We start from the raw sequence: 57,671 nt of genomic DNA, 5'->3' as shown, positions 1-57,671 counted from the left end.
GCAAAAACCTGGCAATTGCATGTTGCAAGTTGTCAGGTTTTTGTAGTTGCTCCCCATCCCCATGTTATTCAAAAAATAGATGCATGGCATGGAAGATGCCAATGACAGATCATGACCACATGGGAATATAACCATCCAAATAAAAGGAATGGAAGACATGATTCAAACCTATTCATTGGGGCAAAAGATCCGACAATTTTTGATGATCTTGCTACCGGTTCTTGTTACACAACTCGCTTTGTTTGCAATGAGTTTCTTCGATACCGTCATGTCCGGTCATGCCAGCGCACATGACTTGGCCGGTGTCGCCATCGGTACCAGTATCTGGTCTCCCATATTGACCGGCTTAAACGGAATCCTCCTCTCCTTGACCCCCATCGTGTCACAATTGACTGGAGCCGGCCGGCGCGGTGAAGTCCCTTTTAAAGTTGTTCAAGCGACTTACCTGGCATTGGCGATCGCCGTTTTGGTCATCTTCTGCGGGGCATTGTTGCTGGATCCCATCCTGAACAGTATGGAGCTGGAACCGAATGTCCGCCAGATTGCCCGTGAATTTTTGGTTGCCCTGTCTTACGGAATGGTTCCGCTGTTTGTGTATAATGTGCTTCGTTGTTTTATTGATGCGCTCGGGCAAACAAGGGTGTCGATGCTGATCACTCTGATCGCACTGCCCATCAATATATTCCTGAATTACTTGCTGATTTTCGGCAAGCTCGGATTTCCCCGTCTTGGAGGTGTAGGTGCAGGATACGCATCGGCCATTACGTACTGGTGCATCATGCTGATCGCTGTTTTCGTTGTGATTCGTCTCAAACCTTTTTCAGATTATCAAGTGTTCCGGCATTTTTACCCGATTTCTTTTACCGCATGGAAGGAACAGCTTAAAATCGGCATCCCCATCGGTTTTTCCATTTTCTTTGAAACCAGCATTTTTGCAGCAGTTACATTGCTGATGAGTGAATTTAACACGGCAACCATTGCGGCCCATCAAGCGGCCCTGAACTTTGCATCGTTTCTGTACATGGTCCCCATGAGCATTTCGATGGCGATCACCATTGCCGTCGGTTTTGAAGTCGGGGCCAAAAGATACGATGATGCACGCAAATACAGCTATCTGGGAATCAGTATCGCCGTCATGATGGGACTGCTTTGCGCCATCGGGATACTCACTTTCACCGAACAAGTGGCCCGGATGTATACGACAGATTCAGTTGTGCTTCAACTGACAAAGCAATTTTTGTTTTACGCGATCTTTTTCCAATTGTCTGATGCCATAGCCGCACCCATACAAGGGGCACTCAGAGGTTACAAAGATGTCAACGCAACCTTCATCATGGCATTCGTTTCATACTGGATTCTGGGATTGCCCATAGGATATCTACTGGCAAGCTATTCATCATTTGGAGCATTCGGTTATTGGATCGGCTTGATTTCAGGACTTGCATTCGGGGCCGTTTTCTTATCGTTACGATTGGCCAAAATCCAGCGCCGTGCAAACATCATGGAAAGAGGAGAAGAGGACAGACTTGGCGCATGCCCATGAAATCATGAAAGCCTTGGAAAGCCGGTTTCCAAGGCTTTTCGTATGAGCATCAACGGGCTTTGATCATGCTCCAGTCTTGCAGATAGGAGCTGAGTGCCGAATCTGGAGTCACTTGCTTTTTTCCGGTCCCGTCGACAGAAATGGTAAAAATCCGTTCCCGGTACGGATACTGACTCATCACTTCATTAAACGCGAGTTTTTGCCCGTCGGGTGAGAGTCTTACACCGGAAACGTTTGCCGCGGATGTATAGAGAATCACGGGTTGGGTGCCATCAGCGTTCATTTTGTAGATATGGTATTTCATGTTGTCATACGGGTCTGGAGCTTGACGCACAAAATAGAGAGTACGTCCATCCGCAGACCACGCGGGGCTGCTGTCAGTGACGCGGTGAGGATTGTTCGTCAGTTGTTTTTTGCCTGTTCCGTCCGCATTCATCACGAAAATGTCCTCTTTGATCGGGTCCAAAGCCTTATTATACGAGGTAAACGAGATTCGTCCGTCCGGAGACCACCTGGGAGCATGTTCATAAATATCAGCCGTTTGCGTCAGGTTGCGCGGATTGGAACCATCCGCGTTCATGACGAAGATATCGCTGGTGGCACCGGTTCCAATGCTTTCATACGAAATTGTGCTTCCGTCCGGCGACCACTGCGGCAACCGATCATTCACATCATTACGGGTCAGTTGTCTCAAGTTGCTGCCATCGGCATTGATCACAAATATTTCCTGGTCATGCGGATAGCTCGGATCCAGATTATCTGAGACAAAAACGATTTTGTTTCCGTCCGGGGAAACGTCGGCATAGTAACTTCTCATTTCATCATCCGTCAGGTTGACAACTCCCGTCCCGTCCGGATTCATCACGAAAATGTCTTCATCGGCTGCGGCATCGCCATCATGGTCGCGTACAAAGACGATTTTTTCACCATTGATGTAGCCCGCTTTGACAATACCGGACAACTTTTGTTCAGCGGCGGTGGACACGGCTGCGGTCCCGCCGAGGATATAGATCTTCTCAATCGGATTGGGGTAGGCTTTCAGATAACTTTCCACATTCACATTCAATGCGGAAGGTTGGGTTAATAAAATCGGAGCTTTCGCAAACGCGGCCAGAGGACCGCCGGCTAAGGCATCCGCGAATACGTCACCCCGGGCAACCGTTACGTTGGCCGGGCTCATCTGAAAGTGTTTTGCCACATTGACCGCTGTTTGATAGCGGTCGCTTCCGTAGATGCGTGTCACCGTTCCCCGGGTGCTGAGTTGGCTTTGGACGCGATCGGAAACGACTGCAGGTCCCCCGACGATGATAAACTTGTTGATTTCGCTGTGTTGGTTGAGAAAGTTTTGAATGGCCGCCGGAATTTGTTCTGTTCCGACCAACAGAATGGGCATCCCCTTTTGCGCGGCGATGCTGGATGCGGCCAGAGCATCGGCAAAGCCTGTTCCACTGGCTATAATCGCGGTATCTGATGTGCTTGCCGCCACCACTTTTTCGGCGATGGCAGCCGAGACGGCATACCGGTCGGCACCGCTTAACCGCATAACCGTGGATACGCCCAACTGCTTCAGCTGTGTTTCCACATTCGTTGATACAGCGCCTGTTCCGCCTAATATAATCGCGGTACTGGGATGGCGCCGGGAAATCTCTGTCTGGACGGATGACGGCAAAGAAGTGGGTGTGGTAAGTAAAACGGGTGCCTTTTTCGAATAGGCCAGCGGTCCCCCGGATAAGGCATCCGGATATTGATCCCCCCGGGCGATGATCACCGTATCGGACTGGAGGCCCAGCGACTCCATTTCCCTGCTCACAGAAACCGCGACTTCGTAGCGATCCTTCCCTGCCAACCTCTCTACAGCTCCCATCTCAGCTGCATGGGCGGTTGAAACAGGCAAGAAAGAACCGAACAGAGTCAAGCTGCCGACAACGGCAACCGCTCTTTTCCACTTTTTTGACAAGCTATATACCCCTTTCCCGAAATATTCCGCACGTTTTTTTATTCGGGAATCACATGGAATTTTTGTCTTTGTTCCGGAGAAAAGAATGAAAGTTAATAAAATGACTCACCTTCCACCCCAATGAAAGTTGAGCCCGTCTTTTTCTATGGATTACATTTCTGCTCCATTTTTGGGATCGGGGCCTCTTGGAAGCAACCATTGTTTTCTACAAAAAAAGCCCCCGCTTCTTAGCAAGGGAGCCAAGGATTTGTTCGCATAAGATATCATGATAAAGCTCGCCAATTGCACCGTCCTTCAATTGGTGAGGCTCTCGTTTCTCCTCCACAGGAAGATACACCCTTCGAATGGCTTCAAGACCCATGCCGATTTATTTATCGTTTGAAGATGGATGGCCCTTCATTCCCGGCATCATCGATCGTAGTTTTTTGCCGTATAAACCGGCCAGTTCCAAAAGGAACTTCCCTGACTGATGAGAAATCTGTCAAACCATAATTCAAAATTCATATAAAGCTTCCGCGCATCTTTCAATGGGGCTATTTTATCTTTCACAAGCAGATAATCAGGGTCGCCGCTTTGATATAGATGGGAATCAATTACCAGATGATCCCCGTACAGATCGGCGATGGTATACCGCCCTTCAAACGGCTCCCCGACGGCATAGAACAGAATCTCATCCAAGCTGTACAGGATATTTTCCCCGCCGTATTCCGGATGATCGAATAATCGGCACCCATTGGTTATCAACAGGAAATTTTTATAATCCTCAGGGAGGATCCACCCCGTTTTTTCCTCAAAAGCTCTGATCTGTTCCAAGGTTGCGGGTTCATGAAACCTGCATGTGTAGGTTCCAATATGCCCCCGTCCCCCATATACTTCAATCATTTGATTGTTATTTTCCAGTCGTTTTTTTAAAGCGGTAAGGGACAACTCAATGAGGCTTTTCTCCTGCATCCAATCAGCTCCCCAATTGTGCTCATATGATCGGTTGTTGATTATGAGAAGGGTCGCAGTAGGTGATAATGGAGGTAATTCCTTATTGTCTCAAGATGTAAAGACCGAAAACCAAGTGTGCAACAGAATTGTCTCCCTTTTGAAGATGTTCGAGGATTCCTTCTGGATACAATGGCCTTTTTCTCGATTCAGAAAATGTTTTCCATAACATTTGTACGTGGCTATACCCTTTGTGCCTGTAGCACTCTCTTTTACAATCCTCGTCATTTAAAGTTGCTTTATGGAAGAGAGTAACAGAGTGATGAACCTGTCCATCAAACTCTACCAATCGTTCAGCCACTGCAACTAATTCTCCGACTTCAATCTTTAAATTGTACTCTTCCATACATTCTCTTTGAATTGCAGATGCCGCAGACTCAGAAAATTCAACACTGCCGCCAGGAAAACGATAAAAAGATTCTTTCATATCACACTGAACCAATACCTTCATAACCCCTTCGACATCACATTTTATCATGATGGCTTCGGCTCTTACTAAATGGATTCATACGCAAGTTTCTATCCTCCATGAACCGGTTTTGAAAGTATGAATGATCCCCATCCAATTATTTTGATACAACCTAAAGCAGATGGTGTGTCATCACCGGGTTAAACGATAATTTATAAAATTGGGAATCGAGTCTATTTTAACATTCCGGATTAAAAAAGAGAGAAGTCGGATATGCAACCGCTTCTCTCTTGGATGTTTAAAAATATTAAGGGGCGCTGCAATATTGGGATCCTTTTCCGATTGTTCGATAAGGGCAATCGGCATTTTCGGCGAGATAGAGAACCGCTTCCCGATTCCGTGCCGTTTCCCTGGCGATCACTTCATCGGGTGGATAGAAGCCGGGATTGGAACTGGTTGGATACTTTTCAAAAGTAAACGCGAAGATTTTGTGTGCGCCGTAAGCCCAGTCGGTGAAATCCCCGTCGGTGATATACAGGTCACTCGATTGCTGCGGTGTGTAGCCATTGGTTTGGGCCATGGCTTGTCCCATCGTGACGAATACCTGATGGTCATCAGCGCTCATGTCGCCGGGAGTATCTTCATACGTGTAACCGTAAGGCCAGAGGATTAACTCGCTGTATGTGTGGAAAGTGATCGACGCTTTAATTTGTTGTTTGCCGCCGATGACCCGGCTGTTGATAAAATCACGTAAGCGGGCCGTTTCCGGGGCAGAAAACGGAGCGGAGCCGCGATAGGTTTCACTGGAAGGGCTTCCGCTGGAACCGCCGCAGCAGCCCCATTTGTATCCGTAATTGCGGTTTAAGTCAGTGCCGATATATCTTGATCCGGAATTGGGCTGACGATTTTTGCGCCAGTACTGATAACTCCCATTGGCGGTATCGTACTCGCCGCCATCGGGATTGAGGTTGAAGACGATGTATACTTCGCGGCTGTTGACGATGTTGGTAATGCGGGAATCCCTACCGTAATTGTCTGCAAAAAGATGAAGGAGGTACAGAGCCATTTCGACGGTCAAATGTTCGCGGGCATGATGGAGGGAAACATAGAGCACTTCCGGTTCATTTTCGTCGGTTTCTACTTGGTCGCTGATTTTAACTGCCCAGAGCTGGCGGCCTTCGTAGGAAGTTCCAATGCTGAATTTTTTTACGATATTAGGACGGGCAGCGGCCACCTGATCTATTTCGGCAACCATTTCCTGATAGTTATGATAAAGGGAATCATAGGAAGGAAAATCTTCAGCCCCAAAAAAGACGCCCGGCTCCAGTTTGAAGCCCGATTGTTTCAGCTGTTGCACCTCCTGTGCGGTGGCGGTGATCACCACATAATCCTTGCCGACTTCCTCAATGGCCGCTCCTGTTCTGGCGATGGCCGTCCGGGACTCTTTGGTCCGGACATCCTGAACCATATAGATTCCAATATCTCCATTCGGGGCGGCAATGTTTTTCCCCCGTTGATCGGGTTGTCCAAAGGTGGTTGCCGGAAGGCAAGCCAGAACCAAAAGGGAAGCTAACAGGACATACATCCATTTTCTCTTTTTCATACACAGACCGGCTCCTTTCTCTTTTTTTGAGAGCAAGGTGCATCAATCCTCTTCCAATCGCTCTGTGGTCGGCCGCCCTCCTTTCCCGGAGAATGGAACGCCCAAGTTGTAAAAATTAACAACGACAGGCTGGAGCATTAAAAGCAGAGTGAATGGATAATCTCGTTGGCGGATAAATGGTACCTTTCTAATTAATCCGAAAAACGAATATGCAAAAACAGACTTATGCAATAGAAAAAGTCACAACATAGGCGTATCCATTATTTCGACAAATATAAAATAAAAACCTTTGTTTAAAAATTAAAATAAGACACTCAGAACAACTTCTCCTCACAGTTGCAGGATGAACCGGATCAGAAAGCTAAAAACTTCAATAGAAGGGCTCATTTAAATGAAAATAGGGATTGCTCCTGACGCAGCGTCAGGTCGTACACTAAGGTTGCCGGCAAAAAACAACTCGCGCGAAATGAGGGGATGATCATAGACAAGGAAGTTTGGAAAGTGGGAGAATTGGCTAAACAAACCGGGCTGACCGTGCGAACCCTTCACCATTACGACCGGATTGGCTTGCTCTCTCCTTCACGGTATTCGGATTCGGGTCATCGGCTCTATACCAAAGCCGACCTCTCCAGTCTGCAACAAATCATATCAAGCAGGCGATGTCACACATTTAATTGGTTGTTGCGAGGTCTGTTCGGCGGATTTATTGAACAGTTTGGCGGCATGACTCAAGTAAAAGTGATGGTGAACATCGGGATCGTAACCAGCCTGATCTTTCCGATAGACTCTTTGTTCAGGAAAATGACGATTTATTTATTTGACTCGGCAGACAAACCCTTTCTTTAGCGACACAAGGGATATTTGGCAGCGTGCCGGTCCCGAGTGACATCATGATGGTCTATACATGTCTGTACGGAATCATCGCTCTCTGGCTTGCCATACGATCATTTGCACGAAGAGATCTCTAATAGACAGAATCCGGAAGATAATAACCGGATTGGGAAGAAAAATCGCCTCCTCAAAGCTTGTGCTTTTGAGGAGGCGATTTTTCTGTTTGGCATTTGTGAGGGTCAGCAGCTTCACAGCTAGCATCCCACTCCAACACTGTATTCTCATCACGAAGCACACCGGTTTTCAAACCAATGAATACATGAGGATAAGTTGAATTGGGTGACTCTTTTAACGCTTTTTTCTCTGTTATGAATGGGTAATTGTTTTTTCAGACCATTAAGAACAAATGTACCATCGTAGCCAACAAATTATTTACCCGAATCATCATAACAGTATCTTCAAATAAACAAAACACATCGAAGATAAGATCTGTTTTATTGAATAAATTTTATATCCTCTTCAAATAGTAACTCCGACAACCCTTGTTTTTTTGTCTTCAGAAAAGTTCTGGTAAATATCGGAACTTATATAAAACTCGTTTTTATCATTAAGGGAGGAACCACCTATGTTCTTTTACACTGAGAAGTTGATCAACGAAATTGTTCCTGACCAGCCGGATCCGGACGCCGCTAAGGCTCTACAGGAGACCCTTGGCGGACACTTTGGCGAGATGCGTACGATGATGCAGTTTTTCTTTCAGAGTGCCAACTTCCGTGGCAAGGCCAAGCCATTCCGCGACCTCATTCGCGGGGTGTTTGTCGAAGAGATCAGCCATGTGGAGCTTGTCATGACCACGATCAATAAGTTGTTGGAAGGATCGGGAACTTCCCCCGCCGATGGGAATGCTGGCAATGCTGCGATTCCACTGAATGAGGCATTGCGGGGAGGCCAGATTCACCATTACCTGGTAGGAGCTCAGGGATCGATGCCCGTAGACGCCGCAGGAAACCCCTGGAATGGCTCCTGGGTGTACAGCAGCGGGAACCTGATCGCTGACTTACTCGACAATCTCGTCCTTGAGTCCACCGGCAGGTTGCAAAAGTGCCGTATTTACGAGATGAGTTCGAACAAAACCCTGCGCGAGACCCTCGCCTTCCTCATCGTTCGGGATACCGCACACCAAATCGCCTTCGCTAAAGCCTTGGAAACGCTCGGGGTTAATTGGGGCAAGGTGCTTCCGATCCCTGATATCGATATTTCGAAGTACCCGGAGTGCCAAAAGTACATCGATCGCGGTTGGGATAAAGTTCAATTTAATTTCCGCATGGACACTACCCAAATTGCCCAGATTTTTCAGGGGATGGCGCCAAGCCGGACCGGCGGCACTCTCTCCGTGGTCACCCCTCCTGAAGGTTATCCGTTGCCTGAAGCGGCAGAGATTCCCGCTGAATTTAGCCCCGGGTTGCCTCAAGAAATTCAAAGCCAGTTTACACAAACCATGCCAACACACTAACCCATCCAACCGTGTTTATGCCATTTCTGAAAAAGTCGCCCATCAGGCGGCTTCTTTTTATATTGGCGGCAGGCTCTCGTTCCCGGGCAAGGCATTAATAAATCCAATGGGTGTCCATGTCGATGACTGTTTCAACTCTTCTCAGATACGATCAAATCCCGGGAAATATACCATTAAGGGTTCCTTTCTTCTGTCTAAATTTCCTGCTAGGTCAAATTAGAACTGATTAGGCGTCTGCCAACTTTCCCCCTAATGGGCGAATCATCGAAGCAGAGATCCCCCCCTCCGCAATCGCGAAGCCCTTTGATTCTGGCGGAGAGGGTGGGTTTGGAACCCACGGTACGGGTTGCCGTACAACGGTTTTCGAGTTATATGGACGGGGGAAATTTTGATCCCATCATATTTAACAAGCTACTTTTCCGTGTCAAGTTGGATATCCTCTGCCAAGATGGTTTTCATTGCCTCCTGCGTACGTTTTTCTTTCGGTAGTTTCGCGATCCTGTAGTCGAGATTCTTTATTGTTTCATTCACGATATTCCGGGCAAGCCCGGCATTACCAAATGTATGATCCCGATGTTTACACACGTATTCGTAATAAGCAAGCAGGCTTTGGGGTCCAATTGATATCCCTTTTCCTGAAACATTAAGTCGCTAATTTGCATCAACTCTGCATGCGTATAATCCTCAAATTCAATCCGACGGACAAAACGTCTGCGCAAACCATCATTACTGTCTAAAAATTGTTCTATTTTCTCTTTATACCCCGTTGCAATAACAATGAATTTTCCTCGGTCATCTTCCATCCGCTTCAGTAATACTTCAATTACTTTATGCCCCGGGTCTTGTAAACCATATTGCGTGAGCTGGTACACTTCATCAATCAGCAGCGTCCCCCCCATTGCTTGATCGATATAAACGGCAATGAGTTTTTCGCTTTCACCCTGATAAGCACTTACTAATTGATCGCGGTTTACCTCTACGAGATCTCCCCGCTCCAAAATCCCCAGTGCTTCGTATATTCTTGCCAGAATCCGGGCGACTTCTGTTTTTCCCGTTCCCGGACTTCCAATGAGTAATGTATGAGGAGACAGCTCATCCAGGGATCTTCCTTCTTCCTTGTAAAACCGAACCAGCGTGACCAGCTTTGCAATTTCTTCTTTTACCCGTTTCATCCCGATCATGCGATGTAATTGCTGTAAAGCTTCAGATAATAATGCTTCGTTAATCGGGAGGTCAAACGCTTTTGTTTTCTCCTTTGGGATGGTTGCTTTGACATCCTCTGAAGTTAATGTCAAAAGAAACTCCTTTGTCCATTGCTCTCTTGGCACTCGCAGACATCGTTGTGCCTGAGCCTGCAGCATGGCTTCGACATAGGTACGCACCGTGCGGGCATTCGCAAAAAACCGATCTCTTTTCCTCCATAACCGCGTAAATTCCTCAGCTAACGCTTCCTCAGCATCTTGTGAAAGTTGACGTTTTTGATCTCTTACCATTTTCCTGGCAATCTCCACCATCTCCTTAGGGGTATAGTCCTGGAGGTGGAAGTATTGTGTAAATCGACTTTTCAACCCTGGATTTGCTTCCAGAAAACGGGCCATTTCCTGAGTGTAGCCCGCAACCACGACCATAAATTCACCCTTTTTATTTTCCATCTCTTCCAGCAGCACCGCTATGGCCTCCGGACCAAAGTCATTTTTGAGGCCTTTATTGGTCAGTTCGTAGGCTTCATCAATAAATAACACTCCGCCTATGGCTTCATCGATTTTGGCTTTTGTTTTGGGGGCTGTTTGCCCTATATATTCGGCAACTAACTTTTCACGGTTCACCTGAACAACGTGGCCGGAAGACAACAATCCCATGGCCCGGTAGAGCTTTCCCAACAACTTGGCCAGGGTCGTCTTTCCCGTCCCCGGATTTCCGTACAGTACCGTATGGGAAACAGCCAGTTTGAGATTTTCCGATTCAATCCCAAACTTAGCCAGCTCTTGATTGAATTGAATATATTCAATGGTTTTCCGGATCTGCTCTTTGACGTTTTCCATTCCAATTAATGAATCTAATTCCGCTAATACTTCCGTTAACTCCGAGGACGCTTGTGAAGAACGATCCGGCTTCGCCTTTTCCGACTTTTCTTCTCTCGGACCCGCTTCATTCAAAACCTTTGTATGACTATCCTCAGAAATGAGGATATCCCGGTTGGAATTCCCGTAAATTTTGCAATTTTCGATGGTCCCATGTCCTTTATTGAGAGCCCATACTCCATTTTGTTCACTATTGCGAATCTCACAGCCTCTGATGACCGGATTCCCTTCACTTTCTATCATTATATTCGCCACATTGTTACTGTATATTTCGCAACTCTCAACCGTCCCACGGCCTTTATCTTTGACCCACACTCCATAATGGCTATTATTGTATATCTTACAGTCTCTGAATACCGGATTTCCTTCGCCTGTTATAGCTATATTCGGATACTTGTTACTGTATATTTCACAATCCTCGATGGTCCCGCGCCCTTGATCGTACACCCATACGCCATTTTGTTCGCTATTATGAATTTTACACCCTTTGATGACCGGATTCCCTTCACTTTTTATCGCTATATTTGGATAACCGTTCCTGTAGATCTGGCAATTCTCGATGGTTCCGAAGCCATTTTCGTGCACCCATACTCCGTTTTGTTCACTCTTATAAATTTTACAGCCTTTGATGACCGGATTCCCTTCACTTTCTATATGAATATTTGGCTGCCTGTTACCGAAGATTTCACACTTCTCAATGGTCCCACGGCCTTTTTTGTGCACCCATACTCCGTTTTGTTCACTCTTATAAATTTTACAGCCTGTTATTACAGGATTTCCTTCGCTTGCTATCGCTATATTTGGATACTTGCTACCGTAGATTTCGCAATTGTCGATGGTTCCGCGGCCTTTTTCTTTCACCCATATCCCATTTTGTTCACAATTATAAATTTTACAGCCTTTGATGACCGGATTCCCTTCTCTTGTAATACCTATATTCGGATACTTGTTACTGTATATCTCACAATCCTCGATGGTCCCGCGCCCTTGATCGTACACCCATACGCCATTTTGTTCGCTATTATAAATCTTACAGCCTTTGATGACCGGATTCCCTTCACTTGTGATCGTTATGTTTGGAAACTTGTTACCGTATATTTCGCAATTCTCAATGGTCCCACGGCCTTTTTCTCTCACCCATACTCCATTATGTTCGCTATTATAAATTTTACAGTCTTTGATGACCGGATTTCCTTCACTATATATTAGAATTCCAACTCCTTTCGCATGATGAATGTTGCATCGCTGGATGACCGGATTGGTATGCAAATGATAAATGCGTACGCCATGCCCGATATCCGAACGAATGTGGCAATCCTCTAAAGTTAATGAACCCATAGGTACATCAACGGCAACAAAATACTCATCCCCCTTCGCTTCCCCCCTCTGGTGGATGGTGATCCCACGAACAGTCGCGCGCTCTGTCTGCATCAGAATAGAAGTGGAATTTTCACTGCGAACCACAATTTCATTCACCGGTCCTTTGCCAAGCAGTTCAACCTGTTTATCTATAACAATATTTTCCTTATAGATACCTGGTTCAATAAAAATTTTGGTTCCAGGCACTGCTTTTTGTATGGCCTCGGTAATCGTCTTATATTTAGAAAATGGTTTTTTCGAAACAATAATCTTTTTACTCATCTCACTTTTGCAGCCTCCCGGTTAGTAAATCAAATTTTACGGAAAAAGTTGTCCATTTGTTGGGATAAACCGATCCGAATAGTCAGAACTCATCTCATCTCTTGCATCCCTGTATTACGATCCATTCAGGGTCAACCATTGTACATGAGTCGAATCAGATCATAATCAACGGCTTTCCGTGAACAGAAAACTCGCTAAAGCAATTTTTTTATCAACTAAACAGGTTGGAATATTTAAATTTTTACCCGTATTCCCTTTTTTAATTATATCAATTTTTATTCAATTGATTGAAGAACTGAATGGTGATCGAATTCCTCTTTACTAACTCCTTTCCTTAAGGAAAAACGGCCGGGAAGAACATCTCCCTATTTTTATTTATTCAAGAGTTACAACGAAAAACCTGGTGAGTGGTTGGATCGATGTATATACTACGAAATCCAGTGTGTTTTTGTTTACACAATACCATACTAGTGGAACCTCTTTGCCAAAACAACGCAAACAGGGCCGTTTATAGAAAATTTTTCTAAACCCCTTTTTATCCTTTTTATATAGAAGTTTTTTGTTGTTTTTTGATTTGAAAATAATGATAACATTGAATGAAGAAAGAGGATGGACACCCGTCACCCAGCTTACCCGATCTGACCGCAACCACGCGCAGAGCGTTCTATTTCATGCAGTTTGCCATTCTCGTTAAGGAGTAGGGCTCATGTTGGCAAACAATCAAAAAGAGCACCCTTTTTGTTTGGGAGCGAGGAATGATGCAATGAGGATTGGGTACAAAATTCGCAAACTAAGATCGGAAGCAGGACTAACTCAGTCCCAACTGGCCGAAGGAATTGTATCTCGCAGTTACTTAAGCCAAATCGAACAGGGACAGGTGGAACCTTCTTATAACCTCTTAGTGAAGCTTGCAAGGAGATTGAATACAAGTGTTGAAAAACTATCTGATCCTCCTCTGGACAGAGACTTTCTTCCTATTCAAGTACAAAAAGCGATCAAACAGGCTGAAAATCATGTTGAACGGGGCGAATATGAAAAAGCAGCGAAGTTTTTGGAACGCTCATGGTTTCAGAGTCCGGATGATCTTGATCCTGCACAGAAGGGAATATTACGGTGGATACAGGGCAAGATTCACGAGAAAAAACATGATTTTTCCAAGGCAGTGTCCTATTATTCGGAGAGTGTTTCCTGTTTAGAGATGATTTACCCAAATGAAATACTGGTGCGGTCTCTCGTTTCATTGGGCAAAGTGTATTCAAAGATGGATCAAGATGAAATGTCCCTGCAAGTTTTGCAAAAGGCTTACCGGCTGTTAATATCTGAACAGATCACCGGACCGGTTCAAATTTCTCTGCTCATCAATCTGGGGATGGTTCACGGGAAATTAGGGGAGCATGTTTCTGCGGTTTATTTTTTAACTGAAGCCATGAAGTTAAATGAAACCACGGATTCCTACTTCAAAGCGGGACGCATTTATATGGCTTTAGGTGTCTGTTATATGGAGTTGAATCGTTTTCAAGAATCCATCGATGCTTTTGAAAAGGCGGTTTATGCATTTAAATTGACCAATGATCAAGAAAATGAGGCCGGAACCTATACGAATTTAGGAATCCTGTTTTTACGTAACCAGAACTATGATCCGTCCGTGATGTATTTCAAACGAGCGATTCATCTTTATCAACAAATGGGATATCTGCGATTGAAACGGAACACGATGATGAAGTTGGCTCAGACTCATTTTTATCATGGGGATTTTGAAGCTGCCGCTAAAGAATGTGAAGCTATTTTTGCAGAAAATCAAGGGGAAACCGAAATTCTTAGAAGGGCCTATGAGTTAATGGGGGACATTGAGTTTCAGCGAAAAAACTTTACCTTATCCCTGAATTATTATGATCGGTCTCTCTCCTGTGCGAAAGAAGGTACATCAAACAGAGAAAATCATCACCTGATCATAAAAAAAGCTAAAATATATTATCAGACCGGAAAATATGAACAAGCTTCCATATTGATTGATCAGCTGAATTAGAAAGAGGGATATCTCCGCAATTATAGCAGTTTCTCTAAAACCTGGTTTGATTCGACTGCGGTGGATATCCCTCATCTCCCCATAAAAGGTTTGTTCAAAGAATGAGCCGGAGAATTTGATACCTGTGCTCATTTTTTCGGGGGATGTCCCCATTGTTGCAGAAGGAATTCTACCGCATCACTTCGATCTTTAGACGAATAAATTTCAATCTTCACAATTCCCTTGCCAGGCAGCAAAACCTCCGGAATGGAAACATGAAATCGGGTTAACACAAAATTTTTTTCCGGAACTTTACGGTATGGAACGCTTTTCCCCTTTAAAATCAGGCGTGAACTGAAACGATCAACAACATAAATATTGTAATAGAATTGGGAAGCAGAAAGGTTTCCAACTTCCAATTGTACGTCATACTCTCCATCGGTTCCGTCAGCCCGGAAGTGACGAAAAACCCGGTCTCTTTGTTTAGAGTCCGGAATCTCCCTCCACCAACGGTAGGTTCCATTTAGTTCCGTCCTCTTTGGGGAGGAATTTGTCAAAGCCTCTGCCGTCTGGGCTTCAACCGGTTTCTTTTGGCTGGCGGGCGGGCGATTGGCAGTTGAATCATTTTCATTTACCTGGATCAAAACAGCAAAGGAGACGAAGGTGACAAAAATTGCAGCCATTATCACCCGTTGTTTCCAGGCCTTTTTCTTCCTTGGCAAATGTAAATCGTCTACTTGTTCAGCTGAAGTTGCCAAAATGGCATTCCTTGGATGAGTTTTTTGGTTAAGAGCCTGCTGCAGGGCTTGTTTCATCTCGCCGGCGGTATGGAAGCGATGGTTCGGGTCCTTATGCATCGCCTTAAAGATGATCCTACAGAGTTGGCCGGGAACCTCAGGGTTTATTTGTTGCGGATTGGGTACGGGGGCTTGCACATGTTTTAATACAATCGATAGAAAGCTGTCAGCGTCAAACGGAACTTGTCCGGTTACCATCTCATAAAGAACGACTCCCAATGAGTACAAATCTGACCGATGATCCACTTTTGCTCCGGAAGCCTGCTCCGGAGAGAAGTAATGGACAGAACCCATCACCATGCCCGTTTCGGTAATCTGTGTAGCTTTTGAAAAAAAGGAAATACCGAAGTCAGTAATTTTAAATTGTCCATCAGGAGCACACAGAATATTATGAGGTTTAATATCACGATGAATAATTCCATTCTTGTGAGCATGAGCCAATCCGTCACAGATCTGCATCGCGATGGTGATCGACTCCTCCGGGGAAAGCGGACCTTTCTTTTCCATCCATTCCTTCAGCGAATTCCCTTCCATATACTCCATAATGATGTAATGTATTTCCCCTTCCCGGCCCGCATCATACACACTCACAATGTTGGGATGAGACAATCTACCGGCATTCTTAGCCTCTCGAATAAAACGGAGAATTCCTTCTTCATGATGGAGAACATCGTGTAATACTTTTACTGCGACATAACGATCCAAGACCTGATCCATCGCCTTATATACAACAGCCATTCCCCCGCCGCCAATCCGTTCGATAATCTCATATCTCTTCGCAATCAGCCTGCCTTCCATAAATTTTCATTTCTCCTTATTTGATCTGATCAAACAAAAACAGCCTATCGGAAAAGATTCCTCCATCTATATTATAATCTCGGTTTCATGGCAACAAGATGATTTCGGAACGATAGAAGAACGTGTTTGGATCGGTGAACAAGGGATGTCCACATCATGTTTTTTCCGCTGAACATTACTGAACAAAAGGTGCTGAGAATACTCATCATTCATTTTTGTTAATGGGAAAATGGAAGATCGTTCAACGGGAAATCAGATGTAATCAGATTGCGATAAAACACTCATGGACTAAACAGAAAGCAAGACCGTTCATTTCAACAGACAGAACCAGTGTTTATCCAGTAACGAATCTCGAATCGAGCAATTACAAACCACTATAAAAGAGGAAATAAAAATTGCAATTTTACAATTTTATTCTATGTTTAACAATCTATAATAAGAGTTAGCTCCACTTAAAACGACTTTCAGAATGGAGGTTATAACATTCAAGAGTATTACAAAAAATTGTCTTACAGTCACGAAATCAATAACTTACATTTAAGGGAAAATGAGACTGTTCAGTGAAAAATGGCAAGTGGTTGGCAGGAGCTTTATCGACGGCGATGTTAACAACCATCCTTTCTTTTCCAAACATATCTGTAGCTCAAGTGAATGATCATGGAATAAAATTCTCTAAACCAGTTCAATCCATTACATGCTTGAGAAATTGAAGAAACAGTATGCCCTACAACAAAATGGTTGAAAAGCAAAGGGATTCAACGAAAAATGTGACGATAGCCACCTTGCGAGAAGGCAATTTTAAAGGGAAGGTCGATACAGAGAGAGTGCTAGCTTGTTGAACCGAAGGGACAGGATATTGGACAAAAAGTCAAGTAAGACAACTAAAGTAGTATTTTCACGGAATGAACTAGAAAAGTCACGCATACTAATACATCCCTGATATAAAAATCCTCAAATTATATTTATTAGAGTGAATTCAAAACTATACCAGTGAAAGGGGTAAAGTTTGATGACTCCCAAATTACAAAAAACTGTTGCAACTACTCTTGCTATCAGTACTTTTGGTCTAGGTTTAGGCTCCTATTCAGCTTATGCAAGCACAAGCACTTCTGAAGCTCCGATTAAACCCGTCATTTTAGCCCAGATTGAAACAGGGGACGATGGAGTTATTGGGGATGAGTCCGCTAAACAAGATATAGAGGTTTTGATACAAAGTTCTTTAAGCCAAATGACCCCGGAAGAACGCAATAACATTCAAGGAGACAGAGGTCCTATTGGGCACACTGTAAAGGCCTTGCGGTTTATTGGATGGGTATGCAAAAAAGGTGGAGCGCAGTTAAGCGTACTCCTAAAGCCGTTAAGCCCTAAAAATGCGGCCTTGATGAGAAAATATTCTAGCAAAATAGGGAGAGCACTTGAAAAAATAGAAAGTGGTACAAAATCCGCCGTTATAAATGCCTTGGTAAAAGCGGGTGTCCCTAAAAAAGATGCAGAGATGTTAGTTGAGGTTATTTTTTGGTTGATATAAAAAACGCTTGTTAAACGGTAAATGCTTTTCCTTCTACCTGTCACGCTGATTCGTTTTGTTATTAATCGTTGGCTATAAAAAAGAGTCTCTTAGGAGACTCTTTCTTTCTGAGAGAGGTATGCCTATGAGGAAATTATCTGACTATGCAGTTGTTGGTTTATTTATGCTCTTGTTAATAAGTCTCATACTAGTAGCTATTGCTCTACCAAACTTCGTTTTGATCTGGGGTATAAGCTATATTGATTTTTTGGATATTGTCATTACATCCACTGAGGCTTACTATTTTTACGCTGTAGCTATGGTATTTATCTTAGCTCCTCTATTTCCTATAGCACTAGCCATTGAACTGGTTTTAGTTAAATTATGCAATCAAAAAATCTATGAGAAGATCAATCGACCTATAGAAACAGTTGCGTCATTTTTTCTTATACTAGGATATATTTATTTTATAGATGACTACATTGATGAGTTATCCATTTCATTAAAGGGTGGTCTTGTCCTGGCATTAATATATTCTATGTTTTTTGATTTACTGGAAAAGGGAGTAATAGAAGACAAGTTTAAGGAAATAGAAAAAAGGTGGCGTTCCAGAAGAAGACAAAAAAGAAGGCTTTTAAGGGAAAAAAACAAGAGTGATTAACCGATTCTCTATATGCCCATTTAGCTAGGGTGAAAATATGAGATATATAGGGCAATGGATGCCCTTAGACTGTAGAAAAACCAATTCTGAACCGATTTTCAGAAGTGGTTTTTCTAAAGTCTGAGACATGGCTCAAGAAGGGCCATGTCTTTATTTGATTCATTTGTAAATTTGTCCTCATGAGATACCTTGCAAGAACCATTTTGACCTATAAGTCGGTTTGATTGCCATGATTCGGCCAAATGAAAGAAGATGCTTTTGCCGGGCGGGTGGAAATAAACCAAGGCGAGGTATCATGGATTTGCCTAACAAGGTGACGCATGACAGGAAATGTTTGGAATAGTTTTTTTGATAGATCCTGCTGTTTTTTTGTATCGCTTGCAGCTGACCTGTACTGAGACTGCAAATGATTGAAGCACATCTTTCGTATGTTCTCCGGGACTCCCTTTCTATGAATGAATTGAATCCCCTGATCCACCTTCCCCTTATTCAGCAAGTCTTTAAAGTGATAGATGACCACCGTTCCAAGAGGGAGTGTAAATGTCAGTTTGGATCGGTTTCCTCTGCCTTTTCCCGGCTCCCATTTGATGAAACCGGCTGTCTCCATTTTTTTTAACAAGTGTTTTACATTACGCGGCGAACAACATAAGATCTCAGCGAGCTCTGCGACCCTCACGGGAAAAGGGACATTCTCCTTCACATCCGGGTATATCTGACGTAAGTCAAAATAACGCTCGATCATGTTCATGAAGACCCCCCTGACGAAGAATGGAAATATTCATGTTTATATTTGACGCACCCATACGGCAAATAAAAGGATGATGACACATCGATGCATATAGCTAGCCATCAAGTTTCTCAAATAACTTATCATCATCCGCTTCGTTGTATCAATAACTATATTAAGCCAATCGGTAAATCGTGGAAAGGTGTGAATTTTTTATCATAAAAGAAAGGCGGACTCTCTTCCTTTTACTTCATCCTGTTATTCATGATTTTGACATCAATGATAGCCCTTTGGAGTCATGGTTTCTCTTCTGTTAGGTTCTATACTTACATACAAATCTTTCGCGTATTGTATTTGGCGCTTCATTGTCCTGATGATCCATTTATTTGGATGAATCTGCGTTCTGTGTGTAGTTGCCGGGTATGGGCTTCAGAGGTTCTCTTCACTCACATTCTTCTATCAGCGACAGCTGCATGACCAATTGAATCAAATCCTGAAGTTTCCATTCTCTTGAACAGGAGGGCGCTTCATGTTGAAAAAAAAGACGATGCATCATGATGTTGCTTGTCGCCTTGCTTTTGTCGGGAACGGCATGTTCATCGAGTTCCAACGACGATCACCACGAAAATCATAAAAACCATGAAAATCATTAATGTAAAGGAGTGAGGAGATGGCAGTCAGTCAAACTCAACTCAAAGAAAACATTCGTCAGAATCATTCACAAGAACTCTACCAAGCCATTTGGCGCTGGCATTTTTATGCAGGGATAATCTTCGCTCCGTTTTTGGTCATGCTGGCGATCACCGGCGGCATCTATCTTTTTAAGCCCCAGATCGAATCCTGGATGTACAAGGATCTGTACCAGGTTCAAGCGGAAGGAAAGGAATTGGCACCGTCCGTACAGATCGAACAGGTCAAAAAAGCCTATCCGAATGCTCAAATTACCCGATATCGACCTCATGCGGAAGCGAACCGATCATCCGAAGTGGGAATTCTGGATGGCGGTCGGTCCCTGACAGTCTTTGTCAATCCGTATAACGGAACGATCATTGGGGAGCTAAACGACAACGACCGATTCATGGATCAGATAGAACAAGTGCATGGAGAATTAATGGCCGGGACATGGGGGGACCGGCTGGTAGAACTGGCGGCTTGTTGGGCCATGATTCTTCTGACCACGGGGATCTATCTTTGGTGGCCTCGGGACCGTAACCGCGTTTTCGGCACCCTTCTCCCCCGATTGAATGGAGGAAAACGAATCTTTTGGCGGGATCTTCATGCGGTTCCGGCCTTTTGGCTGTCGTTGGGGATCGCTTTTTTGATCATGACAGGTCTTCCTTGGTCCGGATTTTGGGGGGAGCAGGTGCAAAAATTGGCTACGAATGCCGGCATCGGATATCCCGCTGCAGTTTGGGGAGGAGAAAAACCGGAGTCGACCATTCCTTCCAGGGATGTGGCCGATGTGCCGTGGGCAGCCGAACAACGGCCTGTTCCACAATCGGAGGAAGCGAAAGTTTCTCCCGTTTCCATCGACAAAGTGGTGGCGATTGCCAATGCTCGTCATGTTCATCCCGGCTACACTGTTTACTTCCCGGAGGATCCAAAGGGAGTCTACACCATATCTGTATTTCCCGACAAATCCGAGGATGAGGCCACGTTACACCTGGATCAATACAGTGGAAAAGTGCTGGATGATTTCCGGTTTGACGATTATGGTCCAGTGGCCAAAATCATCTCCACTGGCATCACCCTTCACAAAGGAACCCAATTTGGCCTTGCAAATCAACTTGCAGGGTTGATCGTATGTCTCGGAATCGTGGCCATTGCGATCACCGGAGTCATCATGTGGTGGAAACGGAGACCCCAAGGGAAATTAGGTGCTCCCACTCTGCCGAAAAACTTTAAAATGACGAAATGGGCAGCAATCATTATTATGGCTCTTGGTGTGTTGTTCCCGCTCGTCGGAGTCTCTCTGATCATTGCACTTTTGTTGGACTTTTTGGTCATCAGAAGGATTCCCAAAGTGAAACAATGGGTAGGATAATGGAAGTATGAATGCGACTGAATGGGAATTCGGTCGCTTTTTTATGGCTGATTTGGATTACTGATTCCGGCAAAACAAAAAGGGCTCGCTAGTCGCGAAACCCTTTGATTCTGGCGGAGAGGGTGGGATTCGAACCCACGGTACGAGTTGCCCCGTACAACGGTTTTCGAGTTATGCGTACCGCAGAAATTACGAGTAACTGCAACCAATAAGCCAAAACACACCGCCCGTTCAACCAACCTCAGTTAAGCGAAATAAACCCTGGAGAATACGGTACGTAAGAAGGTTTGTTAGAAGGCTAAATCCCCCAAAAATGAGCCCCATTTTTGCTTCAGACCGCCTATTTTTATTGAACATTTTTTGAACATTCATATCATAAAATCTGTTCCTAAAACAAAAGGCAAAGGATTGCCCCCTGACTCGTTACCACCAATTTTCTAACCTCTTTTTTTCATTTCCTGTTTCATGTTCATAAACATACGATATATATAATCCCCAACTCTCCGATCAGTACAAGCTACAAGCAGACTAAAAGGAGATTCAGCATAAATATTATCTTTATCGTCTTTTGGTTTTACTAAAGGCATACTATAAAAAGCATATTTTTGATCTTTCAATTCAATATCCCATATCCATTTTAAGTGTTTTACATAGATTTGCCCTACATAGCGAATCATAGCATCTATAATTTCCGCCTTTTCGTCTTTAATAAAGGATTTTGGGGAATAATGTCTTTCTAAAATCCATTGTTCCAATTGAATAAGTGATTCTGGGGAATAATCCAAGTCTAAGTTATCAAATTCCTTAATAAAGGATTCAAGCACGTCCGATTGAAAAAACAACCATTTTTGAAATTCATCTTCTGAAGAAAAAAACTTCTCTCTAGTCATAATAAACAACACCTACTTATTAGATCTTGTATTCTCAAATTTAACCTTTATACCGCTTCTTTTAAGCTCTTGTTTAAGAGGTTCACTCGCACCTGCATTTTCAAATACCCAAGTGATATCCCAGCCCCGACTAACCAAATATTCATCTTTAGCAATTTCTTCCCTAATTCTTTCATTAAGTGAAAAATAACCTTTTATATCTTCTTTAGTTGTCGTTTTATGTTCAATAGCCTTTCGTAAATCCGTATTTGCAATATCTAACAGTCGTCGTCCATAAGGAGTATTTACAGCAACTTGTGTTGATCCTTCCCAATTAAGTTTGTTTTTATACGCTTCTACAATTTGATGAGATTTACCTGGTTTACCCATATTGGCATCATAAAGTTTACTCCAGTGGTCGTAATCCATTTTCCCTCCGTTCTCTAGGTATTCTTTCCATCTTTGCTCTTTATGTTCGGCGCTTCCAGGAATCAGATCATCACGTGTAACTTTTTTACTTCCACTAGCTCTATTGCTAGCAAACTTCTGTAACCATCGTCCAAATTCTGTATCACCGATAGTTTTCGGTGCAGAAGCACTTCCATCTTCAAATACAGTCACTGGAGACACAGGAAGTTGGTTGATCTTAGATATAATAGTTGGAGCCTTTTCTGCAATGGCTCCTCCACCTAAAACGACACCTAATCCAATTAAACCGGATACAACAGCCTTTTTAATACTTGGCATTTTACCTTTCAACCAGTCAAATACGACGCTGTCGGTAAATGCCGCCGCCCCGCCGGACAAACTGTTGGTAACAAGTCGTTGAACAAATGGTGAGGCTGTTTCAGCAAGCCACGCACCAAAACGGCTCCGTGCAATCCAGGTTCCAACCGTTCGAAATACAGCCCATCCAAAAATTCCGCTGGCACCACCTGCAACCATACTTCCAGATGCCGTTCCGCTGATTAAACCAGCAACCCCGATTTCTGGCTGAAATATAGATAAAAGAATCAGTCCAGCTGCTACTGCTGTTTCCGCTGGATGCTCTGATACATAATCGTAAACGCTACCTAGAAGGTCGTATCCAGTAGCCGCCTGGATTAGTTTATTGGGTAAATTCAACGGGTCAAACAGCATTAAAGCCTGCTTAATGAACTCTTGTTTTGCACCGTTCTTTTTGATTCCTTCCAATATGCTTTGATGTAAATTATCTTGGGCTTCTGACCAGGCTTTTGAAGCAGCATCAGTTACACCATTCCATATATTCTTTGCGCTTTTTTTGATGGTGTCAAAGAGTTCGATTTGCCCGAATAACTCTTGGTTACGTTCTGATAACGATTGAGGTTTCTGACTTGAACTATTTGAGCTTTCTTTTTCATTAGAACTGGAAGCAACAGTGTCAGATGGTGAATCGACCATCTGACCGTTAATGGCTTGTTGAATTTTTTCTTTAAGGAGCTCTTGAATCTCAGCGCTTGCTACGACTTGATTCAGCAGTAATGCGAGGGCAATTGCTGCTAACATAACCACAACATACTCGATGGTAGGAGAGCCTTTCCTGCTTAATAGGATCTTCCTCGCATGTTCGAAAATTTTTCTGAGAAGCAAATATTTTTCACCTCATAGGAAACTTTTACCTAAGGTAAATATAACATAATTATCATTTTCAGAAATAGGTTCACCTGAAATTTTACTTTTTTGGCCAGAGAAACATTTTGAGGTCGTTAAACTAATAAATTTCGGTTATTTGGTGTTTCATGTAGACAAGCAGACCCCGAGTAGAGTATTACTATCAGTCAAACTAATTGGTGGTAAAGAAAAAGCTATCCTTTCATGTTGCTTGCCGAAAGAATAGCGTTTTTTCAGTTTTCAGGGTATCTTTTTCTTAACCAGATGACGATGTACTGCGACCTCGAGCAGAGACTCTTGGCTGCTGAAAGGTCATCCTTTCAATTAATCTAGGAATCGCACTCTTAATATCTATATCTTGGATAACTTCGTGTATTTCAGTATATTGGGTTCCATACTTTACGTTGAAAAATTCCAGTCCTTGCGCGATCTGCTCATCAGTAACGCAAAAATGCTTTAACTCAATTAGCTTGAACAAATCTACCCAGTCATCTTTTGTGCAATTAGAATCTTCAGCGTATTGCTGAATAATAGAGTACATTGATTGCGAATAAAGACTGATAACATGTTCATTGTCGCTATGGATGACAGAAAGCAATTCTGTCGGGAAGTGACTAAATGTTGATTGATCAATAAGCCCCTCATCCGTATAATATCTGATGACCTGAATAGCGTAATACAATGCTGTGTGGCTCTCTAAAAGCATGTAAGCTCCTGAATAATCTCGTACATTAATAGCAGCGGCCCTGAGAATGGCTGAAGGATTCACGGGTTTAATCAATTGTTCGCGGAATTCGTGATCTCGGTCAATAAAGGAATAGCTGATTATATCATTGTACAAGTTGTTTTGTACGTCCTCATATGCATCGATGTAGAGATTGCTGATATTCTCCAGTTGGTAATTTCCCCATGTCGTGATATTTCCGTTAAAATTAATGAGATAATCAAGCCCTTTTGTTCCATCATCATTGTAGATGACAGAATAATTCCCTTGTTGATTCACCTTGATATCTTCGTAAAATGGCTTTAAAACGCGCTGAATTTTTTCGTCTGAGTCATTCAGATTAACCAGCAAATTTGGATAAAACAGTTTGGCGTAGCCAATGGGGATTTTCAAACCGCTTTCCAGGGTGAGAAATCCTCGTTTTTTGCTTTTTTTAAGTACTTTGTCATTATCAGAAGCTACTTGTGTCCCATCATTTTTGTGGCTGTTCGGGAAATGTAATTGGAGTTCATCAATTGATTTATCATTTTCAATTGTATGCAATTCCAATTTCAAATAGTTGTGTTCGCCAATGAGCCGATTGAAAGCATCAATAATCGTGATAAGCCCTTTGTTTCCAATTCGCGCTATATGCCATTGATCTACACTCAAGCGCAGAACCAACATAAGTTTTTCCGCCCGTTCCTCAACAATTTTTCTTAAGCGACTTAGTACCTGACATGCTTTTTCATGCGTTCGACCCCAAAATCCATTCGTAGCTATTACAGCTCGATTCACCTTGCAATGTTCGACCAGGTAATAAATAAAATCTTCTTTCTCAAATGGTTCTCCACCGCCGGCAATCAGCATATATTCGACGTCGGCAGAATTGATAAATTGAATTACTTTCGAGCAGCCATCCCATGATAGTTCATTTTTTTCATCCAAACAAATATTATCTCGCATTTTGGGCTTGGAATGACAAAAACAATGGGTGCAGCCTACTTTGCAAAATCGAGTCGGCAAAACAACGACAATGGATTTTCCGTCATGCCGTTTTTGCTTGTCCAATGGGATCAGAGGTTTGCTTCGGATAATGTCCAAGTAACGTTTGGGCCAATCAAAAATGTTGATCGAATCCATCGATCACAACCCTTTCACGTCAAATTTTATTTCCTCCTTGATCCGCTCCACTAGCTCATGTTGCACTTCAGGATAAGTCAATTCCTTCGGGATCTCATCGAAAAAGTGAACTGAATCGATTTCGCTGTCAGGCAATACTGCGAATTTCTTCACATCTGCATAGAATAACATCCCGCATTTTTCATCCATTCGATAGGGGCTGATCATTTTCAAATCATAATCAATTGCGCCCGATTCCTCGTACAATTCTCTGTGTGCCGTTTGCCAAATATTCTCGTTTTCCTCTCTTCTGCCGCCGGGTGACTCGTATGTGTTGCGATCCTTATGCTTGCAAAATAACCACTTTCCACTATGACGGCACACGATAACAACAAATGAAATGTCCTTTTCCCGGATTGTTTGATCAAATGTTATTTTTTTCATTCAATACTCCTCTTTCTTTTTTCAGAAAAAATTTCATTTTACACATCTTAACAGTTCCAATCCGCTTTATCTCTTTTTTTGACATCATTCAACTGGTCCCTCTTCAATCTTTTAGCAACCCCGCCGCAGCTCCTCCTGTTACCGAAATCGTATATCCAACCCGAATGACAATGCCTCTCCCTCGACTTTGATCGTATGCGTTATGCTTATCCAGATCATCGAGTGTGCGGTTAATGGCATGTAAGAGAACCGAAGGCTTCTTAAAAAATTCGATTTGGAGAGCTCGTCCAATAATTCAGTCACCTCTGCATCAATCTATCTTTCTAAGAGAGACTAACTATACAACAAGCTCTCCATTTATTGATGAACCCAGAGATAAAACTTTGTTTTTTTAATGTGGAACACTTGGTAAGGTTCGTTTTAAATAGGTTTGAATGAAATCCTTATCTTCGGATTCAATGTTTTCTGGGAGCATAGTAAAATCAAAATACTGAACTTGGTTAGTCTCCACTTCATCTTTTGTAATTTCTCCCAAAATATCTCTTGTAACATAAACTGCGGTTACTGCATAAGCTTCACTCTCTTCAAACCGGAAAATATATTTTTTTCCAGAGAATACACGAAGCAACTGCAGACTCCCGATCACCAGTCCAGCTTCTTCATACACTGCACGTCTGGCCGTCTCCTCCAACGTCTCTCCTAACTCCATAAGACTTCCAGGCAAGCACCATGCGCTTTCCTTTTTTTGTTGGAGAAGCAATTGACCCTTTTCATTAATGACCAAGACACTAGAACCAACAACCATAAAAGAGCGATTTCCAATCAAGTTGCAAACCTTGTGGTTTGATGTCATACCTCTCTTCCCTTTGTCATGGTATATTTAAATTTTGATTTTGATCAGTTTACTGACTGTAATCGTTCCAATCGCAATAAGTGGAACCTTTTTGTATGGTGTACTGCTCAGTAACTTTTGTTTACGTTCATGATCATCGACGGTGTTTTGACGATCATACCGGACTAAGACTTTTTCTTCTTTGTTGCATTCAGTGCTGGCACACACGAACACTGTACGACAGTCTTTACATCTGACACGCGACAGATACAGGGTTTCAATTGCTAATTTCATTGTGTAAGATCACCTGATCCAGGTGTTTCCAGTAGCGTTGGCAATGAAGGAAGTGCCTGTTTCCACTGCTCATGAATTTGATCCAGAATATAATTTGTCCGGTCTGCTTCATGCGCAAGCAGAAGCTTGGCAAATGTTTTTTGCCCCTCTGCCTTTTCTCTGATTGCTTCCACATGCTGATTCAACAAACGGCAAATAATCCGCTTGGTCTCATGGTCGAGCTTCAAAACAACTTTTCTTTCCTCCACAAGACTTTCACTCCTCTTTTAAGATGAAAGAGATACAAGATCAAAAAACCTTGCCAGCAAACACCCGAACCCCTTTCTCGATTTCCACCGCAATTAAATCCCACATCGGAATATCAATTTTTACCCCTTCTGCTGTCTCCATTTGAATGGTTTGTTGCCGGCTCTCCTTAAGATACCTAATGTAACATGATACGCTTACATCTACCTGCCCAGTCATTCCTCTGTTGTGGACTTCCTGGTGAACCAGTTCAATCTGTGGACGCTGCCCAATGTCTTGGAGAAACGATTTGACATGGTTTGGTTGACCTTCCACTTGGAGTTTTATCAATTTTTCACCCTCCTTTTCTCAAAAGTACGAACACTTGACTACTTGAACAATAATTGTATAATATGCACGATTAGTTTGATCAGCCTAAGAATATTATGATTGATACTCACAAAAGTTAGAACAACCTGAAAAGTTGGCATTTTTGAAGATTACTCACACTAATTAGTTGGAATGCGAGGTTGTAAGGGTATGAAATACCATTACGGTCTAACAATTCGTGAAGCTAGAGAGAAATTAAAAATGACGCAGGCGCAGTTAGCTGAGAAGTGGCCCCAATCTGGTGGTGGAACCGGTGTGAGTGTCAATTATGTATCTGATGTGGAACGAGGCATAAAAAATATCACTGACCCTCAAACGCTCCGCCGTTTGTGTAAGATTTTACAAATTCCACTTTGGAAAATGGGACTTTCCGATTACGATCCATTTAATCCGAACTTATCTGAATGTCAGACTCATATTTTTGAAAATGATTATGGTATAATTAAACTTACTGATTCACCTCATGATCGTATTTTAGACTATAAAAATTGTCTCCTAGAAGCAGAAGGAAATTGCTTTATTTCGGGAACTTCAATGATTCATTTGTCTGAAGATTCAAGTGATATCTTGAAAGATAAGCTTTGGCTGGGAGAAGTATACTTACTAATCCTAGACCCTGATTGGATCGAAAGCAATTCTTCTATTCTCACATTTATTGAAGATGAAGAATATAAACAAGAATTCCACTACGAGATTCGTAATTCAATCCGAAAGTTTAATCAGCTTCGCAAATCTCTACCACAAGAACTCATTTCTCGCCTCAAGATCAAGACTTACAGTACAATTTTTCCGTATATTATAACTGGATTCGATAATGGAGAGAATGGAAAACTAGTCGTTGAAATTACAGATTACATTCCTGAAAAAAATCGACCTCGCTTTACATTACATAAGATCAACGGTAAACATACATTATACGAACAAGTAAAGAATAAATTTTTTTCAATTTGGAATAATGAATCCATTACTAAGGAGATTTAACAATGAACAAAGAGCTTTACTTTAAATATCAGTGGAGATATAAAAAAGAGGACTTAAAATTTTGTCCTCGATGTGGGCACCGTTTTTCATTAGAAGACTTACATATTCCCAACCAACCCCAACTACTTTGTCATCATTGTCAATTTATCTTCTACTTAGATCCAAAACTGGTAGTAGTGGCTGTGGTTCTAAATAGAGAAAAAAACAAAGTATTACTTCTTCAAAGAAACGAAGAGCCTGGGAAAGGCTTATGGGCATTTCCAGGAGGACATGTTGAACGTGGACATGATCTTTTTGAAACAATAAAGAATGAGGTAAAAGAAGAAACAGGTCTTTCTGTAGAAGTTCATGAAATTGTTAGTACATTCTCTTCTCCTGAAGATGGACTGATTCAATTGGCTTACGAAGCGATTGCCGATCATGAAGAAGTTACCGTTAACATCGAAAGCAAAAAAGGTTGTTTTTTCCATTTTCATGAAATTCCTTGGAATAAGCTTGCATTTCCCTCGACTGAAAAGCTATTGCGTTTGTATGCAGATACAAGTAGTTCAACCTGAAAATGAAAAATTCTGTACGCCTTACTATTTATCCGACACTCTAACAAAAAGAATTTGCAAAGACATTCGACCGCTCTCAGCTGGTACTCGACAGATGAAGGTATTTTGATCTCCCCGCAGACAGGTGGATGCCCACTTTTACGGGGGTTTTTGTTTTCTCTATAAAAGATTGGAAAGGCCTTTTTTACCATCTGGATAAAGCCGTACGGGTGTTTTTTCGTTGTCTCATCTTTGGGGTTCAGACCATTTTTACTTCTCAGGAACCAGATCAAAAACACTTTAGCAGACTAACGTTAGAAGTTCATTAGAAGATTGCCCGATTCCGGCAAAACAAAAAGGGCTCGCTAGTCGCGAAACCCTTTGATTCTGGCGGAGAGGGTGGGATTCGAACCCACGGTACGAGTTGCCCCGTACAACGGTTTTCGAGACCGCCTCCTTCAACCACTCGGACACCTCTCCATAACGGTTGAATATAAAAAAGTATATCTGAACAATAAATAATAATATAGAAAAAGACTAAAAAAGTCAAGGGTAATTCCATCAAAGAGCCGGACGAACTAAACTGGAGCATTCAGGAAAACTCCTGTGTCGCATGCGTGAACAGATGCTTTTTTTGTGTTCGCACTTAGTCTGGTCGGTTATCACTCTTAACCAGACTCTTGAAGATGTTCCCTTAGAAATGAGGAGGGCATGTGAAGGGGGAGCTAATGCTTCCCCTCACTCCACCAGCTTATTTCTGTGGGCGTAAATGGCTGCCTGGGTTCGATCATCCACTTCCAGCTTGGAGAGAATATTGGTGATGTGGGTTTTGACCGTTTTGACTGTGATAAACAGCGTGTCGGCGATCTCTTGATTGGTCTTTCCTTCCGCGATGAGACGCAAAATTTCCATTTCGCGGGGAGTTAAGGATTCATGGGGTTTCGCGTCCTTGTTGCGGCGCATTTGGGAAAGCATTTTACCGGTGACTTTGGCCTCCAGGACGGACTCCCCTTTCATGGCGGCACGGATGGCACGGGCAATCTCGCTCGCTTTTGATGTTTTTAACAGGTAGCTTAAAGCGCCCGCCTCCATCACCGGATATACTTTGTCATCATCGATAAAACTGGTCAGCACGATGATTTTCGGGTTCTCCAACACGCGGCAGATTTCTTTGGTCGCTTCCACGCCGTCCATGGGTTCCATGACCAGGTCCATCAAAATCACGTCAGGCTTTGTTTCTTGTGCCAGGCGGACAGCTTCCCGGCCGTTTGAAGCCTCCCCTACAACCTGGATATCCGGTTGCGCTTCCAGATAAGCCGAAAGCCCCATTCTCACCATTTCATGATCGTCCACAATCAGTACGCGAATCATGTTTCTCTCCCCTTCCCGCCATCTACGATCGGCACTTTTACCTCCACCTGTGTCCCTTTTCCGGGAAAGGAAACCACTTCCGCAATCCCACCGATCGCACTGGCACGCTCCTGGATCGATTGCAAACCGTAAGAGGACGCCTTAGGTTTGTTCAGATCAAATCCGACTCCGTTATCTATGATTTTAAGGGAAATTTGCCGGTTCCGGGCAACCAGGCGAACTGTGACCGACGTTGCCTGCGAGTGGCGGAAGACATTGGACAACCCTTCTTGCACGATGCGAAACAGATGATCTTCAATTCCCTTAGCCAGATCCGGAAGGTCATCCACTTCCCAATGAATATCCGCCCATTGTTTTGCCTTAAACTCTTCCAGCAGCTCTTCGATACCTTCTTTGAGCCTCTTCCCATCCAGGGTGACGGGGCGGAGATGCAACAGCAATGCACGCATCTCATTCTGGGCGATTCCGGCCATCTTCTCGATCATGGCAATCTGATCGTGAATCCGGGCAACTTCGGACGTCAGGGTTTCTTTGACGGCTGATGACATCATGGAGATGGCAAACAGTTGCTGGCTGACCGCATCATGGAGCTCCCGTGCTAGGCGCTGCCTCTCTTCGGAAATGACCGCCCGCTTCATATTCTCTTGCCACTCCGCTTTCTCGGTGGACAGCTTTTGCAATGAGGCAACCTGCTGTTCGATCCGTTCTGCCATCCGGTTTAAATGATTCGCCACCAGGCTGATTTCATCATCACCGCTCTCCGGCACGCGGAAGGAAAAATGCCCCCGCTCAAACCGCATGACCGACGAGGCCAGCATTTCTATTCTTCTTTTGATGGAATAGCCAAAAATAAAGCCGGAAAGCGTCCCGCCGGTGACGACCAGCACCGGTATCAGGATGAGTAGCGGTATCCCGTAAATCCGGGCATCCAATAAGGTCTGCAAACCCAACCGGTAAGAGAGCAGGATGACTGTCAGCAAAACAAGAGACAGACCCGAACACATCCATACCGTAAAGCGGACCGTCTGCCAATGAATGCCCGAAAACTTCGTCCCGTTCATAAATGCCTCACACCAATATCCCCGAACAGCATGGAAACAGAGATTTTCACTCTTCTCCTTGCTTGTTCGTATCCTGTTGTAGCCAGTTGAGCCTGGCGGTTGACTCCCCCTTGTTTGGCTCCCGGCACATCCAGATAACCGGCCATCACCGTGGCAGCGATCGAGACATCCAGATCATCCGGAATATATATGTCAACATTCCCGATCAGCCCGCTGATGACAATCGTGCTTTCTCCTTCGGGAATGATCGCTTTGGACAAGTTGATTTTGACATCGCAGATGCCGTAAGACATATTCAGGTCAGTAAGTTCAAACCGGCGATCGATCAAGTAGACACGGCCGACCGCAGAACTCTTTACCAGAGGCGTCTGGAATTGTATATTCCTTTCTTCCGTCAGCGGAATCCCCGTATTCGGCTGCTGATCTCCGCGAAGTTTTGAGCAGGCTTCTCTTTCTCCCGGTTTTTTGTTCTGTACCGGCCGTTTGGAATCTCCTCTGAACATCCGATATCCCCAGTAAATCAAGAGCAAGGAAACCAGAGTCCAGACCCAATCAAACCGCAAGATCTGATCCAGCAACAGGAGGACGGAGACAGTGAGAAAAGAATAACCAGCCTTGCGATAATGTTTTCTCAGCAATAAAATCCCGATCAGGAATAAGACCAAAGAGCTGGTGAAGTGATTGTCCGTCATGCTTAGAAGAATGATGATCCCGACAATCAGGATCATCCATCCCGTGAATCGGTTCTGTAACAAGCGCAATATTCCGCCTCCCTTCCGTAAAAAGCCGCCGGTGTCAATAAACACGAATATGACCGCTTACGCTGTCAAGGGTCACGGCGTGTTTTCCCTTTCCGTTCGTCGCCGTGGCCGTAGTTTCCCATTCCTTATTCACCTTTTGACAAGGAAGTCCGCATTCGATCTCCCCGCTGGTGACTCGTGCCCTTAAGGTGAAGTCCGCATCCGGAGGCAAATCAAGCGCCATCTCCCCTGAGGTCATCTTTGCCCGGATCTCGCCTGTTAAGGAATCGATTTGCCCGGTCAATTTTCCCAAAGGCAGACTGGCGCGGAAGGAACCGGTAAAGTGATCCAGCTTTACATCGCCCGAACCGGAATAAATATCGGCTGCTTTTGCAGTTACCCTCTGGATTCTTAAGTCTCCGGCCAGGTTGGAATATTGGAGGTCATCCACCTGCAAGTTTTGCAAGTCAACATTCCCTGCCGTGATATCCACCTCAAACTCGCGCAATTTCATCCGTTGACCGGGGGACGCTCCGTAAAAGCGAACATCGCCGGCAATCGAGTGGATATTCATGTGTTGTTTATAACTTTCAGGAACATAGACTTTCAATTCCGGCTTATTTCTGAACAGCCAGTGATACCACTTCGGATCGGCGGATATATAAAGCTCCTCCCCTTGTCGCCGGATCGTTACATCCATGTCGGCAGCACCTTTTCCATCTACAACGGTTTTTATATTCTTCTGTTGATGAGGAATGATGTGGATATCCGCGGTTGCATTGATCTCGATGGATTCGATGCCATCCCCCGGGAATTCTTTAACGTATCGTTCCCGGTCGGAGAACCAGCCGCCAACAGAGCTGTTTGCAACTGAACCGGTAAAAATGCACAGTCCGCAAATCATCAAAAGGAAGCCGAACAGTTTTTTCATCCATTCGCCGCAAATAGCCTCCAGCCAAAAGCATCTTGGGGAGAAACGCGACTCCACCTCCTCCTACCTAATTTTATAAAAAAGAGCACCCGTCGGGCGCTCTTTTTTTCTTGAACGGTTGGCATTTGATAAATCGTTGTCGGCACTTCACTGCTTCCTGAGTATGATAGGTTATTAAAAAACCCCTTATTGACCCGCTTCTCTATGAAATTCTCTCCACTTCGCTTCCGCCAGGTATAGATGGATGGCGCCTCCATCCCCGGAATCCATTGGTTTGTGAATCGGCAATCAGGAGAACCAGGAACCGATAATCGGGTAGCGGAATGGGCGATCCCTAAGCGCATAGATGATCCCCATAATCGGCGCAATCAAGGCAATCAAACCGAAAATAATGAGGAAGGGAATCCCTATCAAGATCCAGGAGAAAAAGGCGGAAACAGAGATTAGAATCCCCATGATCAGATGAAATACCAGCGCTTGCAGCGAGAGATTCTTAACCTCCCGGTCCGAGAGAACCAGATATGCAATCACCGGCACTAACACCGGAGCAAACCACGTACTGGCATGAATCAATATTTTTATTCCTTTATTCGCCACTCACATTCACTCCCCTCATCCATCTTCGGTCCAGCAACCGGGAGACGGCAAAGTTTCCCGGTTTTCTTTTTGTTCCCTCCATTCGTGCCGTTGTTGTTTTTAGTATATAAAACAGATCCCGTTTCCAAATCGACCCCGGGTTGCATCTTGAGATCCGACTCAGGTCGTAGAAAAGCTTTTCAGTTTCGGCACATCACAGGGATGAAAGGGTGACTGTGTTGATCACGGCTGGTTCTTCCTGATCCGGATTGACAAAGAACGGTCCATGGCATGTTTGACACAACCAGAAAAACCTGCTGATCCATAGACGGTGAATCTATCCCCTTGAAGCAGCTTTCACCTCTCAACCACTTTCATTGCCCGACATCTATTCCTTCTACAACCAAAGCTTAACTATTTTTTGACTTGAGCAATTTCTTCTTTTCTCTTAACGCGCGAAAAAAATCAGTCAGGATGCGGCTGCATTCCTCTTTCAGGATTCCGGTCACAATGGGGGTTTGATGATTGAAACGCGGATCATCCAGAAGATTCATCAAGGTTCCCGCGCAGCCGGCCTTGGGATCTTCCGTGCCATACACCACCTCTTTGATCCGGGACTGAACGATTGCACCGGCACACATGGGACAGGGTTCCAGCGTCACGTAGAGGATGCAATCGGTTAAACGCCAGCTTCCGATTCTCTCTGCCGCTTCCCGGATGGCAATCATCTCGGCATGTGCCGTCGGATCCTGATGGGTTTCCCTCAAGTTGTGTCCCCGGCCGATGATCTCTCCGTCCAAGACAACCACTGCGCCAATGGGAACTTCACCGATGGACTCAGCCTTTTTCGCCTCTTCCAATGCCGCCTCCATGAAAAACTCATGATTCACGTTTTTCACCTCTTGCGCCCATTATACCCAAACGGGAAGCTGACAAAAAGAAAGGGCCATTCCGGCCCGTCATTTCGTTCAGACACCGATCAGGACAAAGAAGAGAAGAATCTCGAAAAGAGCTCACTCTTGACAGCGGTCTCAAATATGAAATTTAGGAGCCATGAAGATAATCGTACCGATAAACCAACGCCCACCATGATCCCTGCACCAAAACTCATGATAAGCTGAATGGGCTTTTTCATTTTCAATCCCTCCTAAATCACGGTTTCACCGCCTTCAACTCCGGATTTCAAGCTGAGTCAGGTAAGTCTATTGTATAGGGGAACCTATAGAAAACTACGTAAATATACATTTCTAACTATTTAAAATAATAGAAATAAAGGGAATGAAATAGAGTGAAGAGACGTTTCTCCTCACTCCTATATTTCCTACAGGAATCGGTTGTTGGGGTTTTACTCCATTTTCTACGCGGCTTCTCTGATCGTCTCCAAGTATTTTTGGCCTTGTTTGGCATCGTACTGACCTTCCCATTTGGACATGATAACGGCTGCAAGCGAATTTCCAATCACGTTGACAGCTGTTCTTGCCATGTCGAGAATGCGGTCGATTCCGGCGATAAATGCCAGTCCTTCCAGCGGAATTCCCACTGACCCAAGCGTCGCCAACAAAACGACGAAGGATACCCCCGGAACCCCTGCGATCCCTTTGGATGTCACCATCAATACGAGCAGCAGCGTAATCTGGCTGCTGATCGGCATGTCAATCCCGTACATCTGGGCGATAAACAAAGCAGCAATCGCCTGGTACAACGTAGATCCATCCAAATTAAAGGAGTAGCCGGTCGGAATCACAAAGGAAGTGACAGCTTTGGGACAGCCGTACTTTTCCATCTTCTCCATGATCTTTGGCAGGACGGTTTCAGAGCTTGCTGTGGAATAAGCCAGGATAAGCTCATCCTTTAAGATCTTCATGATGGAAAAGATATTTGAACCCGCGATTTTCGCAACCAGACCCAAAACGACAAACACAAAAAACAGCATGGCTCCGTAGACAGATAGCACCAATTTGCCGAGCGGGATTAAGGAACCGATCCCGAATTTGGAAATGGTCACACCGATCAGGGCAAACACCCCGAATGGAGCAAATTTCATAATTTGGTTGGTGACCCAGAACATCGCTTCAGAGACACCCTGGAAGAAGTTGATCACCGGTTTTCCTTTCTCTCCGATGGCAGCCACGCCCAGACCAAACATGACAGAGAAAAAGATGATGGCCAGCATGTCTCCATTTGCGGTTGACTCGAAAATATTGTCCGGGACGATATTGACAAACGTATCGATAAAGCTATGGCTCGTCTGTTCCTTTGTCGTATCTACGTATTTTTGAATGTCCCCTTTCGATAGCTCCTGCATATTGACTCCGACACCCGGCTGGACAATATTGGCGATGAGCAGTCCGACAACGATGGCCACGGTGGTGATGATCTCAAAATACAAGATCGTTTTCCCGCCCAGTTTGCCTAACTTTTTGATATCTCCTACTCCCGCGACTCCTACAACGAGGGTAGCGATTACAATCGGGATGACGATCATTTTAATTAGTCGGATAAAGATGTCGCCTATCGGTTGTAAATACGTTTCGACAGCAGGATTTCGAAAAAATATGGCCCCAACCAGAATGCCTGAGATCAATCCGATCAGAATCTGCATCGCCAAACCAAACTTTTTCATCCGAATCCCCCTTCAATGGTCGTAATAAAGCGCTTTCAGTCGCGAAATGGACAAGAAAAGGTAAGTTTAGTTTAGCGGATGAACTATAAAAAACTATGGAAACATACATCCCGATTCCCGGTTCAGGTGGATAAAATATACCCACACAGCTGGACCCGGTCTGTGAAAATCCATCCAAGCCGGGTGGCAGGGACACCTTCTGCGGTGTTTCAAATGGTTGTTTCAGTCGCCCCGCTTCCCTTTTCGAGTCATCTCCCTGGATCGTGTCGCCCGGACGGTTTTTCCGAAATAAAAAACACTCCTTCTCCATGCATTGAAAAGGAGTGTTCGTCGCTTGTTCATCATTTGCTCCTGATGCTCAAAGATCATCAGGCGGATGATCTACATCAAATGCTTGGCCTCCAGGTACAGAACTTGAATAAACTTCTTGGGATTCAGACGTATCCCGGACTGGACGGATTTCGTTTCATTCTCAAGTTCAAGCATCCTTTTTCGTATTTCCCTAAAATCAAAAAACTTGGATGCGTTTTCAAATGTGGGATTGGAATAATCGGTCAGTCCGATGGATGCGATATGGCTTAACGATTGAAAAATCGCCCGGCGTACCCGCTGTTCGGAAGCCTTGACCTCTTTATTTAATTCGGCTGGATCCGCTGATTTCCCCAATTTCTTCATCGCGAGATTCATATAGATCTCTTTGAGGGGCGGAAACTCGTGCTCGACTGGTTTCTCTTTCTCATAGTGAAACAGAAATTGCACAATTTCCAATAAATCTTTACTGCCGCTTTCACTGATAATCCCCAACTCAGATAAAAGGTATTTAGCCGAAGTCAGGATACTATTCTCGGTATAGGGATTTTCTTCCTTCGGTGGATCGGTGAGCAGGGCATTTAATGATTTTCTTATATCGCGAATGGATCTTTCCAAGCGCATCCGTTCGCGCACTTTTTGAATAACCCCGCACACTTCAAGCCGATTGATCGGCTTCGTAATATAATACTCCACTCCGAGGGAGTAAGCTTCACCAATCATCTCTTTGGATTCGATCTGTGAAATCATGATGATTTTCCCCGCAAAATCATTTAATTGGCGAATGGTCTCGATTCCGTCGCGAACCGGCATCATCAAATCAATCAACAGAATATCCACTTTCTTCATGCGAAGCAGCTGCGTGTCGACATGGGAACCATCTGCTGCTTCTCCGGCCACTTCCCCCAGATCTTGGTCCTCAATGATTTGCGCAAGCATGGAGCGTACCGCTTCATCATCATCAACAATAAAAAAACGCATAGCCTCACCCTTTCCGGATTAAACGGTCGAGCGGCAATCGGATGGTAAAAACGGTTTGGTTTTGTCCGGCCGGGCTTTGCACGCTAACCTCACCTTCCAGACTGCGGACAACTTCCTTTACATAAGACAGGCCAATCCCGGTAGACGGTTTGCCCAACAGGTCATATTTCGTGGTGAAACCGGGTTTGAAAATAAGTTCCTGCATCTTTTGCGGCACACCCGGCCCGTTATCCGACACCTGGAAGATGACTGAATCCCCTTTTTCCTCAATGGAAATACCGATGATGCCCGTTTTTTCAATGGACTCCACCGCATTGGCAACCAGGTTATTGATGAGGGTTAAGATTGTAAAAACATGGTAAAGGGGATGGGCGCCTTCGATCTGAAGGACAAATTGAATCTCTTTCCCCAGTAATCGGGCATACTTTTGATTCGTTTTTACTATCACCTCACCCAATTCTTCGATCTTCATAACATCCGTCGTGATTTCGCCCGCAATCATTTTTGAGATGCCGGCATAGATTCGCTGGTTATCTTTTTTGATTTCATGTACCTGTCCGGCAATTTTCAAAGCTCTTTGTGCGAATTCATCCGGATCGGCTGAATGTTTGGTTTTTAAATCCCGGTATAAGTCATAGCAGTCTCTGGTGATATCTTCCGCATTTTGCAATGATTTTTTCAAATGGATCGTCTCTTCGTACAAGTTGGAAATAAACATGAGCTTTTGTTGTTCCTGTTCCACAATTTCTTCTTGCCGAAGCTTAATAATGTTGAAAAAGCCGAGCACAAAAAAAGTGCGGATAATGGCAATGACTATAATCTTTCCCAATGTGGGCCCTGTGATCACTTTGAGCAGACTGGCATACCTTACGGATAATTCCACAATTCCTGTCGTGATTTCGATCAAAACTCCCAAAAGTCCGACCATGAGCGGCCGATGATGATATTGATTGATTCTGGTTGCATAAAACAGGCAGGAGTACGTGAAATAATACAGGAAAGCAGGAAAATGATGCCGAAACGACTCGTCTGGCAGCCCCGAGTGCCATACATCCAAGGACATACGGAACAGAACCACAGAAATTCCGACCAGCAACCCTGAAACAATCGGGGAGATATTTCGAATCCATAGTAAAAAGAAGAAAAAAATAGGAATGCTGAAACTGATGCGAAACGAATCATTAAAAGGATGGATATTCAATTCACCCGCTAACGTGACAGCAATAAGCATCAAGCCCAGAACAGCCAGATCTTTCTTCACAAAACGATATCCTTCCGATTAAAATGACCAAATAGTCAATAATTTTGCGAAACCCGCTCCTCAGCCATGGAACGAACCGAATCCTGCATTCCCCCGAATGGAAGTCCGCTGAATTTGTCATGGCAGAGCCGCTCGCCTCATCCGCGTTCCCATTCGATCCCAGTAATTAATTATAGATATTCTCTTTACATTCCTGCCATGAAAATAGCAATCTTATTTAATGATAAAATAAAAAACCCTCCCGTCAGTGGGAGGGGGAAACGGAGGATGACTCCATACACTCAGAGCACCGTCCGTAGATCTCAAATTTATGTCCGGTAATTTCAAAATTATCCGGTTTCCCTAAGATCGCGTTCATGGGGCAGACATGAATGGTCCGGGTGCGTCCGCATTCCGTGCAGATCAAATGGTGATGATGGGAATTTCCCCCGCAGTTAAAACGGTACCGCCTTTCCCCGTCCCATTCCGTTCCTTCGATAATCCCCAGATCTTCAAACAGGGCCAGATTGCGGTAAACCGTGTCAAAACTGAGGCCCGGATAATCTTTCTGCATGTAGTCCAGAACTTCTTTGGCCGTCAGGTAACGACCCTGTTCGGAAAATATATGCACCATCCGCTCGCGTTTGCCTGTATATTTATATCCGTTTTTTTTGAGTAAATCGAGTGCTTGTTTCAAGTCCATATAACTCGCTCCCAGAACATAAGAAAAGCTCATTTTACCTGTATTCTACCTCATTCCTGGCGATTTCTGAACAGGAAATGAATGCGTTTGATCAAAAGTACCAAGAGCAAGATTGCAATGGAAACCAGGACAATGGTTCCTCCGGATGCCCAGTTCAGATAGTAAGCGGCAAACAGGCCGCTGAGGACAGCGAGCTCTGAAAACAGCACCGACCACACGATGGTTTGGCGAAAGCTGGCCGTAAATTGCAAGCTCGCCGCCACCGGAATCGTCATCAAAGCGGAAACGAGCAAAATCCCCACAACCCGGATCGCGGCAGAGATGACCAAGGCCACAATGAGAATAAACAAAAAGTTGACCACGCGACGGGGGATCCCGGTGATCACGGCGTTTTCTTCATCAAAAGAGAGAGCAAACATCTCTTTGTAAAAAGAAAAGAAAAAGAGAAGAACCAGCGCCCCGATCATCAGAATCGCCGTCAACTCTTCTTTTCCGACAGTCAGGATACTCCCGAACAGATAGCCGGCGATATCCACATTAAAACCGTCGCCTGCGCTGATGAGAACGACGCCCAGTCCGATTCCGCCCGAGAGGATAATCGGAATGGCCAACTCCTGATACGACCGGTACAACCGCCGGATTCTCTCTACAAACATGGAACCGATCACGGCAAATGCCATGCCTGTATAAAGCGGGTTCACCGCCTGAAACAACGGAAGTTCTTTTTGCAAGAGCAGGCCTGCCGCAACCCCTGACAAAGTGACATGGGACAAGGCTTCCGCGATGAGAGACAGCCGTCTGACTACCAGATAAACACCGACAAGGGGAGAGATCAGTCCCACAATCACACCGGCATAAAGGGCATTTTGCATCCATTCATAGCGAAACAGAATCTCCAACATAGGCAAAAGAGCGCCTCATCCCGGGCGCTTCCCTCCTTCTTCCTTACTCTCCCGTTCATACATGGTGATGATGTTCAATCACCCGAATTTCATGCCCGTAGGCCGCTGATAAGATCTCATGCTGATGCTCTCTGAAATCTTGGGAATCTCCGTGAAAGAACAGCCGTTTATTCAGACAAGCCACCCGGTCCACGCAAGTGGTCACAACCCCGATATCATGAGTGACGAGAACCAAAGACAAGCCCTTGTTGCGATGAAGATCAGCCAGCAATTGGTAGAACTCCTCCACGGACTTCACATCAATTCCCACTGTCGGCTCATCAAGGATCAGCAAATCGGGATCGCTTACCAGTGCCCTGGCAATAAAGGCCCGCTGCTGCTGGCCTCCTGACAGTTTCCCGATATTGCGGCCGGCAAAAGGGGATAAACCCACTTGTTCAATCGCCTGATCGACCCGTTCCCAATCCGCTTTTTTCATGCGTCGGAACAGCCCCAGCCTTCCATAGAGGCCCGAGGCCACAACTTCTCGAACGGTCGCCGGGAATCCCCGGTTAAAGCTGTTCGATTTCTGCGAGACATAGCCGACGCGCGAACGGGTTTTGAATTGGCGGACGGGCTCGCCAAATAAGGTGATCTCCCCCTTCAGGGGTTTGAGGAGTCCCAACATCAACTTCACAAGCGTCGATTTCCCGGAGCCGTTGGGACCGATGATCCCGAGAAATTCCCCTTTGAGCAGCGTCAGGTCCACACCGTCCAGCACTTTTTGATGTTCGTAGGCAAAATGGACATTCTTGATCTCAATGATTTTCTCGCTCACCCTGCTACGCCCAGAGCTTTGGCCAAATTCTCTTTATTTTGCCTCATGATCGAGAAATAATCGGCTCCCCGGGCGACCTCCTCCTTTGTCAAACCTTCCAGCGGATTCAGCGTCAGCGCTTCGGCGTTGACTTCATCTTTTACCACTTTGGCTACATTGGGATTTACCAGCGTTTCAAACAAAATCACATGGACTTGATGGTGTCGGACCGTTTCGATCATTTTCTGCAACTCTTTGGGACTGGGCTCGTCCGAGGGGGTGATACCCGAAATGGCGATTTGCTTCAATCCGTAGCGATTGGCCAAATAACCGAAGGCGGCATGGGAGACGACAAATTCCTTCTTCGGAGCCTTTTTGACCATTTCCATGAATTCGCGGTCCAATTGATCCAGCTGTGACGCCAAAGCAGCATAATTTTTCTCATATTCGGCTTTATGCTTCGGGTCTTTTTTGATCAGGGCATCACGAATGCGAAGCGCTTGCTGCTTGGCATGGGTGGGATCCAGCCAGACATGGGGATCAACCGCCTCATTGCCGTGCTCATGCCCATGTTCTCCCGACGATCCATGTTCTTCTTCATGTTCGCTCGCCGGCAAAAGCTCCAAGTTCTCCGTGCTGTTTACGATGACCGTTTTTTGGGGATCCAAAGATTCAACCGCCTTCTCCGCCCACGCTTCAAACCCCGAACCGTTATAGATAAAGACGTCCGCCTCACTCAGCGTGGCCATATCCCTTGGCGATAATTCAAAATCATGCGGTTCTGTTCCCGGCGGGACCAGGTTGGTAACCCGCACGTGATCCCCGCCGATTTTTTTGGCGAAGTCTTCCAGCGGATAAAGGCTGGCAATCACCTCAAGTTTTCCATCTTCCGTTTTCGGCCCGGTCACAGCAGGGCTGCAACCCGTGAACAGTACAGAAAAAGTCAAGGCTGCAACGGCCAAAACCAACAGCGTCTTTTTCATCTCCCATATACCTCCAAAAATAAAACATTCCGCTTACCCTATCATCTTGAACCATTATATCCGAGGAAATTCTTTTTGTAAATCGGAAATATTACGTTTTAATAGTTCCAAATAAACACTCATTGAGTTAAGTATTTCCTTTTTATAAAGAAAAGAGCCTTGCCGGTGATTTCGGGACGCGTCCACACCGTCCGCCACCAGCCAAAGGCTCTTATTTACGCCGCTGTTTTCTTTTGCCATACAGGCAAACTTACTCTTCTCATCCACGGTTTCAACCATCGGAGATAAACCTGTGTCACCACATATGCTGCACTCATAAATCCGAACAGGATGTAAATATCTTTCATCACGGCCGCCACATCCCCGCCTGATAGGGCAGCCCGTAAACCGTGGACCGTATAGGTCATCGGCAAATACGGATGAAGGGTTTGGAAAAACTCCGGCAGGAGGGGAAGAGGATAAGTGCCTCCACTTGAAGTGAGCTGCAGCATCAACAAAACGATGGCCACAAATCGGCCCGCATTTTTTAACAGCGCGACCAGCATCTGATTGATGGCCATAAAGGTAAAGGACATGACCATGGTAAACAAGTAGAGCCATTCAGGCAATACCGGGTGAATGCCCAGCCCCCAAACCAAAGCGGCTGTACATATGACTGCCTGGGCCGCACCGATGATCGCGCCCGCGGTAAGAGTCAGCGGCTCTTTTCCCGGTTTTTGATCCAGTACCTGATACAAGTCAATCACGGTATACAACATCATCGCTCCCACCCACAGGGAAAGGGAGAGAAAGTAGGGGGCAAATCCGGTTGCATAGTTGGGCACCGGGTGCAGATTTTTTTGTTTGACCAGGACAGAATCGGTGATGGTATCCGCCTTTTGGTCCGCATTCGCCAGGCTCTTGTCGGCATCCCGAACCCCGTCTCTTAAACCGTCGGCCAATTCGGATTGCCCGTCCCGGATTTTCTCAAGCCCTGTTTGCAACCGGACCACTCCGTTTTCCAGCTTGTTCAAACCCCGGATCACATCGTTTTGACCTTCCGCCAATCTTCCGGCTCCATTCGCCATTTCGCTTGTAGCCCGAATGAGTTGATCCATTTTTTTGATGCTGTTGATGGCACGATCCACATCAGCTTCCATTTTTTGTGTATAAGCAGCCAGTTCTTTCACGTCCGGCAACCGAACGTTCTCAGGCCTGTTGAAATCACCGCGCCTCAACTGATCCAGTTGATCCCTGATCCTGCTTTGCCGCTCCCCGTTATTGGACAAAGCAGATGCCAGCTGCTGTGCCCGGGGATCTTCCGCCAGTTCCGGGTGGCCCTGGATTAACTCCTGCATCAATCGGACAGACCGGTGATTGATCGCTTGCGATTCACGGGCGTTTTGTGCGATGGATTCAACCCGGGCGAACACCGAGTCGCGGTTTGTCGGGGGCACCGGAGGTTGCCCGCCTTCGATCTGCCGGAGGATCTGGTTGATCCGGTGAAGGTGGGTTTTTGCTTGCAGCAGCCAGTTCAGCGGTTCCTCCGTTTGCCTCTTCGCTTTGATCAGCTCTTCATTCATTCTGGTGAGGTAATCGCTCAACGTCTCGGCCCCCGCTTGGAGTCTGGCCATTCCGTCTTGCAGTTGATCCACGCCCGCTTTCACTTTTTGATTGCCTCGGGCTGCTTCCGCCGTACCGTTTGCCAGCTGTTCCGCCCCATCAGCCGCTTGGGCGAGATCCCGGGCGGACTGTCGTATCTTTTCGAAGATCTTATCGACATAGACATGAGTCAATTTCTGTTCCAGTTGGTCTTCCAGTTCGCGGATCATCGATTCCCCAATGCGCCCGGAAAGGTAGTTATTGCTTTCATTCACATAATATTGCAACTGGCCTTTTAATGGAGCGGGACTGTCCACTGAAACGGCTTTCCGGGAGAAATCGCGCGGAATCACAATTCCCGCGTAATAACTTCCCTGTTTAAGGCCCTTTTGCATCTGAGTGCGCGATACAAACTCCCACTTCAACTTGGAATCCTCATGAAGTTCCCTGACCAAATCATTCCCAACATGGATGCGCTCCCCGTCCTGAACAGCCCCCTGATCTTCGTTGACCACAGCGACCGGCAAATATCTCATATTATCATAAGGATCGAAAAAAGCTTTGAGATAAATGTAGCTGTAGACAAGGGGAAGCAACAGGACTCCCACGAGAGCCAATCTCATTGGCTTATGTGCCCAGATTTGCTGAAAGTCGTACGAAACGGCTCTCCACTGGGCAATGGGACCCTTTTTCATCGCGCACACCTCCGTTCCGCGAAAAATAAAACTGACTGGTCAGTTCAAAAATAATTATACACCTCTTCTCTTTTTGTGCAAGAGATTTTTGAATCATGTTTTGTGATTTGTCAAGCCGCTAAAGAACACTCGCTGCAAACTGTCGATCATTGCCGGAATCTTTGCTTCCACTGATGCCTGTGTCCCATATTGCTCCAGACTGTAGATTTTCTGCAGGACAACCACGCTGGCGGCCCCAAAAACCGCACTGGCCGTTTCCTGTGGATGCTCCAGCTGAAACTCCCCGGTTTCCATCCCTTTTTGCAATATTTCCTGAATCAGATTCAAATACTCACGGATCTTCGCCCGGAATTGCTGTTGGCGCTCCTTTGTGCCAAATGCTTCATTCAAAACGAGTTTAGCCAGTTTCTCATTTTGAATAAAGAAATGGACATGAGCGTGCAGAAGAGCTTTCAGCTGCTCTGCCGGTGAATCGTGAACAGCAATGCTCCTTCTGGCACAGTCGATCAGCCTTTTCATCCCTTCATTCATCAGCCCGACAAAGAGTTCTTCTTTGCTCTTAAAGTGATAATAAATCGTCCCCTTCGCCACCCCGGCCGCCTGGGCGATATCGTCCATCTTCGCCTGGTCAAATCCGCTTTCGGCAAATACTTGAACTGCAGCTTGAAAGATGACGTCCACTTTTTCATGACGCATGATGAGAATCCTCCAATATTACCTATGTTTTACAAAGAGTTTCAGCTACCGGATAACCTTATATGATATTATTTTATAACACTGAATCCCGCCTTCGGAAAAGCAGACTTCTGCTGAATGGAACTTTTCTCCCGGATCATTCCGGCACAGGAGTATCAAACGGAACATCCACAAATGATCCAATAAAAGTAAGGCGGAAACGATCTTCCGCCTTCTTTCCGTCACCGTTAAGAGAATCCTTTTCCTCCTCCCATCGGCTTCTCTTTGACGAAGAATTCCCTCTCCGAAGAAAGCACTGCTCATTCACACGTAGTTAAGCCCTCCGGTATAGGGAAAAGGAATGGGAAACAGTTGCGCTAACAGATGTTTAAAATGGCTGTCCAGTCGGATCTTCGGTTCAGGATCGAAGACAAGAGAGACCAGTTCAGCTGAATCCAGTACGCCGCTTTCCTTTCCCAACCGGATTTGGGTCCGGCCGGTTTCCAGGAATCTGACGGAAAATTGACATTCCAGCTCCCCGTCTTTTTCCCGCAAATACGGCCGCAATTGAGCAATCAGCCTCTCGGGGTGAATGATGTTCACTGTCCCCAAATTCCTTTCCCTTTTCACCTCGTATGACTCCAAAGAGCGGATCAACGCTTGCTCGTGCCACGGAACGGGGACTTCCAACTGCTGGAGGTGATAGCGCTCGACTGCTGCTGCCAACAGCATTCCCACCACTTCGGGAGAACCGGCCCATTCGAAGGCTGTCGGCGGGTGTTTCTTTCCATCCCGGTGAGGAACGCCCACAACCACAAACCCCTCTAATTCACCTTCCCGCTCAGCTACCAATACTTTGTGGCGCAATTTGACGCAACTTGCATACGCTTCTGCTCGAACCAACATCGCCAAATCCCAGACGCTTTGCTCATAACGCGTTGTCCTTCGCGCGGCTGCACCCGCGATCTTCAGCCAGTCGACAGGTTTCCATTCACGGACTTGCACATCATCCCTGACATGTTGGCTGAAGAGCGATTCGGCTGAATCCGGTTTTATTACAAACCGAAAAACATCGCCAAAGAGGTGGCAATTGGCCCTGGTATACAGGGGGCCCGTTCCTGACACCAATAGCAGGGATGCACCTGCTCCCTCCACATGAGCCAAAACTTTTTCCAATACTTTACTTGCATATCCCCTTCCGCGGTAATCCGGATGCGTACACACCGACCCCAAAGAGTACACGGATAATCTCGCCCGGCCCACGCAAATCACAGAGGGAACCAGTCCGAGGAAAGTGACCATTTTTCCGTCCTCAAATGCAGCAAATGATTGTCCCGCGAGTGTATCAGAAAATATATGGGGAAACCCGTCCGCCATGGACTTCTGTTCCCAATCGCGAAACGTTTGATCGGCAAGCGCCTTTGCTTGCGGTAATTCTCCCACCTCAACCGGGCGGATCTCCAGCATCACTCTCATCCCCTTCATCCGAGGCATTCGACCTATTCCTGTTTGACTCCATTTGCCAGACAGACGGGATCAACCTGCTCTTCCAAGAGTTTCGCATCAGCACACATCTGCGCAAACGTTTTAATCTCCTAAAGGATGGATCATCGTACATTTGTATTCGATACACTTATACAATCACCTCCCGGTTAACTGCAATTTATATAAATGATTAATACATCCAATTTTTTAAATTATGAATACCTCTCTTCCCTTCAGCGACAGATGCCAATTTCTTCAATCCGATCTGATGCATTCCCGGAAATATTCTTGCAAACAATAGGATTACTACTTACATCTCGAGAGGAGTTGTGGAACATGGCTGCCAAAAGAGTCCGAAAAAAACAAAATAAGATGGCTTTGGCAACCATCTTAGGTGTCGTAGTATTGGTATTGGAGATTCTGAACAATATTCTGGATCTGTTTAAATAAACGGGATGTAAGAGCTGTCCGATAAAACCTATTTTCCTATGAGCAAGTAACTGTATGGCCATCTTCGAATCAACATCGATAATGCCAATGAGAGTCCCGTTACAGCAATCAGCATAAAGCCAAACTCAATCCAGGAAGCCGCCGGAAACGGCGAAATCCTGCTGAAGAGGTTGAGCACTAAAGGATGAATAAAATACAGACCAAAGGAGTATCGGCCCAATACCGACAACCATGAATGATTCCACTTGCCGGCCACATAAAACCACATCATGAGTGAGGAGATGGAATAAACCAGAACGGAAAAGTTGAAAAAGCCTGTATGTTTGCGAAACAAACTTTCGAACAACATCAAAAGGCCTGCTGAAATAAAAAAGGCCGCAATAGCGGAAAAAGGAACCCGTTTCATCCGTTCTTTCATTCTGTTTACCCTTTGCCCGATCCATCCGCCAAGGCAAAAGTAAAAGAACCACACAGGGAAAAACCGGATCGCATTCTCACTAAACGGTTCCATCCACGGGAAGTTAACTGACAACTCCCACCAGGTCATGCTGTCAGCGATGACATTGACCAACAGGGCAAAAGAGACAACGGTTAAACCGCCAAACCGGCGAAACGCATGGATTAACAGCGGAAACAGAAGATAAAACTGCACCATCACCACAATATAATACAGATGATAGTATGCCTCTCCGGTAATGAACACGGTTAAAACTTCCATGACCGTCCGGGGAGCGCTCTCCGGATGGGCCAACCATGAATAAGCCAGATAAAAAACCGACCAGATCACATATGGAACAACGATGTATAACCCGCGCCTTTTAAAAAAGGCAGAAGCGAGAAATTCATCGTGGTAATACCGATGAAAAAGGAGTAATCCCGAGAGCATAAAGAAAACAGGCACACTAAATCTGCCCATTTGGTTGATAACGAAAAAAAGTCCGCCTTCGGTCAGCGGTTCGGTATTGCGCAGGCTGAACGCGGTTACGTGGATGAAGATCACACCTAAAATCGCAACTCCTTTGATAAACCCAGCTTCCTCGATTCGACCCTGCATTCTCATCCTCCTTGATGCTCTTTCATTATAAGTTTAACGAAAGAATTGTGAAAATAAAAGAATAAAATCACCCTGAAGTGTGATTTCTCACCAGGGTGATTGATTTTGCGGGTGAAACAACCCCTTGTTTTTTCTTGTATTTTTAAAATAGATCTTTGCTGCCGAACCTGATAGAGCCGCCGCGAGTACATTTTGATATGACCTATCATCTGGATATTATTACCACTTGAACTCCAAAATCATTTTCACAATGAAACCTTGAAGCTCTCCCATCCATCTAATGAACAGATGGATAAAAGGGAGGTTTATCGATTGGAAATAGAATTCGACATAAAACGGGCGCAACAGGGGGATAAAGAAGCGTTCATCCGCTTGATCAAACGATTTGAACTCAGTTTATATCGTGTTGCCCGGGGGGATTCTGCCACGCGATCAAGATTGCTTAGATGCGATTCAAGAAACGATATTAAAAGCCTACCAGGGAATCGACCGGCTCAAACGACCTGCCTATTTTAAAACATGGTTAATTCGCATTCTTATCAATCAATGCAACGAAATGATCCGAAAAAACAAAAAGATCTATTTGCTGGAAGAAATAAAAGAAACATATTCAGCCAATGCGGAGCTGGAGAAGATTGAATTGCGGGAAGCGGTGAACAAGCTGGAAGCGGATCAGCGGATTGTTGTTTTTCTCCACTATTTTGAGGATATTTCCCTGAAGGACATCGCTGACATGTTGGACATACCTGTCAATACGGTAAAAACAAGATTGCATCGGGCAAGGCGGGCGTTGGCAAATATGTTGGAGATTTCTCCGGAGAGGAAGGTTGGATATGAGTAACTTCCATCTTGAACAGGAACTAAAGAATCTCAAGCATCATGAATGCGAGCAGGTCCCCGATTTTATCCGTAAAGGGGTCGATCAAATCCTTGCCTCTTTACCCGAAAAGAAAGACAAGAAACCAAATGTGAGCAAATGGATGATCGGTTCCGTAGCGGCGGCAGTAGTGGTAGGCGGAACAATCGGATTTGCTGCGTTCTCACCTGCCATGGCCCAGACACTGCAGCAAATCCCGATCCTTGGGTCGTTCTTTCAACAGATTGGGGACGATGGATTGGAAAATGCAGAAAAGCATGGTTTCGCTACGAAGATTAACCAGACGAAGACAGCGAACGGCGTGACGATCAAGCTTACGAAAGTGATCTACGACGGTTCGAGAATCGCCATCGGATATGAACAAAGCTCCGATCAAAGACTTCCGGGTATACAATTGCATAACGTTCAATTTGAAATAAACGGAAGTTCTGTACCTTATGCTTTGCGACAACAAGGCAGCCTATTCAACTTTGACTCCCGAAATCATACAGGCGTGTTGGAAATATTCCCCGACAAAGATCTGCCCGAACGATTTGATATGAAAGTCATCGTGAGGAAAGTAGGAAATATAGAAGGGAACTGGGAATTTACATTTCCTGTGGCAAAATCTCTTTCACCCATTAAAGTGGTGACACCCAATCAGACCAAAACGGCCGGAAATACGACCGTCACTGTAAAAAAAGTAAGTTTCAATGCAAGTGCGACGGAGATAAATCTGGATGTGAAGAGACCGGTCACTGCACCCTCCATCAAATACGAAGTGACGGACGACCGCGGCGCCATTTTACCGTCGAAAGGAGCGTTCGGCTCTGGAGAGACCCATGAGCTGGAGCATGTAAAGTTACTTTTTTCACCTGTGCAGAAGCTGCCTAAGATGATTACCATCCGGGCGTATGAATACGACAATACAATGAAACCGGACAAGGTACAGTTATGCAGAAACACTCTTCCTACACCAGAAAAGCCGATCACAATTTATCAGCGAAACATTTTCCGCATCTTTAAAATCGAGCATCTGGCAGATAAAACACGGATTCATTACCAAGTCACCCAACTGACTAAAGATCAATACGGTCATCTATTCCTGGTAGAAGACCAACAAGGAAAAGATCTCCCATTTTATAAAAACAAGCTGCCGCAGTTGACAGACCCCAAAACAAACACATACATGGCTGAGCTGCCTGCGATGAAACCCGGTGAAACATTTATGATTTCGTCAACGAAAAAAGAACCGTTCAAGGTAATCAAAGAATTGGAATTCCAAGTTGTCATTCAGTGAATATATCATCCGGACGAAGATCAACGCACCGATAATAGAGAAGTATGTTTAACCATAGATCAATGAGCGATTGAGTCAGAACGAGGGGCCACACGTTTGGCCGGGATTATTGCCCGGTCTGCGGTGGCCCCTCTTCAATCTGCCAAATATATAAAACAAAAATCCCTATCAACAGGGCAAATTAATACCTATATGGCGGTTGGTAATAGGGATACTCGCGATAGGGAAATCCTGGAATACCGGGTTGATGCGGTTCAAATGGCCTGGGTATATGTGGTTCGTGAGGATCAACAGGATTTCGTGGAAACATTGGATAATCGCACGGATAATGATACCTGAAATGATGCCTCCAATCTGGCAGGTAATAATGCCAGTACATTCGGTCAAAAGAATACATTTGGCACTCATCCTTTTTTAAAATCATCTCTCCAGTCTATGTGAAATACCCAATTGCGGTTCCATTCGTTTATTTCCGTGTGGATTCGCCCAAGGTAAATTTACGCAAAATTAGATAAAAGAAGCTCAAACCGTGGGTTGTGAACGTCTTGGTTTGAGCCTGGTGGTCCTTAAATCTCAGAAGACGCAGGTGCTCTGTATAAGCATGTGCTCTTCAGATTTTAATCCCTGACTTTCATCACTAATGACCGATCTACTTTCTGAATGGAGCTTTTTCCCGATATGGCTAATTGCAACTCGGTCTCCGCAATCAAATTCTGAATCACTTGCCGGACACCGGACTCCCCGGCAACCGCTAACCCGTAAATATAGGGACGACCGATTAAAACGGCAGTGGCCCCCAAGGCAATGGCTTTGATAATGTCAGCTCCTCTGCGGATCCCACTATCCATTAAAACAGGTACTTCCCGACCTACGGCTTCATAGACGGAAGGAAGTGCATCCAGTGTAGCAATTGCTCCATCCAACTGCCTTCCCCCATGATTCGAAACGATGATTCCATCGACTCCATGATTGACTGCCAGTTTCGCGTCTTCCGGATGAGTGATTCCTTTAATCAATAGAGGTAAACGGGTTTGTTCCCGGATAAACGCTACCTCTTTCCATGTAAAGCATGTATTGTTTCCTTCCTCCAAGGCTTTTAAGGAGGCTTTTTTGACATTTTTTTCGGGTGGTTCATCAAGTTTTTGACGAAAAACAGGATCTGAAAAATAGTTACCCATTCCTTCTCCCGATAAAAAAGGCAAGTAAGCATTCCGAAGATCCTTCTCACGCCATCCAAGCAGAGTGAAATCCACTGTGGCGGCTTCCGCCCGTTGGATCAAACTTTTGGTAAGCTCGTGATCTTTGGGAGGATATAGTTGAAACCACCTCAAGGCATCCCCCATCACTTCAGCCACTTTCTCAAGGGAAAGAGTAGATACGTTACTCAGGATATATGGAATCCCCAGATCAGCCGCTACCTTTGCAGGGGCAAGTTCCGCATCGGAATGAAAAATAGAATTAACCCCAATCGGTGCTAAAAGAAAAGGAACGGGAACAGATTGCCCAAACAAATGAACCTGAAGGTTCCGGTTGGACACATCACAACAGACCCTTGGCCGAATTTGGTATTTCTTAAATGCATCAAGATTGGCTTGATGCGTATCTCCTGCCCCTGCTGCCCCGTAAACGTAACCAAAAGGCCCCGCAGCCAATACTTTTCGGGCCCTTTCTTCCCATTCCTCGAAAGAGACGGGTAAGAGCTTTGCCCCCTCATCGCCGCTCTCATAAATGTCCATTTGTATGTTCTCGCCGCTTTTAGACAATTTTTCCCACCTCCATAAACAGACGGTTCGTACTGATGGGGAATTGAGGAATTTAGCTTATTGAACATTTAACCGGCCTCTTTACAGGGTCCATAGCTATCAACCCAAATTGATATTTGCAAAAGAAAAAGCACCAACCGGGGTACTTACTATTCAACTGCTTTATGAATTTTCGGGATGCGGCAAACTGCCTTGGTCACCGCCATTCCCACCATTTTCATCTTCACCACATCCAGTCGCAAGTGTGGCGATGATCATCATCAAAGAAGCTAACCATTTTTTTGTTTGGATAGAGGTATTTTAACCAATGTATTTTGTGTTCATGTTTCATCGAATTGGCAATAACGGTGTTCAAAATTAAATAATCCTGGTTATTCCCCCCAGGTTTTTTTAATGCCACGGACCGAGTTGCCGAAAAATATGAATAGAAAAGAGACCTGTATGACAATTTATGGATAAGATAACTGCCAATACATTCATTACCAGCTGATAAAGGAGAAAAATAATGGGTAAAGAATTTCAACCGCATGTGAGCGAATTGATCGATGAAGCGATTCGGTTACTAAACCATATGTCGCAATCGCCGAATATTCAAATGGCAATTGAACATCTGGAAATCGCAAAAGATAAAGTTAATCAAAATGGCCCAATTGAAAGTTGGGGCTGGTTACATAACACTTGACCCGTGACCATTCACAGATTTTAAAAAAGCGACAGCCGTCCTAATAAGAAAGCAGGTTGTGCTTTCTATGGATGAATTCCCTTCATAATCCTCAAACACCAGAGGATTTTATATGGATATTGTTTCTTAATCCTCTTCATTTCTAAATGGACGTTGAAAAATCCGTCATCATTCCCAACCTCTTCGTTGGCGTTTAGGGACATATTATCATGATGGATCTCCACTCTCATGTCATCCTCAACATACAAAAAGAAGCCGCCCAAAAGCTGGACGACTTCTTATTCGGCAACTGCAAAAGCATCTGCAGTCTTTTGCAGTTGATCCTATATTGCAAAATGTTGAACGGCGATTTCACTGGCGCGCCCGAGAGGACTCGAACCTCCGACACGCGGTTTAGGAAACCGCTGCTCTATCCTGCTGAGCTACGGGCGCATATTCTCCAAGATAATTTAAAGGAATTTGTTGTATGTGTAAAAATAGCGTTACTGTCGCTTGACATGTTTACTTTATATTTATAACACAAGTTTACCGCAAAATAAATGGTTAAACAACCACTCACAGACGTTGAAATAACCCCGCCGCGCCCGATTTCCTCTGCTCCCACCCTCAAACGTCATGCCAACAGCTGCTCTAATGATCACTCCGGTACCCATAAACGGGAACAAAAAAGCACTGAACGACACGTCTATCTTTCAATCTATCATCTATTTTCTATAATTCTCATTCACATCTATGTCAAAATCATTTTCCCAGCATATATATAGATATTAACTGGATACTGAAAAAAGTATAATCGAGTTTTCAAGACTACTCTCAAAAGGAGTGTTTCCTCAATGGCGGAGTTAGTGTATTCCCGTAGAGTGGGTTTTAGTGAGGTATTTACAGTCACAGGTGACCACAACATATCTCATTTAGTATATTACCGCGTTTCACGCAGGGGGGTGATGGGGCGGCCAATAAGAGTAGACTGCCCCCCTTGCGAATTCGCTATACGTATAAACAGACTTGAAAACAATGACTATTATGTCACTATTGTGAATACACAAGGCCAAGTAGACTCTTTTTGGAGGATTCCGAGGGGGACTACATTCACGGTACGAATAAGAACGAAGAGAAAAACAAAATGAATAGGTCCCGTAGAACAAAAATATGTATTGAATGCTTATCACGATCCAGAGGGATCAAACGTAACCCCTTTTTTAAGTTCTTTTCTGACAATTTCTCTTAAAACGCCACCATTTACGACTACAATGGTTAACCTAACTCCAATATGATCTATGAATTTCAGATCTTAAATGAAAAAAGTTATCAACTGCACTGATAGAAATGGGTTAGGGAAAATAGTCCCTAACCCATTTTATTGAAAGCCTCTTCATGAGAGAGCGATCTCTTCATGTAGAGGGCTGTCGTTTATTAAGCGCTCAAGCGGCGGAACATCAGCATGCCCACACCTGCTGCCAGGAGCAGTGCGCCCAGTGTCATGGAAACTGGATAGGAGGTAGCGGTTTTGGGCAGTTTGCCGCCTTTCAGCTGGTCTACGGCTTCTTTTCCTTTTTCAGGAGTGGATGGTTTTTTCGGTTCTTGCGGAGCAGGTTTTACGTCGTCGTCTTCAACGATGATTCCTGTGTCGCCAAATCCGAGGGAACAGTTTTTGCCGTCGATGGTTCCTTCAAAGCCGACATAGATGTCATACTCGCCGGCAGATAGTTTATTCAGATCAAGTTCGTAGGCAATGGAGGTTCCTTTTTTGTTCAATTCATCACTGATCACCGGAGGTTTTTCGGGAGAGGAACCTGCCGGCCACACTCCGACAAACCAGGTGCCTTCCGCTTCTTTAGCTTGAAGCTTGGCAATCACTTTCACTTTATTTTCGCCTGCTTCTTGAGTATCGACAACGATATCATAGAAGTTTTCGGCGGATGGCTCAGCCGGGCAGGGCTCAGGTTGTTCCGGCTTTTGCGGTTGTTGATTACCGTCTTGATCGTTACCGGATTGGCCGTTTTCACCGGTTTGCGCTCCGTCGTTGCCGGACTTGTTCTCACCGGATTGTTGATTATCCTCTTTGGTTTGGTCTTCGTTGGCTGGTGCTTGTCCATCATCCGTTTTGTTCTGGGTGTCATCTGCTTTTTCATCCGTGTTTTGAACCGGAGCAGTTTGATCTGCCGGTTGGGCGGGATCAGCAGTTGCCGGTTTCGTGTTTTCTTCGGCAAATGCAAAACTCGGTACTACTGCAAATACAAGCGCCAGTACCATAAAGATTGCGGCAAATCGTTTCATGTATGCGTTCCTCCTGCAAAATGATAATTTAAATCGTTGCATCTCTTAATTCGAAGGATCTTTTGTTTTTTGTGTCATGTTGAAAGAAAATATTTTTCGATTCAATGCTTCGAAAACCATCCAGGCAAGCCGAATGCAGGCAGAAATAAAAAAACTCCCTTACGGGAGACAAGCCATTACCGGATGCTTATGTTGTATTTGATAAGCCATTCATTCATTTGCAGCCAATAGGCCAGGAGGGCGGGTACATTCATCAACTGACCAAACCAGGGGAAATGCCGTCCTGACAGATCCTGCTCCGCAAACCGGCGGACGGCCTTGCGGTCGAGCAATTGAAAAACGGGGGCATGCGGATCTTCGGTTAACTGCAGGATTTTCGACTGCATCGTACGGAGATAGCCGGGATGATGGGTCTTGGGATAGGGACTTTTCTTCCGCTCGATGATTTCTTCCGGTAAAATTCCCTTCAGTGCGTAACGCAACAGGCCTTTCTCTCTTTGGCCGTGTTTTTTCATGGACCAGGGGATGTTCCACACATATTCGACCAAATGATGATCGCAAAAGGGAACCCGCACTTCCAGCCCGAAAGCCATGCTCATCCTGTCTTTTCGGTCCAACAGCGTAGGCATCCAGCGGGTCAGGTTGAGATAAAACATCTCCCGCATCCGGGCTTCGGTGGCGTTCTCTTCCGATAAGCGGGGAACCTCGGACAATGCCTCCTGATACCGGGCTTCCACGTAATCCGACAGACGGATGCGGGAAGAGATTTCAGGAGAGATAAACGGAATCCGTTCGCCCACCAGACGCGCCCAGGGGAACGTATCGGCGTTCACCATCTCTTCCCGGTGGAACCACGGATAGCCGCCAAACACCTCATCGGCACACTCACCGGATAACACGACCGTCAGATCTTTCTTAATTTCACGGGAGAAAAGCAACAGAGAAGCGTCGATGTCGGCCATTCCCGGCAAATCACGCACTTCCATCGACCGGACCAAATGATCGATCAGTTCCTGGTTGTCGATCAAAACCGTATGATGACGGGAACCGATATGTTCGGACATTAAGCGGACCCAGGGAGCATCCGGGTTGGGCTGGAATTCATTGACGCTGAAATATTTCTCATTATCCGCATAGTCAACGGAAAATGTATGCAGGATGCCCCGCCCTTCATCTTTGAATACCTGTGCAGCAAAGGCGGAAATCGCGCTGGAATCCAGGCCTCCGGACAACATGGTCCCGATGGGGACGTCAGAAACCAACTGTCTTTTGACTGCATCCTGAAAAAGATCCCTTACATTTGCAACGGTGGTTTCAAAATCATCGGTATGGTGACGGCTGATCAGTTCCCAATAGGGTTTGACGGTGATTCCTTCCCGGTTGATCACCATCCAGTGCCCCGGTTTCAATTCTTTGATTCCACGGAACACGCCGACACCGGGAGTCCGCGCCGGCCCCATCATCAGCACTTCGGCGATCCCTTCTTCATCCAGCTCCGGGCGAATGGCCGGATGGGCCAACAGTGACTTGATTTCCGATCCGAACAGGAACGAGCTTCCCGCTTGTGCGTAAAAGAGCGGTTTGACACCGATCCGGTCCCTGGCGATAAACAATTGCTGATTCGCCTCATCCCAGACGGCGAAGGCAAAAATTCCGTTGAGATGCTCCGGACAACTGAGTCCCCATTCTGCGTAGGCAGCCAAAATCAGTTCCGTGTCCGAGCGACTGGTCAGTTGATGGCCCAATGACAACAGCTTCAGGCGAAGCTCCGGCATATTATAAAGCTCCCCATTGTAGGTGATCACATATTTCCGGTCACCCACATGTTTAATCATGGGCTGAATTCCGCCTTCCGGGTCGATGACGATCAATCTCCGGTGTCCCAAGGCCGCATGCCTGGATACCCAAGTTCCTTCCGCATCCGGCCCCCGGGCGACGTGGGCTTGGTTCATCGCATCCAGGATGGCCGTTTGCTGGCTCACATCTTGTTCAAAATCAATCCAACCAGTGATTCCGCACACTGACCCTCTCCACCCTTTCCATGGCTGATTCGCAAAGCCTAGGCAAATATCTACCCTTCATCCTATGTGAACCCCTCAAAAAGGTGTATGCAAATTTGTTTGAAACAAGTATATTGAAGCCAGAAGCGAGAGAAAGGTGAAGGGAGGATACAAGATGGAACCCGCTTCTTTTACGTTTCCGTCCGGGGACAACACCTTGATATTCGTTAACAAGTGGACAGCTGTGAGCGAAAAGCCGGTCGGCGTTGTGCAAATCGCCCACGGAATGGCCGAACATTCCAAACGTTATGGGGAGTTTGCAAAAGCCCTGACAAATGAAGGATATGCCGTCTATGCCAACGATCACCGCGGCCACGGGCAGACAGCCGGATGTAAAGAAAATCTGGGCTTTTTTGCCGATGAAGATGGCTGGGAACGGGTTGTGGATGACATGTACCGGCTGACACGAATCATCAAAAAGGAACATCCCGGTCTGCCCGTT

The 57,671-nt window shown here is 45.1% G+C and carries 50 protein-coding genes and 2 tRNA genes (1 of these 52 only partly in view); 14 read left to right on the top strand and 38 right to left on the bottom strand.

Features of this window, described 5'->3' with window-relative positions:
- The first annotated feature begins 157 nt into the window (after positions 1–157).
- The gene (locus BMW55_RS03530) at positions 158–1,543 is read left to right on the top strand and encodes an MATE family efflux transporter (RefSeq protein ID WP_089965409.1); all 1,386 of its coding nucleotides are present in this window, start codon (positions 158–160) and stop codon (positions 1,541–1,543) included.
- Positions 1,544–1,592: 49 nt separating this feature from the next.
- Here BMW55_RS03530 and BMW55_RS03525 read toward each other — a convergent pair whose 3' ends face one another.
- The 4 genes from BMW55_RS03525 to BMW55_RS03510 form a co-directional block, all read right to left on the bottom strand.
- On the bottom strand, positions 1,593–3,500 hold the full coding sequence (locus BMW55_RS03525) for a cell wall-binding repeat-containing protein (RefSeq protein WP_089965408.1): 1,908 nt from the start codon (positions 3,498–3,500) through the stop codon (positions 1,593–1,595).
- A gap of 408 nt (positions 3,501–3,908) precedes the next feature.
- Positions 3,909–4,451: an SMI1/KNR4 family protein gene (locus tag BMW55_RS03520; RefSeq protein ID WP_089965406.1), complete on the bottom strand. Its 543-nt coding sequence runs from the start codon at positions 4,449–4,451 to the stop codon at positions 3,909–3,911.
- An 82-nt stretch (positions 4,452–4,533) separates the two neighbouring features.
- Positions 4,534–4,941: an NUDIX domain-containing protein gene (locus BMW55_RS03515; RefSeq protein ID WP_170839720.1), complete on the bottom strand. Its 408-nt coding sequence runs from the start codon at positions 4,939–4,941 to the stop codon at positions 4,534–4,536.
- A 265-nt stretch (positions 4,942–5,206) separates the two neighbouring features.
- On the bottom strand, positions 5,207–6,502 hold the full coding sequence (locus tag BMW55_RS03510) for a M14 family metallopeptidase (RefSeq protein ID WP_089965472.1): 1,296 nt from the start codon (positions 6,500–6,502) through the stop codon (positions 5,207–5,209).
- A 501-nt stretch (positions 6,503–7,003) separates the two neighbouring features.
- Here BMW55_RS03510 and BMW55_RS19910 point away from each other — a divergent pair.
- The gene (locus BMW55_RS19910; protein ID WP_244527423.1) at positions 7,004–7,348 is read left to right on the top strand and encodes a MerR family transcriptional regulator; all 345 of its coding nucleotides are present in this window, start codon (positions 7,004–7,006) and stop codon (positions 7,346–7,348) included.
- Positions 7,349–7,420: 72 nt separating this feature from the next.
- Here BMW55_RS19910 and BMW55_RS19225 read toward each other — a convergent pair whose 3' ends face one another.
- Entirely contained in the window at positions 7,421–7,585 is a 165-nt protein-coding gene (locus BMW55_RS19225) for a hypothetical protein (protein WP_170839719.1), read from the bottom strand.
- 373 nt (positions 7,586–7,958) lie between these two features.
- On the opposite strand from BMW55_RS19225, the gene BMW55_RS03500 reads away from it, so the two are divergent.
- On the top strand, positions 7,959–8,846 hold the full coding sequence (locus tag BMW55_RS03500) for a manganese catalase family protein (RefSeq protein ID WP_089965400.1): 888 nt from the start codon (positions 7,959–7,961) through the stop codon (positions 8,844–8,846).
- Between the two features lie 411 nt (positions 8,847–9,257).
- Here the strand turns inward: BMW55_RS03500 and BMW55_RS19905 are convergent, their stop codons facing one another.
- Positions 9,258–9,377 carry a hypothetical protein gene (locus BMW55_RS19905; RefSeq protein WP_483099579.1) on the bottom strand — a complete coding sequence of 40 codons (120 nt, stop codon included), beginning with the start codon at positions 9,375–9,377 and terminating at the stop codon, positions 9,258–9,260.
- The gene (locus tag BMW55_RS03495; protein WP_089965399.1) at positions 9,374–12,568 is read right to left on the bottom strand and encodes a right-handed parallel beta-helix repeat-containing protein; all 3,195 of its coding nucleotides are present in this window, start codon (positions 12,566–12,568) and stop codon (positions 9,374–9,376) included. The genes BMW55_RS19905 and BMW55_RS03495 overlap by 4 nt, the downstream gene beginning before the upstream one ends.
- 763 nt (positions 12,569–13,331) lie before the next feature.
- On the opposite strand from BMW55_RS03495, the gene BMW55_RS03490 reads away from it, so the two are divergent.
- Complete coding sequence (locus BMW55_RS03490) at positions 13,332–14,594, top strand: helix-turn-helix domain-containing protein (protein WP_170839717.1); 1,263 nt, start codon at positions 13,332–13,334, stop codon at positions 14,592–14,594.
- 128 nt (positions 14,595–14,722) lie between these two features.
- Here the strand turns inward: BMW55_RS03490 and BMW55_RS03485 are convergent, their stop codons facing one another.
- Complete coding sequence (locus BMW55_RS03485; RefSeq protein ID WP_089965396.1) at positions 14,723–16,168, bottom strand: protein kinase domain-containing protein; 1,446 nt, start codon at positions 16,166–16,168, stop codon at positions 14,723–14,725.
- A gap of 1,009 nt (positions 16,169–17,177) precedes the next feature.
- Here BMW55_RS03485 and BMW55_RS03480 point away from each other — a divergent pair.
- The gene (locus BMW55_RS03480) at positions 17,178–17,696 is read left to right on the top strand and encodes a hypothetical protein (RefSeq protein WP_089965394.1); all 519 of its coding nucleotides are present in this window, start codon (positions 17,178–17,180) and stop codon (positions 17,694–17,696) included.
- A gap of 124 nt (positions 17,697–17,820) precedes the next feature.
- Positions 17,821–18,336, top strand: a complete 516-nt coding sequence (locus BMW55_RS03475; protein WP_089965393.1) for a hypothetical protein — start codon at positions 17,821–17,823, stop codon at positions 18,334–18,336.
- Positions 18,337–18,544: 208 nt separating this feature from the next.
- On the opposite strand, the gene BMW55_RS19900 is transcribed toward BMW55_RS03475, so the two are convergent.
- Positions 18,545–19,078, bottom strand: coding sequence for an SgrR family transcriptional regulator (locus BMW55_RS19900; RefSeq protein WP_425283813.1), 534 nt, complete (start codon positions 19,076–19,078; stop codon positions 18,545–18,547).
- Between the two features lie 655 nt (positions 19,079–19,733).
- Between BMW55_RS19900 and BMW55_RS03465 the strand changes: the two genes are divergently transcribed.
- Positions 19,734–21,107, top strand: a complete 1,374-nt coding sequence (locus tag BMW55_RS03465; protein WP_089965389.1) for a PepSY-associated TM helix domain-containing protein — start codon at positions 19,734–19,736, stop codon at positions 21,105–21,107.
- 437 nt (positions 21,108–21,544) lie between these two features.
- On the opposite strand, the gene BMW55_RS03460 is transcribed toward BMW55_RS03465, so the two are convergent.
- The 7 genes from BMW55_RS03460 to BMW55_RS03425 all read right to left on the bottom strand — a co-directional run bounded on the left by BMW55_RS03460 (position 21,545) and on the right by BMW55_RS03425 (position 27,579).
- Positions 21,545–21,997, bottom strand: a complete 453-nt coding sequence (locus BMW55_RS03460) for a hypothetical protein (protein ID WP_089965388.1) — start codon at positions 21,995–21,997, stop codon at positions 21,545–21,547.
- A gap of 12 nt (positions 21,998–22,009) precedes the next feature.
- Entirely contained in the window at positions 22,010–23,587 is a 1,578-nt protein-coding gene (locus BMW55_RS03455) for a DUF4244 domain-containing protein (protein WP_089965386.1), read from the bottom strand.
- Between the two features lie 277 nt (positions 23,588–23,864).
- Complete coding sequence (locus BMW55_RS03450; RefSeq protein WP_089965385.1) at positions 23,865–25,454, bottom strand: radical SAM protein; 1,590 nt, start codon at positions 25,452–25,454, stop codon at positions 23,865–23,867.
- A gap of 3 nt (positions 25,455–25,457) precedes the next feature.
- Positions 25,458–25,877: an NUDIX hydrolase gene (locus tag BMW55_RS03445; RefSeq protein WP_089965383.1), complete on the bottom strand. Its 420-nt coding sequence runs from the start codon at positions 25,875–25,877 to the stop codon at positions 25,458–25,460.
- A 391-nt stretch (positions 25,878–26,268) separates the two neighbouring features.
- Positions 26,269–26,730, bottom strand: a complete 462-nt coding sequence (locus BMW55_RS03440) for an NUDIX hydrolase (RefSeq protein ID WP_089965381.1) — start codon at positions 26,728–26,730, stop codon at positions 26,269–26,271.
- A 269-nt stretch (positions 26,731–26,999) separates the two neighbouring features.
- Positions 27,000–27,251 carry a hypothetical protein gene (locus BMW55_RS03430; RefSeq protein WP_089965378.1) on the bottom strand — a complete coding sequence of 84 codons (252 nt, stop codon included), beginning with the start codon at positions 27,249–27,251 and terminating at the stop codon, positions 27,000–27,002.
- A 40-nt stretch (positions 27,252–27,291) separates the two neighbouring features.
- Positions 27,292–27,579, bottom strand: a complete 288-nt coding sequence (locus BMW55_RS03425; RefSeq protein WP_089965376.1) for a hypothetical protein — start codon at positions 27,577–27,579, stop codon at positions 27,292–27,294.
- Between the two features lie 189 nt (positions 27,580–27,768).
- Between BMW55_RS03425 and BMW55_RS03420 the strand changes: the two genes are divergently transcribed.
- Both BMW55_RS03420 and BMW55_RS03415 read left to right on the top strand, forming a co-directional pair.
- On the top strand, positions 27,769–28,599 hold the full coding sequence (locus BMW55_RS03420) for a helix-turn-helix domain-containing protein (protein ID WP_170839716.1): 831 nt from the start codon (positions 27,769–27,771) through the stop codon (positions 28,597–28,599).
- Positions 28,600–28,601: 2 nt separating this feature from the next.
- Entirely contained in the window at positions 28,602–29,156 is a 555-nt protein-coding gene (locus BMW55_RS03415; protein ID WP_089965373.1) for an NUDIX hydrolase, read from the top strand.
- A gap of 367 nt (positions 29,157–29,523) precedes the next feature.
- Here the strand turns inward: BMW55_RS03415 and BMW55_RS03410 are convergent.
- The 18 genes from BMW55_RS03410 to BMW55_RS03320 form a co-directional block, all read right to left on the bottom strand.
- Positions 29,524–29,615, bottom strand: a tRNA-Ser gene (locus BMW55_RS03410).
- 258 nt (positions 29,616–29,873) lie between these two features.
- Positions 29,874–30,506: a response regulator transcription factor gene (locus BMW55_RS03405; protein WP_089965371.1), complete on the bottom strand. Its 633-nt coding sequence runs from the start codon at positions 30,504–30,506 to the stop codon at positions 29,874–29,876.
- Positions 30,503–31,567: a sensor histidine kinase gene (locus tag BMW55_RS03400; protein ID WP_089965370.1), complete on the bottom strand. Its 1,065-nt coding sequence runs from the start codon at positions 31,565–31,567 to the stop codon at positions 30,503–30,505. Before BMW55_RS03400 ends, BMW55_RS03405 begins: the two co-directional genes overlap by 4 nt.
- Positions 31,564–32,328 (bottom strand): cell wall-active antibiotics response protein LiaF, encoded by a 765-nt coding sequence (gene liaF, locus BMW55_RS03395; RefSeq protein ID WP_089965368.1) that lies wholly within the window; start codon positions 32,326–32,328, stop codon positions 31,564–31,566. Before liaF ends, BMW55_RS03400 begins: the two co-directional genes overlap by 4 nt.
- Before the next feature lie 34 nt (positions 32,329–32,362).
- Positions 32,363–33,295 carry a DUF4097 family beta strand repeat-containing protein gene (locus BMW55_RS03390; protein ID WP_139179425.1) on the bottom strand — a complete coding sequence of 311 codons (933 nt, stop codon included), beginning with the start codon at positions 33,293–33,295 and terminating at the stop codon, positions 32,363–32,365.
- A gap of 231 nt (positions 33,296–33,526) precedes the next feature.
- A complete protein-coding gene (locus tag BMW55_RS03385) occupies positions 33,527–33,835 on the bottom strand; it encodes a DUF4870 domain-containing protein (RefSeq protein ID WP_089965365.1) in 309 nt (102 codons plus the stop codon).
- Between the two features lie 389 nt (positions 33,836–34,224).
- On the bottom strand, positions 34,225–34,704 hold the full coding sequence (tadA, locus tag BMW55_RS03380) for a tRNA adenosine(34) deaminase TadA (RefSeq protein ID WP_425283810.1): 480 nt from the start codon (positions 34,702–34,704) through the stop codon (positions 34,225–34,227).
- 467 nt (positions 34,705–35,171) lie between these two features.
- Complete coding sequence (locus BMW55_RS03375; RefSeq protein WP_089965361.1) at positions 35,172–36,437, bottom strand: cation:dicarboxylate symporter family transporter; 1,266 nt, start codon at positions 36,435–36,437, stop codon at positions 35,172–35,174.
- Between the two features lie 381 nt (positions 36,438–36,818).
- Positions 36,819–37,727, bottom strand: a complete 909-nt coding sequence (locus tag BMW55_RS03370; protein ID WP_089965359.1) for a DNA-binding domain-containing protein — start codon at positions 37,725–37,727, stop codon at positions 36,819–36,821.
- A 4-nt stretch (positions 37,728–37,731) separates the two neighbouring features.
- Positions 37,732–38,958, bottom strand: coding sequence for an ATP-binding protein (locus BMW55_RS03365; protein ID WP_170839723.1), 1,227 nt, complete (start codon positions 38,956–38,958; stop codon positions 37,732–37,734).
- Between the two features lie 274 nt (positions 38,959–39,232).
- Entirely contained in the window at positions 39,233–39,670 is a 438-nt protein-coding gene (locus BMW55_RS03360; RefSeq protein ID WP_089965469.1) for a Fur family transcriptional regulator, read from the bottom strand.
- A 50-nt stretch (positions 39,671–39,720) separates the two neighbouring features.
- Complete coding sequence (locus BMW55_RS03355; protein WP_089965356.1) at positions 39,721–40,572, bottom strand: metal ABC transporter permease; 852 nt, start codon at positions 40,570–40,572, stop codon at positions 39,721–39,723.
- Between the two features lie 55 nt (positions 40,573–40,627).
- Positions 40,628–41,389 (bottom strand): metal ABC transporter ATP-binding protein, encoded by a 762-nt coding sequence (locus BMW55_RS03350; RefSeq protein ID WP_089965355.1) that lies wholly within the window; start codon positions 41,387–41,389, stop codon positions 40,628–40,630.
- A complete protein-coding gene (locus BMW55_RS03345; RefSeq protein WP_089965353.1) occupies positions 41,386–42,351 on the bottom strand; it encodes a metal ABC transporter substrate-binding protein in 966 nt (321 codons plus the stop codon). Before BMW55_RS03345 ends, BMW55_RS03350 begins: the two co-directional genes overlap by 4 nt.
- Before the next feature lie 215 nt (positions 42,352–42,566).
- Complete coding sequence (locus tag BMW55_RS03340; RefSeq protein ID WP_089965351.1) at positions 42,567–44,627, bottom strand: YhgE/Pip domain-containing protein; 2,061 nt, start codon at positions 44,625–44,627, stop codon at positions 42,567–42,569.
- Positions 44,628–44,720: 93 nt separating this feature from the next.
- Positions 44,721–45,323, bottom strand: a complete 603-nt coding sequence (locus BMW55_RS03335; protein ID WP_089965350.1) for a TetR/AcrR family transcriptional regulator — start codon at positions 45,321–45,323, stop codon at positions 44,721–44,723.
- Positions 45,324–45,626: 303 nt separating this feature from the next.
- Positions 45,627–46,796 carry a GNAT family N-acetyltransferase gene (locus BMW55_RS03325; RefSeq protein ID WP_089965346.1) on the bottom strand — a complete coding sequence of 390 codons (1,170 nt, stop codon included), beginning with the start codon at positions 46,794–46,796 and terminating at the stop codon, positions 45,627–45,629.
- 469 nt (positions 46,797–47,265) lie between these two features.
- Entirely contained in the window at positions 47,266–48,291 is a 1,026-nt protein-coding gene (locus BMW55_RS03320; RefSeq protein ID WP_170839715.1) for an acyltransferase, read from the bottom strand.
- Positions 48,292–48,676: 385 nt separating this feature from the next.
- Between BMW55_RS03320 and BMW55_RS03315 the strand changes: the two genes are divergently transcribed.
- From BMW55_RS03315 to BMW55_RS03305, 3 genes are all read left to right on the top strand, one after another.
- Positions 48,677–49,132 carry a sigma-70 family RNA polymerase sigma factor gene (locus BMW55_RS03315; protein ID WP_244527422.1) on the top strand — a complete coding sequence of 152 codons (456 nt, stop codon included), beginning with the start codon at positions 48,677–48,679 and terminating at the stop codon, positions 49,130–49,132.
- On the top strand, positions 49,125–50,447 hold the full coding sequence (locus BMW55_RS03310) for a DUF4179 domain-containing protein (protein WP_089965341.1): 1,323 nt from the start codon (positions 49,125–49,127) through the stop codon (positions 50,445–50,447). Before BMW55_RS03315 ends, BMW55_RS03310 begins: the two co-directional genes overlap by 8 nt.
- A gap of 96 nt (positions 50,448–50,543) precedes the next feature.
- The gene (locus tag BMW55_RS03305; RefSeq protein ID WP_089965340.1) at positions 50,544–50,786 is read left to right on the top strand and encodes a hypothetical protein; all 243 of its coding nucleotides are present in this window, start codon (positions 50,544–50,546) and stop codon (positions 50,784–50,786) included.
- A gap of 278 nt (positions 50,787–51,064) precedes the next feature.
- Here BMW55_RS03305 and BMW55_RS03300 read toward each other — a convergent pair whose 3' ends face one another.
- Complete coding sequence (locus BMW55_RS03300; protein ID WP_089965338.1) at positions 51,065–52,210, bottom strand: alpha-hydroxy-acid oxidizing protein; 1,146 nt, start codon at positions 52,208–52,210, stop codon at positions 51,065–51,067.
- Positions 52,211–52,715: 505 nt separating this feature from the next.
- Here BMW55_RS03300 and BMW55_RS19215 point away from each other — a divergent pair.
- The gene (locus tag BMW55_RS19215) at positions 52,716–52,892 is read left to right on the top strand and encodes a hypothetical protein (protein WP_170839714.1); all 177 of its coding nucleotides are present in this window, start codon (positions 52,716–52,718) and stop codon (positions 52,890–52,892) included.
- Between the two features lie 355 nt (positions 52,893–53,247).
- Here the strand turns inward: BMW55_RS19215 and BMW55_RS03290 are convergent.
- The 3 genes from BMW55_RS03290 to asnB all read right to left on the bottom strand — a co-directional run bounded on the left by BMW55_RS03290 (position 53,248) and on the right by asnB (position 57,190).
- Positions 53,248–53,324, bottom strand: a tRNA-Arg gene (locus tag BMW55_RS03290).
- Positions 53,325–54,305: 981 nt separating this feature from the next.
- Positions 54,306–55,169: a hypothetical protein gene (locus BMW55_RS03285; RefSeq protein ID WP_089965335.1), complete on the bottom strand. Its 864-nt coding sequence runs from the start codon at positions 55,167–55,169 to the stop codon at positions 54,306–54,308.
- A gap of 176 nt (positions 55,170–55,345) precedes the next feature.
- The gene (gene asnB, locus BMW55_RS03280; protein ID WP_089965334.1) at positions 55,346–57,190 is read right to left on the bottom strand and encodes an asparagine synthase (glutamine-hydrolyzing); all 1,845 of its coding nucleotides are present in this window, start codon (positions 57,188–57,190) and stop codon (positions 55,346–55,348) included.
- A gap of 154 nt (positions 57,191–57,344) precedes the next feature.
- Between asnB and BMW55_RS03275 the strand changes: the two genes are divergently transcribed.
- Positions 57,345–57,671, top strand: partial view of an alpha/beta hydrolase gene (locus tag BMW55_RS03275; RefSeq protein ID WP_089965332.1) — the 5' portion only. The gene runs 615 nt beyond the window's last position; 327 of the gene's 942 nt are visible here — the first part of the coding sequence; the start codon lies at positions 57,345–57,347; the stop codon falls past the right edge of the window.

It is taken from the genome of Lihuaxuella thermophila (assembly GCF_900110165.1).
Lineage (GTDB): Bacteria > Bacillota > Bacilli > Thermoactinomycetales > Thermoactinomycetaceae > Lihuaxuella > Lihuaxuella thermophila.
Note: the sequence above shows the minus strand (reverse complement) of the source record. Positions and strands in the feature narration are given on the sequence as shown.

What these genes read in the sequence shown, in the direction of transcription:
- BMW55_RS03460 (WP_089965388.1), bottom strand. Translation starts at nt 21,997, where the DNA reads ATGACTAGAGAGAAGTTTTTTTCTTCAGAAGATGAATTTCAAAAATGG.
- BMW55_RS03515 (WP_170839720.1), bottom strand. Translation starts at nt 4,941, where the DNA reads ATGAAGGTATTGGTTCAGTGTGATATGAAAGAATCTTTTTATCGTTTT.
- BMW55_RS03370 (WP_089965359.1), bottom strand. Translation starts at nt 37,727, where the DNA reads ATGCGTTTTTTTATTGTTGATGATGATGAAGCGGTACGCTCCATGCTT.
- BMW55_RS03485 (WP_089965396.1), bottom strand. Translation starts at nt 16,168, where the DNA reads ATGGAAGGCAGGCTGATTGCGAAGAGATATGAGATTATCGAACGGATT.
- BMW55_RS03310 (WP_089965341.1), top strand. Translation starts at nt 49,125, where the DNA reads ATGAGTAACTTCCATCTTGAACAGGAACTAAAGAATCTCAAGCATCAT.
- BMW55_RS03475 (WP_089965393.1), top strand. Translation starts at nt 17,821, where the DNA reads ATGAGGAAATTATCTGACTATGCAGTTGTTGGTTTATTTATGCTCTTG.
- BMW55_RS03355 (WP_089965356.1), bottom strand. Translation starts at nt 40,572, where the DNA reads ATGTTGGAGATTCTGTTTCGCTATGAATGGATGCAAAATGCCCTTTAT.
- BMW55_RS03320 (WP_170839715.1), bottom strand. Translation starts at nt 48,291, where the DNA reads ATGCAGGGTCGAATCGAGGAAGCTGGGTTTATCAAAGGAGTTGCGATT.
- BMW55_RS03340 (WP_089965351.1), bottom strand. Translation starts at nt 44,627, where the DNA reads ATGAAAAAGGGTCCCATTGCCCAGTGGAGAGCCGTTTCGTACGACTTT.
- BMW55_RS03450 (WP_089965385.1), bottom strand. Translation starts at nt 25,454, where the DNA reads ATGGATTCGATCAACATTTTTGATTGGCCCAAACGTTACTTGGACATT.
- BMW55_RS03335 (WP_089965350.1), bottom strand. Translation starts at nt 45,323, where the DNA reads ATGCGTCATGAAAAAGTGGACGTCATCTTTCAAGCTGCAGTTCAAGTA.
- BMW55_RS03420 (WP_170839716.1), top strand. Translation starts at nt 27,769, where the DNA reads ATGAAATACCATTACGGTCTAACAATTCGTGAAGCTAGAGAGAAATTA.
- BMW55_RS03465 (WP_089965389.1), top strand. Translation starts at nt 19,734, where the DNA reads ATGGCAGTCAGTCAAACTCAACTCAAAGAAAACATTCGTCAGAATCAT.
- BMW55_RS03445 (WP_089965383.1), bottom strand. Translation starts at nt 25,877, where the DNA reads ATGAAAAAAATAACATTTGATCAAACAATCCGGGAAAAGGACATTTCA.
- BMW55_RS03285 (WP_089965335.1), bottom strand. Translation starts at nt 55,169, where the DNA reads ATGAAACGATTTGCCGCAATCTTTATGGTACTGGCGCTTGTATTTGCA.
- BMW55_RS03365 (WP_170839723.1), bottom strand. Translation starts at nt 38,958, where the DNA reads ATGCTTATTGCTGTCACGTTAGCGGGTGAATTGAATATCCATCCTTTT.
- BMW55_RS03400 (WP_089965370.1), bottom strand. Translation starts at nt 31,567, where the DNA reads ATGAACGGGACGAAGTTTTCGGGCATTCATTGGCAGACGGTCCGCTTT.
- BMW55_RS03495 (WP_089965399.1), bottom strand. Translation starts at nt 12,568, where the DNA reads ATGAGTAAAAAGATTATTGTTTCGAAAAAACCATTTTCTAAATATAAG.
- BMW55_RS03415 (WP_089965373.1), top strand. Translation starts at nt 28,602, where the DNA reads ATGAACAAAGAGCTTTACTTTAAATATCAGTGGAGATATAAAAAAGAG.
- BMW55_RS03520 (WP_089965406.1), bottom strand. Translation starts at nt 4,451, where the DNA reads ATGCAGGAGAAAAGCCTCATTGAGTTGTCCCTTACCGCTTTAAAAAAA.
- BMW55_RS03510 (WP_089965472.1), bottom strand. Translation starts at nt 6,502, where the DNA reads ATGAAAAAGAGAAAATGGATGTATGTCCTGTTAGCTTCCCTTTTGGTT.
- BMW55_RS03345 (WP_089965353.1), bottom strand. Translation starts at nt 42,351, where the DNA reads ATGAAAAAGACGCTGTTGGTTTTGGCCGTTGCAGCCTTGACTTTTTCT.
- BMW55_RS03405 (WP_089965371.1), bottom strand. Translation starts at nt 30,506, where the DNA reads ATGATTCGCGTACTGATTGTGGACGATCATGAAATGGTGAGAATGGGG.
- BMW55_RS03500 (WP_089965400.1), top strand. Translation starts at nt 7,959, where the DNA reads ATGTTCTTTTACACTGAGAAGTTGATCAACGAAATTGTTCCTGACCAG.
- BMW55_RS03490 (WP_170839717.1), top strand. Translation starts at nt 13,332, where the DNA reads ATGAGGATTGGGTACAAAATTCGCAAACTAAGATCGGAAGCAGGACTA.
- BMW55_RS03325 (WP_089965346.1), bottom strand. Translation starts at nt 46,796, where the DNA reads ATGCCTCGGATGAAGGGGATGAGAGTGATGCTGGAGATCCGCCCGGTT.
- BMW55_RS03360 (WP_089965469.1), bottom strand. Translation starts at nt 39,670, where the DNA reads ATGGACTTGAAACAAGCACTCGATTTACTCAAAAAAAACGGATATAAA.
- BMW55_RS03480 (WP_089965394.1), top strand. Translation starts at nt 17,178, where the DNA reads ATGACTCCCAAATTACAAAAAACTGTTGCAACTACTCTTGCTATCAGT.
- BMW55_RS03440 (WP_089965381.1), bottom strand. Translation starts at nt 26,730, where the DNA reads ATGACATCAAACCACAAGGTTTGCAACTTGATTGGAAATCGCTCTTTT.
- BMW55_RS19215 (WP_170839714.1), top strand. Translation starts at nt 52,716, where the DNA reads ATGGGTAAAGAATTTCAACCGCATGTGAGCGAATTGATCGATGAAGCG.
- BMW55_RS19900 (WP_425283813.1), bottom strand. Translation starts at nt 19,078, where the DNA reads ATGATCGAGCGTTATTTTGACTTACGTCAGATATACCCGGATGTGAAG.
- BMW55_RS03530 (WP_089965409.1), top strand. Translation starts at nt 158, where the DNA reads ATGATTCAAACCTATTCATTGGGGCAAAAGATCCGACAATTTTTGATG.
- BMW55_RS03375 (WP_089965361.1), bottom strand. Translation starts at nt 36,437, where the DNA reads ATGAAAAAGTTTGGTTTGGCGATGCAGATTCTGATCGGATTGATCTCA.